A 57,671-nucleotide genomic window follows, 5' to 3' on the forward strand; every position below is an offset into this window, starting at 1 on the left:
AGACACCCAACATTCCCACAATAACAGCGTTCACCATCAGGTTCAGCCTGAATATGCCCTACCTCCATGACACCACGGTTGCCAGCATGCAATGTTTGCCCCGCAATAATCACGCCAACACCAACATGTTCATCAATGACCATTTGGATAACATTCTGACAATTTTTTGCTGTGCCATATAGTGATTCAGCTATCGTCCAGGCAGTTATTTCATGTTGAAGAAATACCGGTAATCCGGTGCGACGATGCAGATATTCTCCTATTGGTAATTCCTGAACCTGGTAATAAGGGAAATTGTGGATTAAACCTTGGGTCGGATCAACAATCGCATTTACCGTCATGCTAATTGCCGTCAGACGCTCAAGACGAGATTGATAGCGACCAAAAAATGCATCAATCTCATCAATAATGCTATCTAAAAAGGATTTTTCCTTGTTGGCCGGTAATGGTAAAACATCTTCAACAATTAACTTGCTACTTAAATCACGCAGTCCCAATATTAAACTTCCCAAGTTAATACTAACACACAGGAAATGCCAACTTTCAGAATCAAGCTTCAGTCCAGTCGCCGGGCGCCCTCTAAATCCTAAATCCAAAAATTCCGTTTCCATGACTAAGTGTGCATCGACCAATTCACGGACAATTTTAGTAATACTGGCTGGAGCAAGTTGAGCTTTTTTGGATAGCTCAATACGGGAAATTGGACCATATTGATCAATTAACCGATAAACAGTACCAATATTAATCTGTTTTATCTGATCAATATGCCCTGGTTGTCCATCCATTATTTACCCTTTTACGCTCTAATTACTTCACGTTTCAAAATAATTGTTGGCTGATTATGTCGAGGTTTTAGGCAAAAAGTATGATTCTTTCAATAAATATGTGATATTCAGCACGAAATTTAGCTTATTTCTACTTATTTTTTCCATTCAAAATATTAGATATAAGTAGGTTTATCAGCCTGTCTGCGGCGGCCGATATTGGCCGGTTTTTGTGATTTACCAACCAGACCTCAGAATAAGAGTGGTTATCAGCTAATGGAATATACTGGACACCATCCACTTTCATTCGGGTAAAAGATTCAGTCACAACACTGACACCTAATCCAGCAGAAACCAGCCCAAGAATGGTCATCGCTTCGCCTGCTTCCTGTGAAATCATCGGCGTCACGCCTGCTTGAGCAAGTAATGTGATGATTTCATCATACAAAGCAGTCCCCACTTCGCGCTCAAAAAACACCATCGGATAGCCCGACAACATTTCGAGATTTATTCCCTGTGGAGCATATTCCAACAAAGGATGTCCATCATAAACAGCAAGCATAAAAGGTTCCCGAAATAATAGCCGATATTCAAGGTTATCGGGTAATTGGGTATTACGCATGATACCAACGTCGATCCGTCCCGTCAGTAATGGCGCAATCTGCTGTTTAGTATTCATCTGATGCATATGAATAGCGACTTCCGGGTAACGTTCCCGAAATTGCCGTAAACTCAGAGTGACCTTATTCATAAAAGGTATCGTAGAGGTGAAACCGATAGATATTTCGCCTAATTCCCCTTTTTGCATTCTTGCTGCTTTTGTTGCAGCAGCATCAACCTGAGCCAGGATCAGATAAGCTTCTTTCAGAAACATGTTACCTGCCGGCGTCAAGCTCACATTCCGGTTATTACGTTCTAACAACCGCGCATTTATACTATTTTCAAGTGATTGAATCTGTTGGCTTAATGGCGGCTGTGAAATATTAAGCCGTTCTGCCGCACGACCAAAATGTAATTCCTCTGCCACTGCAATAAAGTAGCGTAAATGCCGTAACTCGATAGCCATAATCACCTTTGAGATCTAATACATATTATTGTTAATGATTAATATATTAGACAAAATATTTTGCAATTCATATGCTTGATCTTCATAAAAGTATAAGCTAGCTAATGAGTTAAGTAAGGAAATTATGTGAGCGCCAGCCCTAGTAATAATAGTAGTAGTATCGGTAAAAATTTGACTCCCGGTAATCATCTTGTCCAACATGTTCAAAATAAGAAAAGTCACATTCAGAAAGACGATCCTCTGTATATTAGAGTGACGTTGTCACTCTTCACCGTGGGGTTAGCTGCATTTGCCCTACTCTATTTCGTTCAACCAATCTTACCCATGCTGTCGGATGATTTTGGTGTTTCTCCTGCTACCAGTAGTTTATCTTTATCCCTTTCAACCGGAATGTTGGCATTGGGCTTATTAATCACCGGTCCTCTGTCTGATGCTATTGGCCGTAAAAATGTGATGGTAACAGCGCTATTTGCCGCCGCACTTTTCACTTTACTCAGTGCATTTATCACCAGTTGGCATGGAATTTTGGTTGTACGCGCTCTGGTTGGTTTGTCTCTCAGTGGCGTAGCCGCCGTTGCAATGACTTATCTTAGTGAGGAAATCCACCCTAACTTTATTGCTTTATCAATGGGACTTTATGTTAGTGGTAATGCTATTGGTGGCATGAGCGGGCGATTAATATCAGGTGTTATCACCGATTATTTCTCATGGCGGGTTTCTGTCATCGTATTAGGTTTATTAGCATTAATTGCGGCAATGATGTTTTGGCGTATGTTACCTGAATCGCGCCATTTTAGGCCAAGTTCTCTCAAACCTAAGTCTTTATTAATCAATCTGAAATTACATTTTCGTGATAAAGGATTGCCATTACTGTTTTCTGAAGCCTTTTTACTCATGGGCGGCTTTATTACCCTATTTAATTATATAAGTTATCGTTTATTGGATTCGCCCTATCATTTCAATCAGTCAATTGTCGGTATGTTGTCTATTGTCTATCTGGCAGGAACATACGGCGCATCCAAAGTAGGCACATTAACCCACCAATATGGACTCGGAAAAGTGCTGATCGCGATGATAACTATGATGCTAATCGGTACGCTTATTACCTTATTATCATCTGTGGTGATGATTATTATTGGGATGATAGTCCTCACTTTCGGTTTCTTTGCTGCACATGCTGTTGCCAGCAGTTGGGTCGGACGCCGTGCTCGCTGGGCCAAAGCACAAGCGTCTTCCCTTTATCTGTTTTGTTATTACTTTGGTTCAAGTGTGGCTGGCACTTTGGGCGGTATATTTTGGCTCCAATTAGGTTGGTATGGTGTTGTTTTATTTATTGCCATTCTTATCCTTTTAGCTCTACTTTTAGGGTTTAAACTCGCCAAACTTCCAGAGGCAAAATAATAGAAGACCAGAATTTTTTATTATTTGGCGTTTTTTATCCATCAGGTAATGTCCTTCACTTTCTGATTTATTGAAAATTAATATGTTTTTTGCGGTGATATTAAAAAGTGTGATAATATTATTGCTCAACAAAAAACATTAATTAATATATAAGTCAGCGTTAATTATGGGTAATTCCAGATTTGAAGGTTTTACTACAGAGAAAATAAAACCGGCATATGAATTTAATATATTAAATTAATCCTCTTTTGGGTGTGTTGACATAAGTCTGCCATCCGAGAGAGGGTTTCAATCAAGGTGATAAATCTGACGCCAAAGAGAACAGTTCATGTAACCACAGCATATCTGAAACACCCACCAGCCCCCTCAGCATCATTTACGCAACAAAGCTACACAGCATGAAGCTAATTAATAATAACGTTAAAATCTGTAGAAATTAAATTTGCTAAAAAATTTGAACTAACTTTACTCTTTACAAGAAGAGCAAGATTTGGAAAGACAGCGCTCTTACCACTATAACTCAATTCCCCATTTTTTATAAAATAACAACATGGATCAATGAAATTTACGCTGTATTCTCCAGCCCCTGTATCATCGGAATATATGCCAAAATTATCAAAACCGTTTTCAACGTATTCCCCATTATTGAAAAACCAATCTTGAGTTGGTTTCTCTCTTGACATTTCAGCCACAGCATTTTTTGGCGTGAAAAACTGCGCGTTAAACGTGAATGCAAGATAGAGATTTGAAATATTTGGATAACAAAATAAGTTGCGAAACTCTGAGGTATTTCGGCCATCCAACCATATAAATCCCGGCGTAAAAATGCGAAAATTCAAATTCTCCGCATTCCACTTCTCTATTTTTCTATCGGGTGTCAATGGGAATTTCATCACGATACCATTTGGAGCATATTTGTTTACATAAATATTAGTCATCATTGTGCCTCATCTTTTAATTGATTTACTTGGCTCAATAGCCCCAACCTTGTTTATTATCTCTTTTTTACAGTATAATGCTATAAGTGGATTACCGCTAATATTCCACGGTCAAAATTACTTCACATTCATCACACTGCTAGAAAAAATAAGAAAATACCGAAATTTATTTAGGGTAAGTGCAAAATATTCACCTGCTGAAAAATTATTATCAGCACTGATATCAATATTAAAATAATATACAGTAAGATTATTCCCATATGGAAATAAACAGGAAATCTGACAACAAGAATACGCCAGATTAATACCTTAAAAACCTTTTGGAATTTTAGCTCGATATCTCTGCCTACATTGAAAAAAGATTTCCAACAACTTTTACTAACGTGTTGCATGTCACGTTTTTCCGGTTATATTATAGACATCGTTACATGTCACGAAGGTGAAGTATGAATAAGGTTGCAGATCGTGTCAAAAAACACAGACAACAGCTCAGGATGTCAGGATTAAGGCCCATTCAAATATGGGTGCCTTCGACTTCTCATAAAAGGCGACGCAAACGTCGCCCAATAGTTATTTTCATGAGACTTAAAAATTCAGCCCGCAGAATCTTTACATTGTCAAACGGCCTCGTAACACATTACGGGTTTCAATGGACGATTGACTAAATAGATTTCCGGTACTATTTCGAAATGCTTGGTTCACTTCAACGGCTCGAATAGATGGATGAACATTTATCGCTTCTGGCTCCAATTGTGCAAAACGAGACAACGTATAGGCTTCACTTCCCTCAGAAGTACCTGCTGATGAACTGAGTTCCCAAGTTTGATGATTCACTGCATAAGCTGTACGCGCAAGATTAATTAGCCCCGCCGTTGTTGATACAGCCCCAAAACCTAAAGAGATCCATCCCAAGATATTAGCGGCATTAGCATTGTTATCTCCAACGGCAGAAGCTGCTATTCCGGTAGAAAGCGACAGAGCATCTGCCCCAAATGATACCGCCGATAAAGCGATATCCCAATGTCTGCTAGAGCGGCTGGCAATTTCACCAAATTCAATAGGTACTGACCCGATAATACCCGCGCTGGCTACCTGAGAACCACTCCGTGCCGATTTTATCAGCGAAGAGGTAAAGGTTATTGCACTGATGCCAAAGCTTAAAATCCCAAACCCGGTACTAATCCAATTTAATATCCCGGCTGTTTTCGGATCTTTTTCCGATAATGCTACTGACGCAATCCCTATCGAATCAGCAGCTAATCCAATGACGGTCGCAGTAACTGCAAACGCACTGGTAGAAGCAATCGCCCCCATAGCTCCCCCCGCAGCAATGAGACCCGCACTAATTGCCGCGCCAGCCCCCAGTGACACAATCCCAACAATGATACCAATTGCCCCCAGCACAATGCCTAATATTCCTCCAGCACTAAGATGACCGTTCAGATCAATCCGATTTATGGGATCGCCCTGGCAATAAGTGTAGGGATTAACCCCTCCCCGGCCAAAGGGGCTCCAACTGTCGGGACTATGAAATCTCATGAGAACCGGATTGAAAACACGATATCCGTTACCTAAGAAATACCAGCCTGTTACTGGATCGACCTGCGCTCCATTCAAACCCGGTAATGAAGAAATTAAACTCCTAAAGCCATAAGGTGTGTAGGATAAAGCCATCAACTCGTTTTCGTTCTGACTGGCTATAACCGTACTATTATGGTCAGTGCCATATTGATAATAGACGGACTGGCCATTCTTGGTACTCTGATGACCAAGCCGTTGCTTATCGCTGTTCAACCAGGTAATGGTTTCATCACCCAATTGAACATTCGCCACGTTACCTGAAGCATAATACTGACGATTAACCGTACCATTTGCTAAAACTTGGGCGGTTAATTTGTTCAATGCATCATACTGGTAGTTGCACACCAGATTACCCAGCCGGTTTTTGACCTGTATCAGGCGATTATTCTGATCGTAAATGAGCGTTTGCCCTTTTTCGTCGCGTATTAGATTACCGTTGGCATCATAACTTAACTCTATTTGCTGTTTATCGCTGGTAATACGAATAAGTTGGGTTGGATCGGCTTGACTGAAATGATAATCCACTGTTTCTTTACCATCTCGATATGTATTATCAAGCCGTTTGATATTACCCCATTGGTCATAATGGTAAATTTGCTGATTTAACACTCGACCAGTATGATCAACCGGAGATTGTTCTCCCTCGCATTGGTACTGGCTTAAGCGCTGATTACTATCATATTGATAACGTTCATTTTTCATAACCACCCCATCGACGGAGGTGATACGTTGACTGATTTGATTATTCTTTGTATAGCTTAAGGTAATGACTTGTATTGAGAAGTCACTAATTAGCGAGCGTTTTATCTCTCGATCAAAAGCATCGTATTCAATTTTTGTGACTAATTGGGATAATGACGTTGTGTCTTTTGTCGTCGTTGTTATTAGCCGTCCAACATTGTCATATTCAAATATAGCGTATTGCGAACTCTGTTCTGTTTTAACTAATCTTCCTTGGGCATCGTAACTATAAACATGATCATGACCAAAACTATCTTTATGACGTTGAATCAAACCAGACATCGTATAACGGTAATCGCCCGATGAAATCGGTTTATTATCCCGAGAAAATGATTCGTGCTGTAATACACCCGATGGAAAATAACTGTAACTGCTCTGGGATACGCCTTCTGTCGCAGATAATAATGCCCCCGTTTTCTGATAGTAATGAAAGTTTTGTTGGCTGGTCTCTGTGGTAAATTTGGACATCACACTACCGAGAGAGTAAAGATAATCGATGTTTTGTTTATTATGCGCAGGCGTGACAGACTGAATAGGTTTGTCACCTTGAGGTCCATATAAATATTCCGTTTTGCGACCACCCACCATATCGCTGATTACCCGCCCAAGACCATCATAAGCTAATGAACCCAATTGTGTTCCATTCACGTTCAGTGCAGAAATTAATTCTTCATGGCTAAAGCTTGCATAAGCGGATTCTAATATTGTTCTGTCTGGCAACGTTTTTTTCACTATACGATCAAATAGATCGTACTCAATTTGGGTAGCGTAACCTTCCGTATCTGTTTCAGTCACCGTACGACCAAATCCATCATAACGATAGGTACGAGTGCTATATATCGCACCATCAGGATACACAACTTTAATTGAAGCAGGCTGTTCAAAGTTATTTTGCTGAATATTTAACATTCCCAACCCTTTGACCCCTTGAGTAATTGTCCTCGTAATAGGGTCATGGATTTCCAGCTCTATCCGACCATCACTGTATTCAGTGCTGTAACGGTTTCCCCAACCATCATATTGATAGGTTTTCGTTGTCACTAAAGGAGTCGTCAAGCGAGTCAAAGGATTAGCAGATAAATCCCATAACCAATCATTTGAAATCTCTTTGACCAATTGCCCCAAAACATCATATTGTCTGGCAAGAACGTTTCGATATGTGCCTTGATAAATCCCCGATGTGCCCCAAATACCATCATCATCTTGTTCTTCAATCGAACAAATACGTCCCATTCCATCGTAATGGGTTTTACGTCTGATGCCTTGAGAATCAATTTCTATCATCACCGGCCAAAAATCATTTTCGTCACCACCAGGATATTGATATATATAACTACGTTTAATTTCTTTTGTCGTACCAGGGTCAATAATTTGTCCTATAATTCGGCCGGAAAGATCATAAGACTGGTCTGTAATGACATGGTTTACATCAACTTTACGGAGTTGCCGATGTGTATAAATGGAGGTCACATTTTTCGATTCCATATATGCACCATCAAAACCCGTCACCGTAGAGTTTGTGGTCATCTCACTATCTGAATATTCATATTTAAACGTGGTAACCGTTTGTTGGTTATTCATCACCGACGTTATTTTTGCTAATGAACCATGAGATTTGTTTGTCGGTGAATTAACATAGTTAAAGGTCCTGACTATTTTACTGTCTATCGTCTCTGAGGCTTTACTGACATATTCCTTAACATAAGCGCCGGTAAAAGTGGGCAGTTTTTGATATGTGTAGTGAGTCACCCTATTCGCGACACTTTGAGCAGCATCAGGCGATCCTTTTTGCGTAACTGATTTTAAAAACCGGGAAAAGCCCAAGGGATCAGCAGGACAATTATTACCCTCACCATTCACCGGATAATAAACGTATTCTTTCTGTATCCCACTGGTATCAATAATAAGTAGAGTATTTCCCCAATCATCGCTTTTAATATTAACACTCTCTTCTCGTGAAGTATTGGTTTGTAAGTCTGTGTAACGCGTTAACACATGAGAGGGTTGTTGTAAATTTTCTGGTTGTTCGGAAAAGCTTTTTGACGGATCTTCATTGTAAGTAATTTCTGTTATGATTCTCTTATTATCTTGTGTTTTTGCTTCTTTGGTCATTAAATGAAATTTGTCAAACACCCTTTCTGTTATTGAAATAACATTTTGACCGTTTAAAACACGTTCAATGGATGAATAGGTATATTTCCCTGTAACCAGATACAAATTATCTTGACTGGAATCAAAGCTTGTTCGGCCAGAAGAATAGCCCAAGAAATTATGCACTGAGCTATATTCATAGGATTTGCTGATCGCAGGCTGCCCATTACCAGGTTGAATAGTCAGCGCAGAAGCATAAGGAATAGATTCCGTGTCCGTCACTTTATGCCCATTCTCTTTATAACTCACTAGCTCAATATAACCGGTTGGCGTACGAAAAGCGCTAATAACTGGAAATATTCCTTTTAATGTCTGATAGGTCATCTTAAATCTGGCAGAATCAATAGGACCAGAAGCATCATAAGGTACAGTCACAGTAATGAGATAATCATTGCGATAATCGAATGCGATTTTCGCAGAGATATTATTATCATCTGGGTATTCAACTGATGTACAATTATTTCCAGAGTAATTGAGTTTAAGATAAGTTTTACCCGTCACACGGTATTTTATTTCGGATAATGCAAACCTTGAATTATAAATTAAATCAAATGCTTCACCATCTGGAAATTCAAGTGCAATCGTTTTCGCAATGTCACTCGATCCAATTCGTTTAAGTGTTTCTATAATGCCATTTTTGTTATAAACATAAAAGGTATTGCTATCGAGTTTATAGACACGCAAATCTTTTAATTTTTTATCTTTAAAGCTAATATCATTATTATTAGGTGGCAATGGCTTACATTTAAATTGTTCTCCATTAGCTCGGCTAAATGTAAGTGTTTTTACATCTAACATTGTTAATGAAAATCGCCAGCCAATACCAAACCCATTATTTAATGTTGTTAATGGCGAGAATGATAAATTAAGTACCTGTTCAATATTACCGACATTATTTGGTCTCAACGTGATAATATTGATATTTGCGCTATATTGACCTGTTCTGGGATCGACACCGGTATTAATATAAGATCCAAAATTAAAAGCATTGGAATATATATCGTTAACTTTCATTTTAAAGTTCCCGTTTGATTAATATCACAGCCAAATTAAATATCCATTTAGCTATTCTTTTATATACAATAATAGAACATCTTAATTGCTGGTAAACGCACATGCGATTACCAGCATAGATAAAGATTTTTTACTAAGGAAAATCAACTTATTCTCGCTATGCTTAGCGCACGTCCAATATTAACCGAGGATATTCTAAATTTATGCTGGCAACCGTAGTTATCAATGATTGTGACATCATAATCTCCATCGAAATAACCGGTCGTCCATGAACATCCTGTTACATGGAGTACCTCAGCAGCAAGCTGTGTGTCAGGAACAGTTACATCATAAGAGTAGTCCATAACACATCCTCCACTCATATCATTCCTAGCATTTACATATGAAGTTCCTCGTTTAAATACTCTTGCTCTTGTCAAGAATCTATCATCTGATGAATTTTTACCAAGGACATATATATTATTAACAGTCCTGTCATTCCCTTCAAGAATCCTCAAATGATATGGCAATGTCCAGCGATAAAGGTTAATTGTTTGATGATGGGTATCCGATTTCGTTGGTTCTTCTGTTTTATCAAACAATATATTGGTACTTTCATGCAATTGATTTGCATTAATTGCATAAGGAGCAATGGCTTTTAATAAAATCTTGCTGTCAAAAACTTCATCACCAACCGACATATTCGTTGTTAGTGTGCGCTTCCCATTCGTATCTTCGAATGTCATTTTTGCCATTAGGTATTCTGTACTTGTCCTATTACTACTAACATAACAATAGATAATTTCAGGAACACTCTTCACACTGTTCTGATAGTTTTCATTTGTACAGCAATCTCCCGCATGATTTATTACCGGCTCCTCAGTAAAAATATCAGCACTATAAACACCATTTAATAACCCAAGATCATATTTATTTCTCGCATCTGTCGTTGTCCATCCTGAAGGCATTTTTAATTGGTCATATATGAGGCTATCACTCAATGCAGCCACCTGAATCGATCTTTTTTCAGCATCACTAAGTGCTAATTTTACCCAATCACCATTCTTATATTCTTGTTTAAGTACAGAGATTTTTACCATACATTGATGACGCCCATTAGCATAAAAATTGTCATCAGTTTTTTCAATGGTAAATGTTGTTATTTTCTTTTCCATCACACTCTCCATAATATTGTGAATTAAGCTATAATAGAAAGAATATCAAGTTCAAAGCCATAATATGGCCCTTGCAATTCAGGAATAATTCTTACACGATAACGTTTTGATAAATCATCTTCAAATTCCTTCAAGGCGTTCATGATAAATTCGCTGTATTTCCCTTGTGCAAAAAAGATAAACTGCGTGGTTGAAGGATTGATAGAAACATATTTACCAATCGCATGGCGTAATGTCTTAATAAATAGTGAACCATCTTCATTTAATTCGAATAATTTTCTGTCTGTCGTCGTCCTATCCATAAAATTGCCTTCACCTAAAAGATAAATATTTATCTCACGATGGTCTCGACGCAGTAAAAACTGTTTATTGATATCCAATTCGAATATTCTTGGTTTAATAGTTTTATCAAGTAAATGTTCTGGAATAACAAATTCAATCAAGAAACGACGCCCATTCACGATAATAGGTAAATGTTCTCGATCAATTGAGAAACAGCACAAATTTCCAACCCACGAAGAACCTTCTGTTTCCGAATATGCTGAATATAAAGCAGCAACCTTACCTTGCTCTAGAATGTTCATTATAACCTCTTAATATTAATGGTGAAAAAACAGCATTAAATCAAAACTCAGCTTACAGTTTTGATTTTACATAACCAGTAAGATCATCTAATGTTGAAATAGAATGATCTGAAAAAAGTTCAGCTTTAAGCATAATGCCATACGTTTCCAATACAAACACTTGAATTTCCACATAGTCAAGGCTGTCAAATTTAAGTGAAATAAAATAAGATTCTGGTGTTATCTCTTCCTCTTCTATATCCTTCATCATTAATATTCTATTTTTTATTGCAGTAAAGATATCACTTTGTGTTGGCATTTCGCTTTCCTTTTATTTCATCTTAGAGATAATTGAAATCTTTGATACAAAAATAGGGTTTTTATCATATAAACATCGATAATAAAAAATACGGATATAATCTTTAGGGCCATTCTTAATCAATAAAGGAGGATTTAATTCAACACAGACATCCGGAGAAGATAGTAATATTGTACTATTAACAATGTCCTCCCTGATCTTAATCGCTTGTCCGGTATGCAAAGTAAAAGATCGATTCAGATAATCCTGTAACTGGTTAAAATGGTAGTGTTCAAAATCAAGAAAACTTGTCGAATTAATAACAAGATGAAAAGCAAGCGCATCCAGAAACCATCCAATAGATGTGACACTGGGGAAATAATGTCTAAAGACAGCATATTTTTCACAAACTCCTTTCCTTGTTATCGTCAATTTCTGGCAGTTATCTTGAACAATCCAATTTTCAATTGACTCCATTGTATTTTCTACCCTGGTATTGCCAGATAACGCACTTTTTCTGCACGGATTTTCCAATTTAAACGTTTTGCTTTTAGTATCAATTCTCAACTGATGTGGCAATGCAGTATAAACATATTGACGGAATGACGTATCAATATTCAGTATTCTAGATGTAAAAGCGGAGGTTAATTGAGAGAACTGTTGCCTGACATAAAGCAGACTCAACATTCCCTGCACGGGGTACTGCTGCATATTGTGTAAAAATCCACTTTTCGCCGAATAATGGATAGGATTAAAATCCCCAGAGAAATTCGACCAATGTTCAATATCTTCCATTTCAAAAATCAACATATCAGTTACCTTATCTTAGAGATAACCAACGCAGCGTTATGTCCCCCAAAACCTGCACTGATATTAAGCGCCACTTCTGGTTGAGCGGTGTAGCAATGTTGATTAGGTAAATAATTAAGGTCGCAATCTGGATCAGCCCGATGTAAATTCAATGTTGCTGGCAAGCAATTTTCAGTTAATGCCTTTACACAGACAATAGTTTCGAAACTACCGGCGGCAGCAATAAGATGACCGGTATAAGATTTTGTGCTTGATATAGGTACCTGATAAGCATATTGGCCTAGTGCTGCTTTAATTGCCTGAGTTTCATAAAGATCATTTAACGGTGTAGAAGTACCATGAGCATTAATATAGTCAATATCTTCCAGCGAAATCTGCGCCTGCTCGATGGCTTTGGTTATCGATAATATTTTAGGTTCAATATCTTCTGTCGGCCGGGTTAAATTAGCGGCATCTGAATATTGAGCGTAACCTTTGATTTCCGCCAGAATCGTTGCCCCACGCGCGACGGCCGAATCATAATCTTCCAGACAAACCACCGCCGCTCCTTCGGCCAATACAAATCCAGAGCGATCAAGACTAAATGGACAACATGCAAGATTGGGGTCCGTTTGCTCTTTCGACAATGCATTCAGTACATCAATACTCCAAATATTACATTCTCGAGTAAGTGATTCAGCGGCCCCGGCAATCATACATTTTGCCCGCCCTGAGCGAATAATTTCAAAGGCATCACCTATCGCCATTGTACCCGTTGCGCAAGCAGCCATAATGGTATTCTGATAACCACGTAGTCCATACATGATAGAACACGCCGCCGTCATGGAACTTGGCATGGTGATAAGATTACTCATGGGATGAGCTAATTTAACTTCCTCATACTGGCAGGCATGATCTCCGGCATTATCGACAGCTCCCCAGCCACTGCCAAGTATGATCCCACATTCGTATTTATCGTAATATTCAACAGGTGATACGTTCACACCAAATGCTTGGGTAAAAGCTTGATAAGTCGCTTTCAACGCCATTTTTCCGCAGTCAGAAAGCATATGAGTCAACTTTTTTGGTAATAACTGATAACGTGATGGATTGGGTGCAAGGAAAGAAAAGAAACGTGAATTAATGAATGAGTCAGGAAATTCAATTCTGCGAAATTGATGTTGTTTCTCGATAATACTTTGCCAACATGATTCAATATCTTCACCAATTGGTGTTACGGCGCCCATACCTGTAATAACAACTCTTTGAGTTCTCTGCATATTGATTACCATTTATACATGGATTGATAATGTCAATTTTTATAGCTATAAAATAGGCTAATGAAGACATATCACCATAATCATAAATAAGTATTTTCAATACTCCTGGCTAATATAATCGTTATTTGTGAATTACATAAAACTAACTGATAGATTATTTTACCCATGTAATAAAACCGATGATAAATATCCATAAACAAATATATTATTATTTTAATATCATTATATTCAGCCTACAAAATAATTGATTACACCATATTAGACTATATTATCATGGTAAATCCTAAAAATTTATTTACCATTAACTCATTATTCTGTTTAATAAAGCACATCATTGTATAAAAACAAAATATAAATAATGACTTTAATTATTGCACAGTTGTTTATTTCATAACATATGAATTCAATGATTATATTAATAATCTAACAATGTGATTAAAGAAAAGAGAAATAGTAAATATTTCACATCATCCCTGTGAATAAGTACTGAGGTACATTGCCCAATCTTTCTCTGCATCAAATCTGCATCAAAACATATACCCTGCCCCCTTGTTTGTAATATACTACCCACAACTGGATAAATACACAGCATTATAAGTCTTCATTGTCCAGTTAATGTAATAACACCGGAGACAACATATGGCTGAAACAGGCAAGGATACAGGAGTGTTCAGTGGTAACAAAATCTGAGGCAAGCCCTGATTCAGTGATAAAGCAGCAGTTCGATACCCTCACCGTCGATAAAATTACGCAAAGTATCATTATCATCTCAGCCGGCACAGTTTTTTACCGGCTACAAGAGGGTAAACACGGAGGCAATGGAGTATTCTTTAACCGAGATGGAGGACATACCCGGTACGGGTTAACGAACGGCATAGATGGCAATTTATATCTTGCCAGTTCTCCAAGAACATCGATGAAGGAGGTGTTTCAACGTCTGCCAGCTATTACAGACCGGGAACTGGATGGGTACCATATGGCTACATTGGTGATAGAGAAAGATCTACGTATTGTAGACATTACCCGGCTTGCGCCGAAAATGCATATCACCGCCCATCAACTAACCGGCACAGACTACCGGATCACACAACAACTCGCGGCAAAGCTATCACCGCACGCGGATGGACTGACCTACATGTCTAACGTCACGCTTGAACCCTGCATCGTGCTCTGGCATGACGATCCTTCTGGCAAAAGCGTGATACGCACCGAGGAACTCAAGGTGCTCAGGGAATTTGAGTATGAAGGAGAAATTGCCGAGGATATCCTGGTGAACGACCTGGATATTCCCGTAATATGATAAAAGAGGGAGCCGGCGTGTGCCCGTTCCCTCTCTTTTTACTATGCAGCATCTTGAGTGCCAAATAACTTGGCTAAACGGATTATCTGTTGAAGCTTGTCATCCGAAACACCATCTCTCAGCAAATCAATAACAGTGAACTCTTGACCTTCTGGTAAACGGTGATCCAGTACATTACGTTTCTGCACGAAAAATCCGTACTGCATCACACCGCTAAAGTGATTAAGATGAAACAAGATCTCCGTCACCCCCTTGAGCACACCTTTTTCGCCTTTGCTTTCATCATCGGTGAACTGAAAAGCCGGATAAATAAACTCACCATCGTATTCCAAGGCCAGTAATTTACCTGTGTCCTTTTTCTTTTTAACTGTTACTTTACTGACACCGAGCAAACTCGCTACCTCAGCAGAATTTAACACACCACCATTTTCACGCACGTTGTCAAAAAAGCGCGCACGGCTACGCACACGATTGAGTAACCTCTTCTTCTCCGGCGTCAGTTCAGCAAGCGCCCGTGCGGGTATCGCCAAAAACAACATATTCATCAGAAACTGATTATCCGGCAACGCTAGCTGACGCTTGATGTTAACCTTACCCTTACTGCGAATACCATCAGCCAGTTCCTTAATGATATTCACAAGGCGATCAGCCGCTATATCAGCGTCATCGTACTCATGATGAGGTGCCGCTACGTTATTACCGAGTCTGGTCTTCCTATATACAGTTTGCATAATGCACCCCAAGTTAACGATTGACAGCATAAAGAATATACATTCAATCGTTAACCAATGCAAACTTTATCCATCTGTGTCGTGTGCTATTTCTCCTCTTAGTATCAAGAACAACCTTCATCAGCGAATTGTGAATTCATTCACAAAACACGATTTTAAAAGTTAAAAACCAACTAATATCTGAAACAGATAATACTGTCGTTAAATAAATTTTTTTAATCAAAAAATTAACAATGTTCATATAGATTTTTATAAAAATAAGTCATTAAGGTTATTTTTATCACTCTTTAAACAGGGTGATTAGAAAAATAAAATTATCAGTCAACGACATCTGGAATGAAATAATACATATTTATACCCTATAGATTTCAAGATGCATCGCGACGGCAAGGGAGTGAATCCCCGGGAGCATAGGTAACTATGTGACCGGAGTGAGCGAACGCAGCCAACAAAGAGGCAACTTGAAAGATGACGGGTATAGCTATAATTACTTTTGGCTTCACGTTCAGTCGAATTACTTACCCTAGATCCGATTTCAGATGTTACAACTTGCAACATTAACCTGAAAAAAATGCGTTATTATTGGAGAAATCATGATGAAAAAAACAATAAAAAACATATCTTTATTCACAGGAATTATGCTTGGAAGCTTGACATTAGCTCATGCAGCAATTATTCCACCCAGTACACAACTGGCAACCAACCAGAATATTGTTCGTCATAATGGTTCAGAACCTGCTTCTCTTGATGTGCATAAAGTTGAAAGTGATGTTGAGTTTGATATTATAAACGACTTTTTTAGTGGATTAATCAGTATAGGAAATGATGGTAAGTTTAATCCTAATTTAGCTATCCGTTGGGAAACTAACGATAATAAAACCTGGGTATTTCATCTAAGAGAAGGAATAAAATGGTCTGACGGTTCACCTATTACCGCTCATGATGTGGTTTTTAGTTGGAGACGTTTAATTGATCCTCAAATGGCGTCCCCGTATGGCAGTTATATTGAAAACATGTATATAGTAAATGCCAAAGATATTCTTGCTGGTAAGAAAAAAGTCGATGAATTAGGCGTAAAAGCATTGGATAATTTAACGGTAGAAGTAACATTAGAGCAACCGTTATCCTATTTTTTAAATATGCTAGCACACCCCGTTATGGTTCCTATCAGCCAAAAAGCGGTTGAGAAGTATGGTGAAAAATGGACTCAACCAAATGTATTTGTCAGTAGTGGCCCATTCAAACTCTCTGAATGGATCGTCAATGAGAAGGTGATTGGCATCAGGAATCCACAATATTGGGATAATGAACACACCGTGATTAATAAAGTCACCTATCTTAACGTCACATCAGAAACAGCGGTGGTAAACCGTTATTTAGCAGGAGAAATAGATATTACAAAGGGTATTCCATCGGTTTTATTTAAATCATTAAAAACCAAGTTAGGTAATCAAGTTCATATTTCACCTAAATTAGCTGTTTATTATTACGAATTTAATACCCAAAAAGCCCCTTTTAACGATATTAGAGTCAGACAGGCATTAAATCTGGCTTTAGACAAAGATATCATAACAAATAAAGTTTTAGGGCAAGGCCAAAAGCCAGCCTATAATAATACTCCACCAAATATAGGCGGAATGAACTTAAAACAGCCTGATTATGCATCATGGACGTTGGCAAAAAGAATTGAAAAAGCCCGGCAGTTATTGAATGAAGCGGGTTATAACAGAAATAATCCATTGAAATTTAATCTTCTTTACAATACATCAGAGGATCATAAAAGGATTGCTATTGCCGTCACCTCAATGTGGAAGAAAAATCTGGGCGTGGATGCTGTTTTACAGAATCAAGAATGGAAAACAATGTTAGATACCATGCATCAAGGTAATTTTGATTTGGTAAGATACGCATGGATATCTGATTACGATAATCCTGCTTCGTTTTTAAATAATTATGTCACCAATAGTTCTAATAATACATCATTATATCATAATGATATTTATGATATAATGATCAGTAAAGCCAAAGCAACAAACAACATAGAATATTTCCAGCAAGCACAAGATATTCTTACAAAAGATGTCCCAGCAATTCCTATTTATTACTATGTTAGCGCCAGATTAATAAAACCTTATATTGGCGGATATTATATCAGCCCACTTGGTCTTATGTCATCGAAAGATCTCTATGTTATTAAGCATTAATAAGAGATGTTTGTAAGATTAAAATAAAGATTACGGTTTTTTAACCGTAATCTCAGACCGCTGATACATCTCCCGCCGGAGCCGCTCTGAATTCGATATTTTCCAGCAGGAAGCGCCGGACTCTCCCGTATTGCTCCACCATTTCATCATGAAAGTTAGTATCCGAAATATGGCAGATCTGAGAAGTAGGAGAGCATAAAAAGCTGTGGGGCATTTATGTGGTAAGGAAAACTGCCTGTTTTACGTTCAGTTATTGGGTGAAAAATAATAAATCGCCTTGCAATTTACTATAATTTGCTCTATAAATTACAGTAGTCTACATTGTGAAATATTCAGAAATTGCGAGGTGACAACATGGCTGAAACTATCGACCACGGCACTCTCTCACATCTAGTGGAGGCCGGAGCCGTTAAAGGAGCGCACATCGTAGGCCAGCCAGGTGGCTGGGCCGTGATAGTGCGCTATGGAATGCACGAACGACCACTGGCCGCACAGCGCAGCCGCAATGTGCGGCTGTTCCGCAAGTTTGAAACGCTGGTTTCCTATCTCAAAAAAATTGGTATTGCCCGCTTCGACGTGGATTCATCAAACTACGCCCCCGCTCCCCCCAATACCTCAACGCGCAGGCCAGATCGTGCCGAAGCGCTCAAGCGTACCCACGAGGCTGCTGCATATGATGCATGGTTTCGTGAGCAGGTTCAGCAAGCCATAGATGAACCCGGTCCGGGTATCCCTCACACTGATGTCAAGGCCAAATTTGCCGCCAAACGTGAAGCCTTGCGTAAACGCATTGTACAGGGTCGCGCATGAAAATCATTTGGCGAAAGATCGCGGAAGCAGATCGAGAACGTATCTTTGATTACATCGCACAAAACAACCCCAGCGCCGCACTTGAGCTTGACGCAGACTTTGATGCTAAAATCGAACTCGCTGCGCAGCGGCCTAAACTGTACCGCCCCGGCCGTGTGCACGGTACCCGTGAAATCGTCGTGCGGCCTAATTATGTGATTATCTATCGCATCAAGGATGAAAGCGGTACGCTGGTTGTGCTGCGCGTACTCCATGCGGCCCAGCAATGGCCCCCGGCCAAGTCCTGACAGCTCATATTTCCTCAATTAGGCCGATGTGATCGCCCTCCGATGCGCCATTTTTGCCCTTGCCGTACCACATGCCCCCTTTATCCAGCAATAAAAAATAACTCAGTCACATCATCTTAAGCAACATAACGGGATCGATAGCAGGACGGTCATTATTGCGGCAATACAACGGGGCAACTAGTTCGCGGATAAATTCGAAATCAATGGCAGCATCGACTTTACGGACCAAATGATTTTTAGGAACCAACTCGTCAAGCGAGAGCGTTTCTGGTGGGAAAGTCTGGAGAGGGGGTGTTCTTAACATGGTGGCAAGCTCCGTTGAATGAACGGAACTTAATTAAAACAAAGTACCGGATAAAAAACCAGCACTTTGTCAATAATCTGAGATTACGGTTTTTAACCGTAATCTTTCTTAGAGGCTATCAAAGTCACGCCCACTCTACGCCGGACACCACCTGCGCAGGATTAGCAAGTAATTTCCGTAAATTACGCATTTCTCTTCCCTGATTAATCGCGACAGCACCGACTAAAACTTCATTTTCTGTACCAAATAAAATGGCCTTATCTGATTGCAAATCACCCTGGATATGCCACTCTTCAGCCTGCATATTACCAACCATTTGGATGTTAATGCCCCACTGATCGGTCCAGAACCACGGCGCGCCTGGCTGAGGGGGGTCCAACCCCATCATGGCATGCGCGGCAATGGTCGCCTGACGGTTAGCATTTTCCCAAGTTTCACGGCGCTGTAGATCACCTGTCAGCGGTTCTCTCTGAAGGCAAACATCCCCGGCAGCAAAAATATCCGGTTCAGAAGTCTGGCAACGGCTGTCAATGACGATTCCGCCATCAGTCACCAAACCGGCATCAGCGGCAAGCTGATCCCTGAATTCAGCGCCGATACCATAAATAATAATATCTCCGATCACCTTTTCACCGGTGTTCAATATAAGCACTAATTCACTCCCTTGCTTTTGTGCGGAAACAATATTGGTATCAAGGAAGAATTGTACCCCTTTTTCCTGATGACGATTCAAAAGATAATCCTGCAATAATGGAGGAGCACAACGCCCCATGATGTTATCTGCCTGTTCGATAACCGTCACGTTTGCCCCCAATTCACAAGAGGTTGCCGCCAGTTCCAGGCCAATCACACCACCACCAACAATCAAAATCCGTTTGTCTTTTTTCACCGCCTGACGTAAACGTTGCGCATCATCCAGCGTCCTCAAGGTATAAATATTTTCACCCAGCTGATCGAGCAGCGGAAATCGTCTGGCTCTTGCCCCCATAGTGAGCAGGAGTTTGTCATACCTGAGCTTGCCGCCATTTTCTAAAACAGCACAATGTTTCGATGGCATAATCTGGCTGACCAACTGGCCTATGCGCAGATCTATCTGGTTTTTCAGATAAAAATCTTCGGAGAACAGGTATTTAGGCGCTTCCTCTGGGTTGATTAAATAGTCTTTTGATAAAATTGGCCGCTCGTAAGGCGCATGATATTCCTTACCAATTAAAATAATATCGCCATCAAACTGTTGCTGCCTTAAGGTTGCGGCGGCCATAGCTCCCGCTTGCCCTGCTCCAACGATAATAAAAGTCTGATTCCGCATATTATGCTCCTATCTGAGTGACAGGTTGAGCACTGACCATTGCCATCCCTGCCAGCCACTCCTTAATAGGTTGGTAATAATGCCGTTGCGCTTTATATTCGCCATAAACAGAAAGCGCCGCAAAAGCCGCAATCCAACAGCGAATTTCCTGTCCACCTTTCCCGCCCTGAATGGCGATTCCCCCCTCTGTTAACGAAGCAAGACGCCGAATATCGCCACTACAAAAAATACGCAATAACTCGTCATCCCACTGTGGATTCAACGGAGCAACGACATTCTCGCCACGAGCCAACGATTTTCCAACCTCAATTACCCGGATTTGCCGTTTTTGACGCACTTCTTTTGTCGGATTTCTCCCGGCAATCAACCCTTCTTCAACTTCCGGCGGAACCTGTCCCATTTGTGGTATCGGAGGATCATGTGATAAGCCACCAGAACCTAACAGCAATACCCGCTGATCTGTTGTGAATAGGAATTGACCCACTGCACGACCTAACTCAACAGCACGACGGCATGTCGGTAATGGTTTAGCTGCACAGTTAATAAATATTGGGATAGTTGGATAACGCTGTAACTCCTGACAAAGCAGCATCAATGGTTGAGTAAAGCCGTGATCGACCTGCATACGCCAGGAGTGAGCCACATCAATCCCTGAATCATATAAGGCAGAAATTAAATCCTTCGCGGTGTTTTCAGGAACATTGAGTGGACCTTTACCAATATCCCAATCCCCCACTGCATTCGCTCTTACTCCAACGCAAAATGCCGGCATGAGATCATAAAAAAAACCATTAAAATGGTCAGGAGCGAAAATCACTATCAATTGTGGATCGTAGGCCTTTATCTGTTCAGCCAATTGCTGAAAAACCTGCCGAACATGCTTTTCTGTCGCTTCAGGCGGAGAACCAAAACCCATCAAAGGTGTGTGTGAAGTACAAATCAATTTAACGGTCATCTGAACTCTCCTTCTTGGTCGGAGACATCACTCCCGCTGTCGTTTGGCGAATGCCACGGATACTTAATCCGGCATCAGCCGTTATCATCACCCCCGTTAAAGTGCGATTATTGGCACGGGAAGCCAACATGACATACGGACCGGTGAAATCTTTTGGCTGAGGTATGAATTGCAAAGGCAAAATTGCACTGAGACTTTCTAATGACAGGTTATCTGTAATACATCTATCTTGCTGAGATAGTGAAGCCGCCCCACGAAGATCACTTGGCATACCACAAGGCGCAACACCATTAACCCTGATAACTGGCGCTAATTCATAAGCTAACTGGCGGATCACGCCGACCGCACCGTGCTTGCTGGCGGTATACAATACCCCTCCACCACCAGAAAACCATGACGAGTTTGACAACGTAAAAATCATGCTGCCTTCTGATGCGGTTAGCGCCGGTAACGCGGCTTTAGCCCCTAGAATATACCCTTTCAGGTTAACACCCATCAGCTCATCAAATCCTTTATCAATCTGCTCTGGTGAGGCGTCAAGCAGGCTGATTTTGTGATCCCATATCCCGGCATTACCAACAAAGCAGTCTAGTTTGCCAAAACGCCGAACAGTTTCAGCCACTGCTCGTTCATTGTCCTCAAAAGAGGCAACATCACCGTGAATAACACAGATATCGTTACCAAAACAGTGTGCCAAAGCTGTCGCTTTTTCTGCCGATAACTCCAAAACGCCCACTTTGGCGCCTTCAGCAATAAAACGCTCTATTAAAGCCAAACCTAAACCGGAGCCACCGCCTGTTAATAAAATGACTTGATCTTTGATCCAACTCATTATTGCTCCTCCGATACAGTGATATAAATGTTTCCGTCTTTAACAACAACAGGATAGGTCTTCAATGGATCTGTAGCAGGAAGGCAAAGTGCCTTCCCGGTTCTAAGACAAAAACTGGCCGTATGCAGTGGACACTCAACTGTCGCATTGTCTTCCAAATACCCTTCGGATATAGAGGCATTACCATGACTGCACCGGTCATCAACAGCAAAGAATTCGCCATCATAGTGAAACAACGCAATATCCGGTGTGTATTCAACCTTACGCGCTCCTCCGTCGGGCAATTCTTCAACAGTACATACGAATAATTGACTCATCAGAATAAGACACTCAAGTTATGGAAAGTTAAGACTGCCTGATCCAAGGTAATTTCACGTTTACAAATCAGCCAGCTATCCGTTTTCGGATGACGGCGAACACAATCCAGACGCTTACCAACATAAAAAGCTTCATCTCGCTCTTTTTGTGAACGGTACAGCAAATAATTGGACTGAACATGAAATTGGTCAGGCAAATCCGTTTCAGTAATCACTAAGTTTGTCAGTAGATGACGTGTACGGGATGGGGGTTCCTCTGCCCATGCCATACCGGTCTCCAACCGAGCTATCCGGCGTTCAAGCTGAAATTTATTGTCATTGAACAACCAAGTAGTTGGCGGCTGGATACTCTTACGGCGATCGCGGGTTTGGGCATTAACAATAGTGCGCATGGTATAGCTGAGATCTTCTGATAACAACTCAAGCCAATCGCGAAATCTCCACTCATCCAGCAATGTAATTTCGTAATACAAGAACTGGCTTATTTCATAGTGCAGTTCCGACGATACCCTTTTTTCCTGATTAACAATTAACTCTTTCATTTGACCAACTCCTGTTGATAAACCCGGCTTTTTTCCTCTATCTCATCCCAGGTTTCACTGGTGAGTAAGTCAGCCCAACGCTGATACATGCCACGGGCAACGGTTTCGGAAAAAACATAATTGGTCACACCCGGAATTCCATCATCCCGCACTCTTTCTTGTCCCAATCTCATTTCCATACACAAGGTGCTGTTACGGGCTTTGTAACCTCTAAGTACCTTCTGAATTTCCACCCAATTTTCTGAATCATCCTGTTCGAGAAAACCTGCCGGACCAAATGCACGGGTCGCACTGTTTTCAAAAGCGGCTTTTACTTCCGGAGAAGCGGCTTTATCTGCGATGCAGAACGCCCAAACTTCCACCTGATCAGGTCCACGTGGATGCCACACCCGCATGGTTGCAGTACCGTTAAGCCAGGAAAGTGTCGGGAAAATATTGTTGTGACCGGCAAGACGCAGTGCCCTGACTTTTCCCAACCGCTGCTCTACCTCGGCATAGGTTTCACGGTAGTAACGGGCAACGGCACCATCAACCCAAACGTTGGCATCGGGTTTTTCGGTCAAGAAAAATCCACAACCGTGACCATTCTGAGCAAATTGCACGGCATCTTTTGCCGTTTCCCAAACTGGTCGTGAAGTCTGATCAGCACCTAATGCTTTTTTATCGTCGCCATCCTTTACGCTCAAAACCTGTACGGCGGAGGCATGGCTGAATAAAGCATGGTATTGATCGCCGGCAAACTGTTCAGCGGGTAATTTCCAGTTACAATTGATCACCCACTTTTGCACACCACCAATAACCTCAGTTCCTCCTTCACGGCGATCAAGCACACCATCAAGATACCAAGCCATATCACCGAGATAATCAATCAGAGAGGGGGCTGTCGTATCCCAGTTACCAAAAATCAATCCTTTATAACTTTCCACACACGGCACTTCCTGAAGTCCCCATTGTTCTTTGCAAAGCCCATGTGGATAAGCGCACGCTTCCAACGGAACGTCGATTAATCGACCGTCCACACCATATGACCAACCATGATAAGGGCAAGTAAAAGCACGGGTATTACCGCTATCTGCGTAACAAACCCGCATGGAACGATGGCGACATTGATTTAGGAAAGCTTTAACGGAACCATTTTTTTGACGGACAACAACAACACTGTCCTCTCCCATATAAGTATTGAAAAAATCACCCGGATTGGGAATTTGGCTCTGATGAGCTAGAAACAGCCAACAACGGCCAAATATTCTTTCGAGTTCTAATTGATAGAGCTCGGGATCGATATAAATCTGAGGAGTTACACGACCGGCTCGGGCATCAATCAGGCGGTAAATATCTGAATCTTTGCTCAATGTCATATTATTCAGTCCTCAAGTAAAAGAAAAGTTGACTTTTTGCCAACATGCAAAATGAATGCTATTAATAGATTAATATTTTGTGAAATACATTGTTTGTTTAAATTAAGACTTTTTTTCGATATGTGAGGAAACAGCAATGGAATTAAGACACTTACGCTATTTTATTGCGGTGGCAGAAGAATTAAACTTTACTAAGGCCGCAAAAAAATTGCATACTGCACAACCTTCGCTAAGTCAACAAATAAAAGATTTAGAAGATTATATTGGTTCTACACTATTAGAGAGAAATAAACGCAGAGTCTCTCTAACCAAAGCCGGAGAAGTTTTTTTCCAACAAGCCCGGCTTATTCTTGAAAATGCAGAGAAAGCAAAAAAAATGGCCCGCAGAGCGGCACAAGAACAAATTGTGCTAACTATCGGATTTGTCCCATCAGCAGAAGTTAAAGTATTACCTGAAGTCATCCCAATATTTCGCTTAGCTCATCCTGGAGCAAAAGTAGAACTTATTAGTTTATTTAATCCAGGACAAGAAGAGAAATTATTACAAGGTGACATTGATGTCGCTTTCATGCGCCCGCCAATAAAGAGTGATTATATTGATTTTAAAGTCATTCTTAATGAACCGCTGGTGGTTCTGATGCCTGCTAATCACAGGCTAAGATATTGTGAGAAAATTTCAGTCAACGACCTACAAGGAGAAAATTTTATTACTCCTGATCCAACACAATCTGGTGTATTACAACAGATTATAGAAAATTATTTTACTGAACATAATGTCGTACCTAATATTATTCAAACAGCTAATAATATGCTATTAATTTTAAACATGGTTAGTCTAAATTTAGGGTGTGCAATAGTACCATTCTATATTACCAGCATCATGACAGATGCCGTTATTTGCCGGCCATTATCAGGATATTCTCCCACAATAGAGTTAATAATGGCATGGCGAAAAGACAATACATCAGAATTATTATCGCACTTAATAGATGTTGTTGAAAATAAATATCTGCAAGAATAAAAATAAGCATCATCGTTTTTTTCTTTCAGACTAGACATATTAAGTATTAGTGAATATTACCCGATATCGTTATATTAATAACGTATTAATTTAAAATAAATAAGGAAGATATCATGATGTCAATATCAGCGAATCCTCAACATAAACTTATACAACCCGAATTACGTTCGCTTTGGTCTGCTATTGCCAGCGGTGAAATCCATCTACATTATCTCGATGTAAAAGGGATAAAAACTCGTGTTCTTGAAGCGGGTAACGGACCTACTCTGATTTTCTTGCATGGTATTGCAGGTCATTTAGAAGCTTATATGCGCAACATACTGCCCCATGCTGCCCATTTTCGTGTACTGGCAATTGATATGCTGGGGCATGGCTTCACGGATAAACCTGTCCATTCCTATGAGATTATCGATTATGTGGAACACCTACGGGATCTTATTGAAACATTAAATCTGAAGAAAATTCACCTTTCTGGCGAGTCGCTAGGCGGATGGGTTGCAGCCCGGTTTGCGGCAAAATATCCGCAATATATTCACCGTCTGGTGTTGAACACCGCAGGTGGCATGATTGCTGATCCAAATGTGATGGAACGCCTGCGCACACTGAGCTTAAATGCAGTGAAAAACCCAGATCGGGAAGCTACCCGCAAACGCCTTGAATTCCTGATGGAAGATCCTGCAATGGTGACAGAAGACTTGGTTGAAGCCCGTTTTGCCATTTATCGTCAGCCGGGTATGTTGTCCGCAATGGAAAACATCATGTGCCTGCAAGATATGGATACCCGTTTACGTAACCTTTTGACCGAAGATGAACTGGCAAAGATCCAGGCTGAAACCTTAGTGCTATGGACTACACACGATCCGACTGCTGCGGTTTCAGTAGGTCAGCGTCTTGCCGGGCTTATCGAAAATAGCCGTTTTGTCGTGATGGAAAAATGCGGTCACTGGCCTCAATATGAAGACCCGGACACATTCAACCGGCTCCATATCGATTTTTTACTAAACGGCAACAAATAATGTCCCTTTCAGACGAGTGATATTCCAGTTGGGATGTCACTTCTGTGGTTTGAGCAGGAGCAACAACAGATGAATAACGTCATAACCCATCTTGGTGAAAAATTGTTTCAATCATGGCAGAGTCATCAAGCCATCGATCCTATCTCTAGTGAATATCCAGAACTAACATTACACGACGCCTATCTCATCCAGCAAAAAGTTATTGCTTACCGGTTGGAAACAACTGGAGAACGCATTGTCGGTAAAAAAATCGGTATCACTAGTCAAGCAGTTATGGATATATTGAACGTCGATCAACCCGATTTTGGCATTCTCACCTCAGATATGCATTACAAAAACAATGCCACTGTACCCATTGAGCAATTAATTGCGCCGAAAGCTGAAGGCGAAATTGGTTTTATCCTGAAACACAATCTGCGTGGACCAGGTATCACAGCAGGAGATGTACTCAGAGCAACAGATTATGTCGTGCCCTGTATCGAAATTGTCGATTCCCGTATCCGTGACTGGAAAATAAAAATCACAGATACTGTTGCTGATAATGCCTCATCAGGGTTATTTGTCATTGGCAATGGTGCCCGTATGCCCTCAGAAATTGATTTAGCTGCCGTGACAATAACGTTGGAGAAGAACGGTAAACTGGTTGACACTGGCATTGGTGCCGCTGCACTAGGACATCCAGCCAACTCTGTTGCCTGGCTAGCGAATATGCTAGGAACACTGAATATGGCGTTACTCCGTGGAGAAATCATTCTCTCTGGCTCCCTCACCACCATGGTGCCTGTTAATACGGGTGATCAGTTGAAAATTAACTTACTCGGTGTGGGATCTGCCAAGGTAAGTTTCGCCTGAAAAATTAGCTTTAGTCTCCAAATAGGAGTTATAAAAAGCCCCACCAAAGCTATTGGCAACTTAGTGGCAGGAGCGTATGTTCATTTAAAAGAAAATAACTGGACACTAAAACAAAAGATTGCATTGACATGCCGTATACTTTTTGAAATGGGACACGATTCTGGATTGGCCGGGCAAATAACAACAAGGGGTTCTGCACAATATTGTCAGGAAAAGAAGTAGCTGGCCTTTTATATCCATGGTTAAACTTTTATGTTCATGCTCTGGAGACTGCACTCTAAGTGTCAGAAAGATACCCACTAAGCAGAGCGGCACATTTACCAAGAAAATCGATCTCCACGACAGATATTCGGTCAGCCACCCTCCTATGACAGGCCCCGCCACCAGCGCGATACCTCCCCAGCTTGCCCAGCTGGCAATGGCACGGGTTCGTTCTGTTTTATCTGTGTAGGTATGAGTGATCAAAGCAAGCGAACCTGGTACGAGTATGGCGGCGGAAATACCCTGAAGTACGCGACCGGTTAATAAAATAGCGGCTTCACTGCTAATTCCACACAAAGCGGAGGCGAGAGTGAATAATCCAAGCCCTGTAATGTAAACACTTTTTGAACCATAACGATCACAAAGGACTCCCCCTGACAGTAACAAACTTGCAAATAAAACCAGATAGGCATTTACAACCCATTGTAACGTTGTTACACCAAGTGAAAGACTCTCTTTAATAGTCGGTAAAGCTACATTAACTATGGACGAATCCAGAATGACGAGTATGTAACTTATATTAGCTGCGAGCAGAACATTACGCTTGTTACGCTTCATGTTGTCCATAAACATTCCCCCGATTCTGTATATTCGATTCCTTCGGAATTAAGAGCTGCCAGACAAGGTTCTACAATTTGGGTAATAATAGCATCATGCTGTGCAGAGGACAGTACTGGGGAATAAGCTCCCATACCACCAGTGTTAGGGCCTTTATCCCCATCAAGCAGCTTTTTATAATCTCGGCTTTCAGCCAGTGGTAGATAGTTTTTTCCGTCAAAGAGGATGGTGTAAGAGACTTCTTCACCTTCAATGAATTCTTCAACCAGCACTGGTCCGACATTTCTTGTGAAAAACTCTTCCAGAGTGTTTTTAACACGCTGGCGATCCTGGGCTATCACTACACCCGTTCCCCCATGTACCATACCGTCTGCTTTGATAACCACAGGTAAAGGTAATGTGTCAGCAAATTTCTGGGCCTGTTCCTGTGATTCACAAATTGCACTGTAAGGTGTAGGTATTTGATATTTTTTCATGAATTTTTTGGAAAAGCCTTTCGACCATTCAAGTCGGGAGGCTTCACGAGTTGGGGCAATGATGGGTAACCCACGAGATTTAAAGTAGTCGGCTACCCCAGCTGCCAAAGTTTGGGTCGGTGTGATAAGCGTAAAGTCTGCTTTTAGTTCCAGAGCAGCCCTAGCCAGCCCCTCAACATCTCCTGAAGACACTGGAATATTTTCCATTCCGGGTGCGCATGACGTAGCCGGATTACCTGGGGCTAACCATACTTTTTCTACTACAGAATCCTATAATAATTTCCATGCCAGCGCCTGTGCGCCGGCGCCTGAACCTGCTATAAGGATTTTCATTATAGTCTTCTCTCAAAACACAGGGTTAAAAGGAATCTTATCAGTTTTGCCACCGGACTAAATCATCAATCCAGTCGGCAAAATGTTCAATTCGTTCAGTAAGTTGTACATCACTGTTGCCGGTAATGATGGCGCTAACAACGTCATCGGTATAAGATGTTGCCTGTTGATAAATTTGCCCGACCTCCCTGATAAGCAGAGTGTGGATATCCAGTCATAAGGAACTGAATCTGGCAAAGAAATCAGATATGCCGGACGAACAGGAACGCGAATTGATGCTGCGAATTCTCTTGGTTCAGTCCAGACTTTCAGTACGTCATTGATACCTGCACAACTCTGTATCCAAGCTTTATGTATATTTATCCCCCAGGTGTGTTCTATTAACTCCCCCGTAAGTGAACCCACAGTACGGGCCGCGATCTCGCATAAAATTAATCGGTCATCGGCGGTGTGGAATATTTCGGCATGAAACCCGAGGGTAGGCGCAGCAGGCAACGCTGATATAGTTCGATAGGTAATACTGTTCAGTCGCTCTGCCAAGGGGGTAGCAGGATCAATAGTACGGCTGCCAAATATACCTGCATGCTGGTAGTCAAGAGCATTATTGATATAAGCGCAGGGAGCAAAAAATGAGTCTCCTGCTTCATTAATTACACCGTTAACATGATACATATTTCCAGAGATGAACTTTTCTACCATCCAGCCATCAACGGTTCTGTCGCGGAAAAAATCGGATACTTCTCTGAGACTCCTACATACCTTAACGTATTTCGAGTTGCATCCATCCACCGGTTTTATCACAACCGGGAAATTATGCTCTTCACTGAAAGTTAGAACATATAGTTGTTGAGAAAAAGGATTTCTCCAAGCTCAAGCATAAATTCGAGTCTGAACTCTGGGCGGTTACATATTTCATAAAATGCGTGGAGTCCAGCATCAAGTGCGTCAGGGAGAGCTAGTCCCTGAAGTTTTGCTGCTGCTCGCATATAAGCACCGAGACACATAGAGCTCACCCTACCTGACATTTTTGAGAAAATCGGAATTTTGTATGACGTGCAGGGAAGTTTACTAGAAGAGCGTTCAGCTGTAGCGTAATAATATCCTTCAAAAAGGGCGTCAAGTAGTTCTGGTTTTTCCCTTAACATTTGATTGTAGATGGCTAGGCCACTTACGATTTGAGTCAATCCCCCTGAAGCAGCCCCCCCTCAAACACATAAGCCCAACAATTTCAAAGGTATCCGAATGAAACCCAAGCTCCCTATTAGACATATAGCCTCGATTATTTGGATTATTTTTCTCATTTCTTACATGCCCTATCCTGTGACCTTGTGAGTTTTGTACGACTGGACGTCAAAGACCTGTTCCAATTCCCCAGGTTTCATTAAAACAAGAGACATGGGAAGTCCATATCCTGAAACAGACTTTGCAAGGCAGATGATATCCGGTTTTATTCCTGCTTCTTCGAAACTGAAGAAAGTGCCTGTACGACCACAACCAGCCTGAATATCATCAACAATAAGCAAGATATTGTTTGCAGCTGCGATCTCTGCTACACTCCGTAACCATTCTACGCTCGCCACATTGACTCCACCCTCTGCCTGAATAGTTTCCAGAATAATTGCTGCAGGCAAGTCAATACCGGAACCCGGAGAAACTAGCATTTTCTCCAAAATGTCCAGTGACGTGTCATTCTGACCAAGGAAATTTTCGAAAGGAAGGCGTACTATATTGTTCAGGGAAACACCTGCCGCATTTCGTTTTTTCTCTCTGGCTGTGGCTGCAAGAGCACCCAGAGACATTCCGTAAAACGCATTGGTGAATGCGACAATGTCGCTACGTCCCGTCATTTTACGTGCGATTTTCATTGCAGCTTCAACTGCATTGGTTCCTGTCGGCCCGGTAAACTGAAAACCCCGTTCAGCAATACCTAAGTGTATAAGAGCATGCAATACGGGCTTGTAGATCATTGGAACAATTGCTTCGACCCCCAAGCAAAGTGCAGCTAAACCATCAGCAATTTCTCCTGAGCGGCAATAATTCAGGACACACGAAGCAAAATAAGAGGTTTCTTCAAGTATAGGAACAGAACTGACCTGTGCACCTATTTCCATCAATGAACGCTGAAACAACTCAGCATGAGTGACTTTTCCCTCTCCATTTATCCCCATCTCTTCACGTAAATTTTCCATCAGATGATGAATATCATTGAAGTTATCAATATGGCTGATCAGAGCACACAAAAAGCGAGTGAAATTACGTGAATAATGATGATGTTGAATCAAGAAATAACGCATTCCGGACAGAGTGATTCGTTCTTCATTCATTGCGATGAGTAACGGGTGATTAACCAGTTTTTTCACCGCATCTATATCCAGCCAATTATCCCAGAGTCCTTCTTCAGTCAGTAATCCTATTTTTTATCAGGTAAAGTTACAGTTTGATTTTGTTGTTCACTCACCTTGCCTCTCCTGTTTTTGAAATAAAACGCATCTCTGCTCTCTATCCCTCTATAACAAATAGTTCTTTACTAGCAGCAACAGAATAAGTACTGCGGTGCTTATAACTTCTTAGCAACCAAACAATGCCAACGAAAATAAACATTTCATTGATTAAACCATAAATTATCTTAACAAGCATTTCAATAAACTATTAATCACGCAAAGCAATAAATATTCAACCATTTGAAAAATAAAATTAATATCTTTATGGGAGTATGGTAAGTACCAATATCGACTAATTTTTTATGAAATAATTTCAAAGTGAAATAATTACTCATTGATATTACGTAATGTATATAAATAGATACATGGACACCGACTCGATTCAAGTAGATGAATAAATCTTCTGGCAACGAAGTCGCAAACATATATTCAGCTTCAATGAGCCCGGATGAAAATCCGTACTCTCTGCCCTCATTATTTCAATTGATGCTATAGGGTTAATTCTTATCGCATTAAGTTACGTTTTAACAGTAATTAAAGACGGATTACTGTCTATTGTCGATATTGGTTCGCCATCGAAGGACTAGCAAATCTACTTTCAGCAATATCATTCACACTGCAATTGATATTTCGCAAAACATAATAATCAGGTTGCTGTAGCTGTGCTGGTTGAGCAGGAAAAGGATCTTTTAATGTTTTGTCATTTATCAGTAATATTATCGATAATATCATAAATATTAATGAAAAATTACAACCCCTTAGCCTTGAGATGGCAATAGCAAAACATCAGCTTTATACATACAACGCAATAATTTCTTATGGATAGAATAAACAGGTAATACATTTTCCTAAATAAATTGCAGAAAGCTATTATAGCTCTTACCAGAATCATCAAGAAATGCTAAAGTTGAAGGATATGAATATTTCAAATGAGCATGCCATAATGATCCAGGAAAAACGTGTTATTCGTCGAATCCAGTCTGGTGGTTGTGCGATCCACTGCCAGGATTGTAGCATTAGCCAACTGTGTATTCCTTTTACCTTGAATGAGCACGAGCTTGACCAGCTTGATAATATTATTGAGCGTAAGAAACCTATCCAGAAAGGGCAAACGTTATTTAAAGCAGGTGATGAGTTGAAATCTCTTTATGCTATCCGTTCTGGCACAATTAAAAGCTATACCATTACTGAAGAAGGTGATGAGCAGATTACAGGTTTCCACCTCGCAGGGGATTTAGTCGGTTTTGACGCCATCCTCAATACTCAGCATCCAAGTTTTGCTCAAGCTCTGGAAACATCAATGGTCTGTGAAATTCCGTTTGAAACACTCGATGATCTGTCCGGCAAAATGCCTAATCTCCGCCAGCAAATGATGCGCTTGATGAGTGGAGAAATTAAAGGCGACCAAGAAATGATATTGTTGTTATCTAAGAAAAACGCTGAAGAACGGTTAGCCGCATTTATTTATAATCTCTCTCGTCGTTTCGCTCAGCGTGGTTTCTCACCAAAAGAATTCCGTTTAACCATGACCCGCAGTGATATTGGTAATTACCTGGGTTTAACGGTTGAAACTATTAGTCGTCTGCTTGGGCGTTTCCAGAAAAACCAAACTCTCGGTGTAAAAGGTAAATACATCACGATTGAAAACATGGATAAGTTGTCTGAGTTAGTCGGAAAAAAATCTGTTTCAATTACCTGATCTTAAAACCAGATCATCTTATTTTGTTGATCTGGTTCTCCTCTGACCTGTTCGGTTTGCTTATATTGGTTTATCTTTAGTATTGAAGCGTGTTTTGTCTAGCCTCTGTGAGGATACTATTATGGCAAACTATCAAAACCTTTTAGTTGCAATTGACCCAAGTCAGGACGATCAACCGGCATTAAGACGTGCAGTTTATATAGTGCAACGTAACGGTGGCCGGATTAAAGCTTTCTTGCCCATTTATGATCTCTCTTATGAGATGACCACCTTACTCTCCCCAGAAGAAGGTAGTGCTATGCGTAAAGGTGTTACCAGCCAACGCACTGCCTGGCTTAAACAACAAGCGTACTACTATCTGGAAGCCGGTATTGATATTGAAATAAAAGTGGTATGGCATAATCGACCTTATGAAGCGATTATCCAGGAGGTCATTACAGGTGATCACGATTTACTTCTGAAAATGACGCATAAACATGACAAGCTTGGCTCCTTGATTTTTACCCCGCTTGACTGGCAGTTACTCCGCAAATGCCCATGTCCAGTATGGATGGTAAAAGATCAGATATGGCCGGACCAAGGCTCCGTTGTCGTCGCGGTCAATTTATCTAATGAAGAATCATACCACCATGAACTGAACCTGAAACTGGTTAAGGAAACTCAAGAACTGGCAAATCAAGTAATGAAAAATCCGGAAATTCATTTGGTCAGCGCTTATCCTGTTGCGCCACTGAATATCGCTATTGAGCTACCCGATTTCGATCCAAGTGTTTATAACCATGCTCTACGTGGCCAACACCTTATTGCCATGAAAGAATTACGCCAAAAATTCTGCATTGATGAAAAATATACTCATACCCATGAAGGACTACCAGAGAGTGTTATTCCCAAAATGTGCGATGAGATGAATGCGGGCATTATCGTTCTTGGTATCCTCGGCAGAACTGGGCTGTCCGCTGCTTTTCTGGGAAATACCGCAGAACATGTGATCGACCATCTTAAATGTGACCTTCTAACGATAAAACCTGATGGTTTTGAATGTCCAATTAAAGCCGTTAAAGAGTGATAGTAATAGCATGGCAACCATCCATTTGGCGATAAAACCCGAAACAGATTCTTATCCCAGGTTTTATCGCCAGATAAACGGCTCAGGCAGTGTAACACCCAAGATCTCCTCACGGGCTATACGCCAGAAAAGGCGAACACCCGCTTTAACTTGATAAGTTTCTTTTCCCAATACCTTAAAGATTAAACCACATTGATTAGGTAAACGACTGGTACCACTCGCTATACCCGTTTCAGCATCGTACTGAGGCGTCATGCGCGCCAGAATACGATCGTGGTGAACTTGAGGCGTGAGCAAGATCACATTGCCGAATACATGAAACGGCCCCATCACCCCTACGCTGTTCAACGGTTGTTTTTTCGGCTCCAGTACATAACGTTCCGCAAACAATATCTTGCCATCAAAATCAGTTGCCGTAATTCGTGATGAGTAAACATCAAATTTAAACCCTTGATCAGCAGGGTGGTATTTGCGACCGGACATAATAATTTCAGAATAAATCAGTGTTGCAGTCGAGTGAATGGTTATTTGAGTGTCTGTGATAAACCGAGAACCACTGTGGGGTATTACCGGATCGGGCATCATTTCCAGATAGCCTCCCTGCTCTATCTGGATAGTTTGCACTTGCGCCGCATAGTTATTCACCATCGAATGAATCTTAGTAGCCGATTGGGTAGTAACATGACCAAACGCCTCTGGAGCAACATGAATGTCCAGCGCCAATCTATCTCCTTGTAAGATACATCCCGACGTGGAGATCATAAATACACACGGCATCTGCGGCAGCGCCTCATCCCAATACAGCGCCCGCTGCACCAAATAAGGAACCCGGCGTTTCATTTGCGCCAAAATGCTACGATCACCACGCCGGGCAAATCCCAACTGTAGATAGCCACTTTTACCTACATCACCGCTTGCCATCTGAGGCGGTTCATCCTGAAATAGTGCAAGTTCCGGCGCGTTGGCACCAAGATTATTTGCCCGTTGATACACTTCGCCAATATTTTGCGACGAGCTGGTGGAAGTCATTGCGTCGCCTGTAATGAATGGGTAAACAGGAAGTCACGCATGATCATATTTACCAGCGTTTCAACACCCTCACCTGTTTTGCAATTGGTAAGGATATAAGGGCGCTGACCACGCACAACTTGAGTGTCATGCTCCATCACCGCCAGGCTGGCGCCAACATAAGGTGCTAAATCAATTTTGTTGATCACCAGAATATCCGCCTGTACCAGACCCGGTCCGTTCTTGCGCGGAATTTTCTCCCCTTCGGCGACATCAATCACATAAATATAAAAATCTGCCAGCGCCGGACTAAAAGTGAGTGTCAGGTTATCACCACCACTTTCAATTAACACAACATCGCTGTCAGGAAAACGCGCCTCCATCTCCTCTACCGCCGCAATATTCATACTGGGATCTTCGCGCACCGCTGTATGAGGGCAAGCACCGGTTTCCACACCAAGTATCTTTTCTTCATCTAAAATGCCTTTCAAGGTACGTTTAACCTGTTTAGCATCCTCGGTGGTAACAATATCATTGGTGATAATCAGAGGTTTTATTCCGCGTTGAATCAAAATAGGTGTGATCACTTCAATAACGGCAGTTTTGCCTGAACCCACCGGACCGCCAATACCAATTCGAGTAATTTTTTTCACAGAGATTTCCTCACATGATTAAGAGGTGGTTAAAAGCAATATCAGGATTAAGTTAGTTACTGAACAGCCGGGTGAACGCGCTAACATGTAGTGCCGCTAGAACATCAGTCATAGGTGCATAAGATGTCATTTGGTCAATTCCCCCCTTTTCCGCCTCATCACAAAACAGTTCAATATCCTGATTTAATGAGAACAAGATACGTTGAATTTCAATATGGGTAACACGCATCAGGCGTATAGCCGCACTGAGTATCGTCATTGCAACGCCATATTGATGTATGACGATCACTTCACGTGGAGAAGCACCCAATGCGCTCATGACGACCGCCAAAGTAATCGGATAGGTACCTGCGGCAATATCGCTCTTTATTTGTGCTAACCACCATGCAATTAACGACTCACCGGTGACTTCAACTGCCATTTCCGCTAACTTTTTCCCCATCCGCGTAACCATGGTGCGACTTTCTTCATTTAATTTACGGTTAAGTACCGCCCAATCGTGGGAAATAGCAGCGTCATGCTGCCCACAATTCAGCGCCCGACACGCGGCTACGACTGCGCGGCCATCACTACTCACTGCCTGTAACAGCGCTGTCCGCGTAAACTCGCTTAACGTTGCCACGTCATACACGATTTTGCTCTGAATGGCTGATTCCAAACCGTTTGAGAAAGAAAATGCGCCAACAGGCAATACTGAATCCGCAAATTGCATGATTCTGATTAAGCGGAGAGCGTTCATTTTAGTTTAATCACATGCTGGTTCAGAAACGTATTATCGACATGAACGTGTGTTGCAGAATCCTCTGCGCCACCGAATAATAAACGAGCTTCGGCGTTACTAAGAGAAGGCAATATCTCTTCGCCTTTAACAAAGGAGTAAGGCAATGCGTGAAAACCATGGGTTTTCATGACTGAATCCATGACCTTAGTTGATACTGTTAGCGGAATATAAATCTGGTGATTTTTAATCACTGACTTCCAATGCTGGTTACCTAGGGCATGACCAAGTTCAAAGCTGGTTTTCATTACCGTCTCTGAATCTAGTGACAGCAATGATTTCAAATGAATAACCATCACATCACGCAAGCTCATCTGGACAATAACCGCCAGTCCTTTAGCTTCATCCCACAATAAAACATCGCCGTCAGACAATACCTGATGACGGTCAAGGGAAATACCTAAATCCAATCCGTTAAGGGTGGATTTACGACAACGGCTTTTTTGCGCTTCCCATTGCGAAAGCACCAAGATATCCGGCGAGATCCCTTGCAAGCGATCTCGCCAGAAAACATCTTTTTTGGCATTACCAAGAATCTGTTCAATAACAATCATAAGATAACTCCTCTGAACGCGTGGATCGGTTAATCCAGCCAGAAAAAACACGCTCTGACCGGCAGCAAAAAATAGACTAACTAAAGAAATAGCGCTGATTGAGCGCGACTGTCCTGACCGGTTTTACTGTGGCATATTCACCATTCACCTTGACGGCAAAGGTTTCAGCATCCACTTCAATGGTGGGCGTTTCAGCATTACGCACCATATCTTTCTTAGAGATAGCCCGGCAGTTGCGAACCGCCATCACCTGACGTTCCAAACCAAGACTCTCTTTTACCCCCAGTTCCATTGCCGCCTGAGATACAAAAGTGACACAGGTTTCCTGAAGGGTTTTGCCTAATGCGCCAAACATCGGACGATAAAATGTCGGTTGTGGTGTCGGCAATGAAGCATTTGGGTCCCCCATCACCGCCCAATTAATCATACCGCCTTTGATGACTAACTTAGGTTTTACGCCAAAGAAACGTGGCTCCCACAGCACAAGATCAGCCATTTTGCCCACTTCAACCGAACCGAGCACATGACTTATTCCCTGAGCAATCGCCGGGTTAATCGTAATTTTGGCAACGTAACGTAATACACGGAAGTTATCGTTATGTGCTGCATCTTCCGGCAACTTGCCACGAGCCGCTTTCATGGCATGAGCAGTTTGCATCACGCGCAGCCAGTTTTCTCCCACTCGTCCCATTGCCTGAGAATCACTGGAAAACATCGACAGTACACCCATATCATGTAAAACATTCTCCGCCGCAATGGTCTCCGGGCGTACACGGCTTTCCGAAAATGCAACATCAGCCGGCACTTTGGGATTAAGGTTATGGCAAACCATAATCATATCAAATAGTTCTGCCTGACTATTGATTCCGTAAGGCAATGTGGGATTAGTCGAGCTAGGCAACACATTCATCTGGCTGGCAACTTTAATGATATCCGGTGCATGTCCACCACCGGCGCCTTCAGTGTGGAAAGTATGAATAGTGCGACCTTCAAAAGCATCAATGGTATCCTCAACATAACCTCCCTCATTCAGGCTATCGGTATGTACCGCGACTTGAATGTCCATTTCATCCGCTACACGTAAGGCATTACGCAATGCAGAATTAGTTGCGCCCCAATCCTCGTGCACTTTCAGACCGGCAACGCCAGCTTTGATCTGTTCAACCAGCGGCGTTGCTACCGCAGCATGGCCTTTTCCCAAAATACCTACGTTAACCGGTAAACCTTCAAAAGCACGCAACATACGGTGGATATGCCACGGGCCGGCGGTAACAGTAGTGCCGTTAGTGCCATCAGTGGGGCCAACACCACCGCCAAAGAAAGTTGTCACACCATTGGATAAAGCATGTTCAGCCTGTTGAGGAGAAATAAAATGAATATGGGTATCGATGCCAGCGGCCGTGAGGATGAGATGTTCTCCGGATATAGCATCAGTACTGACACCAACCACCATACCGGGCGTAACGCCATTCATCATGTTGGGGTTACCGCTTTTACCTATCCCGACAATGCGCCCCCCTTTTAGGCCGACATCCGCTTTAATGACTCCTTGTCGGGCATCCAAAATCGTGACACTGGTAATCACCAAATCCAACACGTTTTCGCTGGTCATACGGTTATCCGCACCCATACCATCACGCAGTGATTTACCTCCGCCATAGACCGATTCATCACCATAACCACGCAGATCTTTCTCAATTTCAATAAATAGATTGGTATCACCCAAGCGGATCTTATCGCCGGTCGTTGGGCCAAAAAGACCTACATATTCCTGTCGGGAAATGGTTGGCATAGTTTATTCCTTTGTTCGAAAGATTTTCCAACGTTCGTCAACTCTACCTTGAATTTATTCGATAACTTTATAACTCAATTCTACTACCCGGCATGCAACCAGGTTTTTTCCACAGGTTCATCAATAGCAACTGCCCAACCATCGACTAAATTATTAAATCCATAAACGTTTTGTTTCCCACCAATCGGGATTAATGACACTTCAATTTCGTCACCAGGTTCAATACGGATAGCGGTTGTTGCCGTGATATTAAGTCGTTTACCAAACGCCGCCGCACGATTAAATTGTAAAGCTTTATTTACCTCAAAAAAATGGAAATGAGATCCCACTTGAATAGGACGATCACCAGAATTACGAACTTTTAATTGAATAACCGGACAATCTTCATTAAAGGAGATCGGGTCTTTAGCCAGAATATATCCCCCCAACGGAGTAATATCTTCTTTATTATTTTTTTCCATCGGAAAATCTCTACGTTAAGACGTGAGTCAAGACATAAGTTAATATTTTGTCTAGATAATTTTTCCTGCTATTTACAATTTGTTTCAGCAATCATTGAATGGGATCATGCACCGTGACCAAACGACTACCATCAGTAAATATTGCTTCAACCTGTACATGCGGAATAAGATCAGCAACGCCATCCATCACATCCTCTTTAGTCAGAACATGCCTGGAATCATCCATTACCTCTTCCAATGTTTTCCCCTCTCTGGCGCCTTCCAATGCAGCCGCAGTAATAATCGCAACGGCTTCAGGATAATTGAGTTTTAAACCACGAGACTTACGCTTTAATGCGACATCCGCCAGTGTATATACCATGAGTTTTTCGATTTCCCTTGGTGTTAATTGCATAAAACCCCCTAATCATTGGTTATTCCATACGGTCACACTGCTATGTCAATATATAACTTAATACGATTTTTCCAACAAACTTTATTCAAAAGCTGCTGTCCCTATCCAAATATTGATTGAGATAATCTTTTAGTAAAAAAGCTTTGACACAAAGACCATAATATGTCAATTAAGATCATTCTTCTCAACACAGGTTAGTCCTCTTACCTCTTATTTAAGTTTATCCAAGGTAATATTACAAGCTGATTAGTATGCCTACTTAGTGAAAAAATTATAGGTCATGAAGTCAGAAAATACTTACTGTTTTTTTGACTTCTAACAATCACCCGTAAGGCGGGTTTTACATTTACAGATTTACAGGTATTCCATATATGAATAATTTAACGGATAAAAAACGTGCTGTATCTCTTCTTGTTGTTTTGATTGCCGCCAACGTACTGGCTTGGGTTTGGGCATTTATCGCTTTCCGTCATCATGCGGTTATGATGGGAGCAGCCCTGCTGGCTTACGGTTATGGACTGCGCCATGCGGTCGATGCTGATCATATCGCAGCAATTGATAACGTCACCCGTAAATTGATGCAACAGGGTAAATCACCCATTGCCGTCGGCGCTTTCTTTTCTCTTGGACACTCTACCATTGTTATTCTAGCCTGCTTCGCCATCGTCCTGACCTCTATGGCGTTTAAAGATCAAATGGGCTGGGTTCACGACTATGGCGGTATTGTTGGCACCTTAGTTTCTGCCTGCTTTCTGCTAGCAATAGCACTGATTAATTTGCTGATATTAAAAAGCGTCTATCAAAAGTTTCAGGCGCTCAAACGTGGAAGAGATCTAGCTAAAAGTGATTTTACCGAACTGGCAACAATGCCAGGGGGAATCATGACGCGCCTGTTCCACACGGTTTTCCGACTGGTAAGCAAAAGCTGGCATATGTATTTGGTCGGTTTTCTGTTTGGATTGGGTTTCGACACCGCTACCGAAGTTGGGCTATTAAGCATATCTGCCGCCGGTTCTCTCAGTGGACTTCCTCTGTGGTCGTTGATGGTATTCCCGGCGCTATTTACCAGCGGTATGGCACTCATCGACTCGCTGGATAATTTTGTGATGGTGGGTGCCTATGGTTGGGCGTTTTCCCAACCGACACGCAAACTCTATTACAACATGACCATTACCGCCGCTTCCGTTGCCGTAGCACTGTTCATTGGTGGGTTGGAAGCGCTTGGGCTTATCGCTGAACAGTGGGATTTGCATGGCGTTTTCTGGAACACTATCGGGGCATTAAATGACAATATGGGCAATGTTGGTTTTTGGGTTGTCGGGATTTTCATTTTGTTCTGGACCTTATCAGTGATGAATTATCGCTGGCGGGGGTACGATACGCTGGAAATTAAATAACAAACGCAGAACTCTTCACATACCGTGCGATGTATTACATCCTGAAACGCTGCTATTCTTACTTCCCAATGGCAACGTTTATTTTATTAGTGATATTTGTAGAAAGATTATGCATAAACAAACTAATACTCTGAAATCCAGACAACAATTTTTACGTGATGCTGAAAACGCTTGGTTAGAATATGAAGCTACCGGCTTGCATTTAACTGGCAATGAACTTTCTGACTGGTTAGACGCTATTGCACGTGGCGAGGATAAGGATCTCCCTGAATGCCACCTGTAGTCTGGCGCCAAAGGATAAATTTACAGGGTTGACGGTTGGAAACTACCAATTTCTTCTGTCTCTCAATCATATCTCGATTGAGAGACAGTAAATCCATCAAATCTGTACGTTAAAAAGATAGAAAATCACAGTGCACGCAGGATTGCCTCTACACTCGCTTTCGCATCACCGAACAACATCTGACTGTTGTCTTTAAAGAACAATGGGTTTTGCACACCTGCGTAACCTGTGTTCATAGAGCGTTTGAACACAACAACATTTTGTGCTTTCCAGACTTCCAAAACGGGCATACCCGCAATTGGGCTGTTGGGATCTTCCTGTGCCGCAGGGTTAACAGTGTCGTTGGCGCCAATGACCAACACAGTATCGGTATCAGAGAAATCATCATTGATTTCATCCATTTCAAGAACAACGTCGTAAGGCACTTTTGCTTCTGCCAACAGCACGTTCATATGCCCAGGCAAACGCCCCGCGACGGGATGAATACCAAAACGGACGTTGACTCCTTTCTCACGTAGTTTGTCCGTGATGTCATGTACCGGATATTGCGCCTGTGCAACAGCCATACCGTACCCCGGCGTGATGATAACAGAAGTTGAGTTTTTCAATAGTTCAGCAACGTCTTCCGCTGTGGTTTCACGGTACTCACCCATCTCTTGCTCATCACCGGTTGAAGAACCATCAGTACCAAACCCGCCGGCAATCACACTGATAAAAGACCGATTCATGGCTTTACACATGATGTAAGAGAGAATCGCCCCCGAAGAACCAACCAGTGCACCCGTTACAATCAACAAATCATTGCTCAACATGAAACCCGCTGCGGCGGCTGCCCAGCCCGAATAGGAGTTCAGCATTGAAACCACCACTGGCATATCCGCACCACCGATGGAAGCAACCAAATGCCAACCAAACGCCAATGCAATTGCTGTCATAAGCAACAATGTGAACACTTGCAGGCCTGTACTTTCCGTTTTCACAAAGGTAATCAGCAGCACAAAGGAGATCACAAGCGCTGCAAGGTTTAATTTATGACGATTTGGCAACATCAACGGTTTAGAAGAAATTTTTCCACATAATTTACCAAATGCCACAACAGAACCGGTGAAGGTAACCGCACCAATGAAAACCCCCAAGAAAACTTCTGTCAGATGGATATTTTCCATCACGGGTTCTGCAAAACTATCGTGAGCAATAAAGCTATTAAAACCGACCAGCACGGCGGCCAAACCAACAAAACTGTGCAGAATAGCAACTAATTCCGGCATTTCAGTCATTTCAACTTTATTTGCCAGACGAATACCAATCACCGCACCGATCACCATCGCCAGAATAATCCAGACAACACTTCCGGTATCAGGCCCGAAAATAGTCGCAATCAATGCGATTGCCATTCCGGTGATACCAAAAATATTTCCGCGTTTAGAACTCTCATGACGAGATAAACCTGCCAGGCTGAAAATAAATAAAACGGCGGCAACAATATAGGCTGCTGTAACGACTCCACTCGACATTAGTTACCCCTTAGTCCTTACGAAACATTTTCAGCATACGTTGAGTGACAGTGAAGCCACCGAAGATATTAATGCTGGCAATAAGAACAGCAATAAATGAGAAGAAACTTACCCATCCGCCATCACCAATTTGTAATAACGCCCCAACGACAATAATCCCCGAAATGGCATTAGTTACCGACATTAATGGTGTGTGCAACGCATGGCTGACATTCCAAACCACGTAATAACCCACCACACAAGCCAATGCGAAAACAGTAAAGTGAGATAAGAATTCTTTTGGCGCAGCATTGGCTAACCAACCGAATAAGATAACAGCCAATGCCAATAAACCATATTTCAACCAAGGTGAAACGGGTTTTGCCGCTGGCTTTTCTGCTTTAACTGATGCCGGTTTTGCCTGTGGCTGAGCTGAAACTTGAATGGGTGGCGCCGGCCAGGTAATTTCGCCCTCTTTGACGACTGTCACGCCACGAATAACAACATCGTCAAAATCAATATTGATTTCGCCATTTTTCTCTTTGCACAGTAATTTCAGCAAATTAACCAAGTTAGTGCCGTAGAGTTGTGAAGATTGTGTTGGCAAGCGACTTGGCAAATCTGTGTAACCAATAATTTTCACGCCATTTGCAGTAATAACCAATTTATCTGCTTGCGTTAATTCGCAGTTTCCTCCCGTCTGAGCAGCCAGATCAACAATAACGCTACCCGGCTTCATGGATTCAACCATCTCTTTAGTGATAAGACGTGGAGCCGGTTTCCCTGGAATTAACGCTGTTGTTACAATGATATCAACTTCTTTTGCCTGTTCAGCAAAAAGCGCCATCTCCGCTTTAATGAAGGATTCAGACATGACTTTTGCATATCCGTCACCACTACCGGCCTCTTCTTCAAAATTCAGCTCAAGAAACTCCGCTCCCATGCTCTGAACTTGTTCTTTAACTTCAGGACGAGTATCAAATGCACGAACAACCGCGCCCAAACTACCCGCAGCACCCACAGCAGCTAAACCAGCGACACCGGCACCAATAATCATCACCTTGGCTGGCGGGACTTTTCCTGCCGCAGTAATCTGACCAGTAAAGAAACGACCAAATTCGTGAGCGGCTTCGACTATTGCACGATAACCGGCAATATTTGCCATAGAACTCAACGCATCCAACGACTGTGCTCTGGAAATACGCGGTACTGAATCCATTGCCAACACCGTGACTTTGCGGTCTGATAACTTCTGCATTAACTCAGGATTTTGCGCTGGCCAGACAAAACTCACCAACGTACTCCCTTCCTTCATTAATGCAATTTCATCATCCTCAGGAGCATTAACCTTTAAAATAATATCTGAACGCCAAATATTATGACGATCAGTAACTTCAGCACCTACTTGTTGGTAAGCACTATCCTCAAAGCTAGCTAAATGCCCTGCGCCACTCTCAACAACGACATTAAATCCCAATTTCAGCAGGTGTTCCACCGTGTTCGGTGTGGCTGCAACACGTGCTTCATTGACAAGTCGCTCCTTCGGTACACCAATACGCATAATGTTCCCTTCCTAAAGCCTAAGATTAATGATGATTATTGCTTGTTACAGTCAATTTAGCGACTAAATTAACTTTATTACTGCCATCAGTAAAATCTATCAACAAATATTTTGATAACAAATTGAAAATATTATCGATGATAGATAACTAATGCGTAAAATAACTAACTAGTATTACCGGTGTAGTATTACCAGTGCAAATCGCAATTTTAACTGGACTACCCGCAATGTTGATAAAAACTTATGGCGCCCTATCCTATAAACTTGCATTCATTCATACTGATAGCATAAATTCGTGGGACATTAGCTATTATTACATGTAATAATTATCGGCTATGTGATGCATAACCATGTTCAGCAAGTTACAACTATTTAATGCGCAAGGTGGAAGAATTTTTTATGAAGCTGAAAACAACGATCATTGCAGCAGCGGTATTCTCATTAACGGGTATTACCACTGTTCAAGCAGCTCAGGAGTTATCCCCGGAGAAAGCGGCAAAGCTGAAACCATTTAAACGTATTACGGTTACAGGCCCTTTTAATGCTATTTATGAAGCTGCCGATGCGGTTTCCCGTCGTGCAGACAAAATGGGGGCAGATGGGTTTTATATCCAAAGCCTTGACGATCTAAATAATAGCGGCAATCTGCGCGTTACAGCTGATCTGTATCACAAAGATGCAGAGGAAATTGATAATTCACCTAAATATCGTATATTCCGCGGCATCAAAGAATTACCTAAAGCAGAAGCTATAACGTTGGAACCATTCGACACAGTCACTATTAACGGTTTTTACGACAATGAACCCGATTTGAATGAAGCCATTGCAAAAGAAGCCAAGAAAAAAGGCGCAGCGGCTTTCTTTATTGTTCGTCAGGTTGCAATCAATGATGGCGGTAATCAGACAGTGACAGCTTATGTTTATAAAGATGATGCGCCAAAACGCCAAATTCAGGCTGATGAAGCTGTTATCCCGGCAAATTCCGATTCTGGACGCATTGCATTGGCTGCTGGTGGCGAATCAGCTAAGAAAGTAGAAATTCCTGGTTTAGCCTCTTCAACTTCAACCAGTAATTCTGTTGGTCGCTTCTTTGAAACCCAGTATTCTAAAGGTGAGCGTTACACTGTAACTCTTCCTAATGGCACAAAAATCCAAGAATTAAATAAAATCAGCGCTGCTCAGATGGTTCCTTTTGATTCCATCACCTTTTCAGGTTACTACAACAGCATGCCTGATGTTTCCTATGAAGTCGCTAAACGCGCCGCGGCTAAAGGTGCTAAGTACTATCATATTACCCGTGAATGGCAATCTAGTGGTGGAACCTCCACTATCAGTGCAGATCTGTTCAAATAATCTATACCCGTCATCTTTCAAGTCGCCTCTTTGTTGGCTGCACTCGCTCACCCCGGTCACATAGTTATCTATGCTCCCGGGGATTCTCTCCCTTGCCGTCGCGATGCATCTTGAAATCCATAGGGTATATAACCAAAAAAAGGCACACATGATAATCATATGTGCTTTTTTACTTATACAGAGAATAAAGTTCTTCAAATTAGTTAGCGGATCCCAACTTCGAATCGATACAATCAATAGCATTCTGGATCGTCACTATTTTTTCCGCTTCTTCATCATCAATAGTTATTCCGAAATGCTCTTCTAGAGCCATAATCAGTTCAACATTATCTAACGAGTCGGCACCTAATTCCTCGAATGTTTGTGTATTAAGAATCTGGGTTTCGGGTATTCCAAGTTGTTCTGCAACAACACTTTTGACACGATTCTCTAAATTTTCCACGCTGTATTTTCCTAGATGTACCAATTACAAGGGGAAACAGGTTGTTTCCCCATTCTTCATTAACACTAAGATTAAATATTTACACGACAGTCAGGTGCATGAATGCCCCTGTAAATCTGGCACTTTCAGGGATAAAACATAACAGACGCTGATCTTTCTTCAATTTACCCGACTTCATAAGCTCATCCAACATGATATAAATAGAAGCCGATCCGGTATTTCCTTTCATTGTTAAGTTAGTAAACCAACGTTCTTGTTCAATACTAAAATTAATATCATCAAGACCCGCAGAAAATTTCATGCGGAAATATTCAGATGAATAATGAGGCAAGAACCAATCAATAGATTCTGCCGATAAGTTACGAGCAGCAACTATCCGTTTCAATGGTTCGGTAAGTGTGTATTTAACGACCCTCTCATTTAAATATCTGACATCTTGTTTGATGCAGAAAACAGAATATGTAAGCCAATCAGCCTGACTCATTTGTGACCAGCCTTTTAAACTGCCATCTGCTAACTTTTCTCCACCTGAGTACATACATGTCTCTTGCTCATTAGCAAAAGAGTACATATCTATCCAATCAATTCGCAATGAAATGCCATCAGGTCGAGGTTTATTTTCAAGTAAAGCAGCGCCGGCGCCATCAGAAAGCATCCAACGCAGAAAATCTTTTTCAAAAGCGATTTCAGGGCGTCGTTCCAGTTCTGCAACCCGAGCTTCGTTTTCACTCTGGAAATTGCGGGCATGCAATACAGTGGAAGGTACTTCCGACGTTGTTGAAACCGCATTACTTGTCGCTCCTGAGAGAACGGACAAATAAGCATATTTCATCGCTGTCATACCCGAGGCGCAAGCACCGGCAGTTGAGATAACTTCACAGGATTTATTTTTTAGCTCTCCATGAACCATAATACCATGACCCGGTATAATTTGATCAGGAGTACCACTGCTTGCTGCCAGACTTTGCATATCATCTAAAGAAAAGTGTTCATCAACCAAACCTTTTACTGCCTCAGCCGCTAATTGAGCAGATGTATAAGTTGCCTCACCCGTCTCTGGATCCAGGGCATAATGGCGATATTTGATACCATTATTGCGAAGAACTATATGACGAGATCTTGATGGACGACCACCAACAAAACCAAGGACAGATTCCATTGTATTATTATCTATTGGGTTTCCTGGCATAAACGCGGAAACTTTAGTGATATAAACGTTGTTACTCATTTACTTATTTATCTCCTTATCATCGTAGCGGGCAGAACCAGAAGGTTGTTCATAGTATTTCTGTAACTCATTAAGACGTTCTTTAAGTAATGGGGTAAGCAAACGGCGAACAACCACTGAAATAGGAAAAACAACTAACACCATCAATATTAAATAGGTTACAAACAACGCTAATAAAGAGCGTCTTACCCATATCCCTCGTTTGCCCACACGGCAAATCAACCCGGACCAAAATCTAAATCCTCGATGCGCCGCACGTTCACCGAAAATAAAAGCTTGGTCGACAACCGCTGCTCCCATACCTTTCAACATTGGAGCATCAACTTTCTCTTTATCCGTTTTGAGCGCTGCCAACAATGCATCACCAAAACGTGTAGCATCTTTAACGTCTTCCTCCGATACACCCGCCCGCGGTAAGCTAGGGAATGGCTGTCTTTTTCCTGTCATTAGCCATATCGGGGTTGTGAATACTGTTGCAAAAAAGTTTGCTTTATCAACAAAGACCACGTTATCGCGCAAATATGCTCCACTTTCATGCAACAATCTTTTGACAGTTTCCTGAGCTATCAACCACATGTTTCGGCAAGCAATAACTGTCACCACCGGTCGGCCATTAAGTAAACGCTTTCCTTCTTCACTCTTAAGAAATGCCACTATCGGAGGAGCAGGTGATAAATACCAAACTTGGTAGCCTAATATGACCAAATCAAAAGGTTCTTCGTCTTCCAGATTCAAAGGCGCTAGCTCAGGCGGATGTAACTGCACTGTTTCTGGGAAAACATCAACAAATTTAGAAAACTTCCAGGGAAATTCAAATTCTGGAATCGGTTTCAGAATAACTTCACGGATGTATATCTCGTCAGACTCTTGCAGGGGTGAAATTAAGCTTTTTACCACCTCGATCAATTGGCCGCTTTGGGAATACGACACCACAAGAACACGTTTCATATGTTCTAACCTTTATGAATATTTAATACTGAGCCATTCATCGGCACCTAAAAGACAAAAATTTTAATAACAGCTGTCCTCTAACCATCTGAGAATATTTTTTGGCATAGGTACATATAATCATTCCTGAAAATTAAAAACATATACAAGAAAAATAAGTTAATAAATCACAGAGTAATATTTTCACAAACAATATAAATCAAAACAGTCGTTGTCAACATGATTTTTTTATTTTTATATAAGATTAGTTTTATATCACATTGTAGGAAATTAATTAGTTACTGATATAAAAATCAATGAAAAATATATTAACTTGAATATAAGATTAACATAATCAATTAAAATCAAAAAAATATTTAAATTAAATCAATGAATTAAAAAATATTCCATCTTTTTTAATTTAATAAGATATTCATAACATTATGAAATTACATATCTAATGGATTAATTTAATAATCTGACATGAAAACAAGAGATTATTATTACTTAGCAGTAATATTACATAACAAAATGAAAATTAGAGGTAAAACTTTATCTTTCACAACTATTTTTATTAAATTTTGAGATCGATCGAAAAAATTAAAATAAAAATTACTTAATTAGTAATAACACCATAGTAATTCATGCTTATTACCTATTTACCTTAGTACAATAAACAGCATTATAAAAATAACTCATATCAGCTTATAAAAACAAATTGCATCTCACTAAATTCACCATCAAACAATGCATAAATTTTATAGTTATTTGCATAGAAAACCATTGCATCCAGCTCATACCCTTCGTAGAATCCCCCCCTATTTCTAGGTTCAATCAGTTTGTTTCTCCGTCCTGTACAGCTTGGAAACGATGAAAACCCGATACCCAGTTCATCTTTATGATCAGGATAACAAACTGGTTAATAATGCAGTTTATGTCATATTAGGAACATATTTTTGGAAAAGAAACTAGGTCTCACAGCTCTTACTGCTCTGGTACTCAGCTCTATGGTCGGTGCGGGTGTTTTCAGCTTACCGCAGAATATGGCTGAAATCGCCAGCCCGGCAGCGTTAATGATCGGCTGGGGAATAACAAGTGTCGGTATCCTGTTCTTGGCTACCGCACTGTTACTGCTCTCTCGTCTTCGTCCGGATCTTGATGGAGGGATTTTCACTTATGCCAAAGAGGGCTTTGGTGAACTAATAGGCTTCTGCTCTGCCTGGGGATATTGGTTATGCGCAGTCGTTGCCAACGTTTCCTATCTGGTTATCGTTTTTGCCGCTCTGAGTTTCTTTACTGATAAAGAGGGCATTGTCATCTTTGGTGACGGCAATACTTGGCAGTCCCTATTGGGAGAATCTATTCTACTCTGGTTCGTACATTGGTTAGTACTCCGCGGCGTTCAAACCGCAGCCGGAATCAACAAATTGGCAACAATGGCAAAATTGCTGCCTTTAGGTGCTTTCATCATACTTGCCGCCATAGCTTTCAAAACGGATACCTTTCATTTCGACTTTAAAGGCATCGATCTAGGGGTTCCTGTCTGGCAACAAGTAAAAGATACCATGTTAATTACCCTTTGGGTTTTTATTGGTATTGAAGGTGCTGTTGTGGTTTCAGCCAGAGCGAAAAAACGGACAGATGTGGGTATTGCAACCATGCTGGCTGTCATTGCGGCGTTAGCAATATACATCTTGGTCACCTTACTCTCCCTTGGATTAGTACCACGACCTGAGTTAGCAGCAATGCGCAATCCATCAATGGCAAACCTGATGGTAAGACTTATTGGCTCCGCAGGTGAAATCATTATTGCTGCCGGATTGATTGTCTCCGTCTGTGGTGCTTATCTGAGTTGGACAATCATGGCAGCCGAAGTGCCATTTATCGCTGCCCAACACGGCTCTTTTCCAAAAGTATTTAACCGGCAAAACCGCAATAATTCGCCATCATCTTCATTGTGGTTCACTAATGGCGCTGTACAACTCTCTCTCGTTTTGATCTGGTTGAGTGGAAGCAACTACAATTCATTGCTGACAATTGCATCAGAAATGATTTTAGTGCCCTATTTCCTTGTCGGAGCATTTCTTTTAAAAGTCGCTTTTGATCGTAGCAATAAGGGGTTATTACTCATTGCTGTTGGAACATGTATTTATGGCATATGGCTGCTTTATGCATCTGGTTTGATGAATTTGCTATTGTCTGTTGTCCTCTATGCGCCAGGTCTTATTGTTTTTTTGTATGCACGCCGCCAAAACCCGCAGAAAAATAGCTTACATCTGGCTGAAAAGCTCACTATTGTCGCATTGCTGATAACAGCAATCCCTGCCACTGGGTTGCTAATCAAGTAATTCCGTCAGATCTAGCCATTATTCCCCTGTAATGGCTTTCTGGATTTTTATATAGCAGTTTGTTTGGTTTTTCGTTGTTTTGTCATATTTTTGTTATTGTTATCTTTTTAAGTATGTTGTAACTAATATTGTTAATGCAACTTGATTGGTATGGTTCTTAATCAATTCTTGTCGAATTCGAAAATGACTCACAATATGTTAGAGGATGAAACCAAGATGCCTCTTCAAGGCGACAATGTTGGTGAATGTATTCCAGAGCATCATCAACAAAAGTGTAAAGCTTGAGGTAGGATGTCCTTTTGTCCTATCGGAATCGCCTCTGCCTGGGGCATTCGCATTGAATTTTTCCGGTACGAATGCCCTGATAGAGACTAGATAGTGTTCTTAATTATTTCAGTTTGTTAGCCCAATCTGCAATTACATCCCCCGTCTCGATCGGCTTTTCGGCAGGTAACGCATGGCTGGCTCCTTCAATCACTGCGATAGTAACGCGATTACCGAACTCGTCCTTCGCCTCCATCCGAGACGTTTCAGGCCGGAACGGGTCGGATTTCGCCTGTAGATCGAGGATCGGCACCGTCCCGCCAGCCCACCAATCCTGACGATTGGTCAGCTCACGCGCCGCAGACTGACTTTTTATGACATCGGAATGCCATCCCTCAAGCCAAGGTGTCGGGTCGTTGCCTTCCGCAAAGAAGGCAAGTTTAAGTCCCGCTAATCGCTCCTCACGGGTGGATTTCGGATCGCTAATCACAGTGATCGCATCCGAAAGCTCCGAGGGCCAAGATTTCGCAGCCCCTGCCAGAAGTACTATGCCACGCGTCATTTCGGGATAATCCGAGGCAATCGTCTTGGCAATCCAATGGCCATAAGCATGCCCTACCACGATTGCCTTACCTCCCTCCGCCGCAGCCACCGCCGCAAAATCGTCAGCAAAGTCGTGGAAGGTCACATTTTCCATCGGACCGGTCGACCCCGATATTCCGCGTGGCTCGGGCAGAGCAACGCGATAGCCGCGCATCGCCAGTCGATCTGCGAGTGGCGCAAATTCTGCCGTTCCCCGCCCAGTTGAAGCAATCACCAAGAGCAGTGGCCCTTCCCCACGCACCGAATATTCGATCGATACCACGCCATTGGTGACGGTTTTCTGCTCTGCTTGCATGGCCGAAGCTGGATGTGAGACTAAGAGCACGATGGACAAAAAGCCCAATACAAAGACAAACTGTTTCATTTTCCCCCCTTACAGGGTTAATTGCGTTGAGGATTCATAACGCCAACTGAGATAGGCATTGCTATAAACAATAAAATAGAGAGATAACATGAGAAAACTATAGCGTAATTTAATCCAGATAACTTATCTCTATCATAATAGACACTCTCAAAGAGAAAATGACAGCGAGAGGTAATAACATGAAAATAATAGAACAAAAAAATAAATTCTTAAGTGTAATAAATTAATTGTGATTTATATCACAATTAATTTTATAACCAGTTATTAATCAAAAGATATTCTCATTAATTAGCATAATGATTTATTACATACAATAAATCACGTTAATGTTAAAAAATAATCCTGTTTAATAAATAAATACAGATAAAAGTCTTAAATACAATACATTATCGAGTCATTCTTTGGATTTTTCATAATTAATCGCTATGATCGCCTAACTTTATCCCTAAAAAGACACATTTTGAGTTATCGTTGTTGTTATCGGATAAAAACTATGAATATTTACATGCTGTATTGATGTTTATACAGTTCCAATTAAATCAATATTTCTACTTCCCTGACGCCATGCACGTTAGGGTTAGGATCTATTTACAATGAAAGCTAAACTGATTATTTCATCCTTACTTGTATCTTCTGTACTTATTCCTGTAGCAAATGCAGCGGACGGAAAGATTAACTTTACCGGTAATATCATCTCTAATGCTTGTAAAATCGATACTGACTCTGCGAACCAAAACGTAAACATGGGAACAATTAGCTCAAATGCATTTAGTGGCGTAGATAGTACCGCAGCTGTAACACCCTTTAGCATTAAGATGAGTGATTGCCCACCAGAATATACTCATGCACAAGTTAAATTTGACGGGCAGATAGATAATAGAAATAACAATCTTCTGGCCTTATCTAATGATAAAGGCCAGGCAGTCGCCGATGGTGTTGCTATTGGTATCTATGAAGAAGATAATTCAACGCTAATTCCTTTGGCACAAGCTTCCAAACTCCAAGCTTTTACTGATCAAAAAACCGCAGAACTGAAGTTCATTGCAAAATATGTTGCTACAACTCAAGCAATCAGCCCAGGTTCGGGTGATGCCGTCGCTAATTTTACGATTGTTTATAACTAAAACAGGCTAAATTTAGAACAAAGCTTCATTCACGTTTTATTTCTAATAAAGCAGTACAGGGAATGGATGCCCACAAATCCCATAAAATAACGCATAAAAACACGATAAAACGGAGATGTTACCGTGCAGTATCAACGACTATTCACAATAATTTTTCTATATATTATCAGTGTAAATTTCGCTATCGCAGGTGTCGTCATTGGTGGAACCCGTGTTATTTACATGAGTGACAAAAAAGAAGCGTCTATTTCTATAAATAACCCGGAAAAAGATGCCCCTTACCTGATTCAATCTTGGATCCAAGATGAAAACGATAATATGAAGACCCCTTTTATCGTAACGCCACCCATCTTTAAACTCGCAGCAGGCCATGAAAATATCCTGCGTATTGTAAAAACAGAAAGTAACCTACCTCAAGATCGGGAATCACTTTTTTGGTTAAATGTGAAGTCTATTCCTACCTCTGTGAAATCAGATCAGAATCAATTACAAATAACAGTTAAGTCAAAATTTAAATTGTTTTACCGCCCTGCAAATTTGGCAGAAAAATCAAGTACCGCATACCAAAAGCTCAAATTCCGTACGGAAAATAATTCACTGATCGCTGAGAACCCTACCCCTTACTTCATTTCATTCTCTTACCTTAAAGCAGATCAACATGAAATAAAACCTGCGGGCATGATTAAACCCTTTGGTCAACTAAGCTGGCCTCTGCCGGCAATTAACATAAAACAGGTAAATTGGAAAGCAATTAATGATTTTGGTGGTGTGACTGCCGAGGAAAAAACAGCCATTTGAAAAAATAACTCGTTAATAAAACCGTTACATTACTTTACTCTATACCAGAAAGTTAATTATGGGAAAGTGCTCACAGCATAAGATTAATCAGCAACCATACAATATTGAACATTCATGGCTCTTATTATTGCCATTTGTAGCTGTTGGCATGCTTTTTTACCCAGCTAAAACTTATTCTGAAGATTATTTCAACATTCATGCACTGGAAATAGGTACTGATTTTGGTTCACCTGAAAACATTGATCTCTCTATTTTCACACAAGACGACTATCCGCCCGGTATTTACTGGGTAGATATTTACCTTAATAGAGATAAAATAGATACCAGGAACGTAACCTTTGTCACGATAAATAATAAATTGCTGCCCAAGCTGACAATTCAACAATTACAGGATATGGGAGTAAAAATTGATAACTTTCCAGAGCTATTCAGTTTACCACCAGAAACAGAGTTGTCTGATTTAAGTCAATATATTCCATCTGCAAGCACTGTCTTCAATTTTGGTCAACAAAGGCTAGATATCAGTATTCCACAAGCAATGTTAAACAATCAGGCAAGAGGTTATGTTTCGCCTGAATTATGGCAGCAAGGATTAACTTCATTATTGATTAACTACAATTATAGTGGTTCAAATACCTGGCAAAATAGCCCATCTGGCTCTACGCAGACCCATTATCTGAATCTTCGAACAGGCGCTAATTGGCAAGCATGGCGTCTGCGCAATTATTCTACCTATACCAGTCGTGATAAGAGTTGGAAAAGTATTAACACCTACTTACAACGGGATATTCACGCACTAAAAGGACAATTAACGCTAGGTGATAGCTTTACCCCCTCCTATATTTTTGAGGGTGCCCAATTCCGCGGTTTACAATTAGCTTCTGATGACAATATGTTACCAGACAGCTTACAAGGTTTCGCCCCTAGTGTCCGGGGAATTGCTCAAAGTAATGCTCAAGTTACAATCAAGCAAAACGGTTATATCATTTATCAAACTTATGTTTCGCCCGGTCCATTTGTCATTAATGACCTTTTCCCAACCACAACAAGTGGAGATTTGGAAGTTATTATCAAGGAAGCAGATGGTCAGGAATATCGATCTACTCAGTCCTTTTCGGCTATACCGATTATGTTACGGGAAGGAGGCTTCCAATATTCGATAACACTGGGCCAATATCAATCATCAAATAATCATGGGCGAGAACCTAATTTTACCCAAGGTGCATTAGTCTATGGTTTTTCTAATAATATCACTACCTATGGTGGTACAATTTTTTCAAAAGATTATCAATCCATTGCTTTAGGATCAGGTTATAATTTTGGTATATTGGGTTCTCTCTCTTTTGACATCACTCACTCTAACACCGATTTACCATCTAATATAAGTACCAAAGGGCAATCCTACCGTTTTCAATATGCAAAAGATCTTTCGTTAACAGGGACTAATTTTACTCTGGCAGGTTATCGCTATTCGACACGTGGTTTTTACGATTTTAAAGAAGCCAATGACATAGATAATGCCAATAAAAGTAACTGGCGTTATCGCACCAATAAAAGAAGTAAATTGCAACTACATATTAATCAATCTTTAGGAAATTTTGGCAGTTTATATTTGTCCGCTTTTCAACAAAATTATTGGCAGCAACGTGGCTATGAACGTAATATCAACGCAGGTTATAGCACCAATTATAATAATATTAATTACAGCCTGAATTATACCTATAGCCAACTTCCAGATACAGATAAAAATGAACAGCTTTTTTCATTCAGCATACAGATTCCATTAGATCGCTGGCTAAAGAATAGCTGGACCAGCTATAATTTTAATACCAATAAAAACAAAGATATTTCCCATCAAGTAAGTTTAAGTGGCACAGCACTGGAAGACAATAATTTAATTTATAGTTTACAGCAGAGTTACACGAATCACGGTACTGGCGCTGGCGGTCATATTCATGCGGAATATAAAGGCGCTTATGGTCAATTTAGTACCGGTTATAGCTATGATCGCTATTCTCACCAACTGAATTATGGCCTCCAGGGAGGCATTGTTGCTCATCCATACGGAATTACTCTTTCACAACATTTGGGAGATACATTGGCATTAGTCCGGGCTGATGGTGCTCAAGGAATAAAGATCCAAAATAATGTTGGTATTGCCACCGATTGGAATGGTTATGCGATTATTCCTTATGTTAACAGTTACCGGAAAAATCGGATTGCACTGGATACTCATTCATTAGCAGATAATGTCGATATTGACGTCAATACCCAAACCGTTATTCCTACTCGTGGGGCATTAGTCCTGGCTGATTTTAAAACCCGGATAGGTCACAGAGTTCTAATCAATCTCTATTATCAAGAAAATCCTATTCCTTTTGGTGCGATTGTCACGTTAGAAAAACGCCATGATATTGATGAAGTAAATAGCGCTATTGTTAGTCACGAAGGGCAAGTTTACCTCACGGGTTTACCCGATAGTGGACGATTATTCGTTAAATGGGGTTATAAAGATATTCAGGAATGTATCGTTAATTACAAACTACCAGAAAAAAATCCTTTATCCGGTATTTATATAATAGCAGCACACTGTAAATAATTTCCACAGGAAAACGCTATGTTTAATATTTACAATAAATTTAAATATTTTCTCGTTATTACCAACTTATTAATTGGTTTGACAGTCAGTTCTTATAGTTTTGCCGCTAACTGCCAGTTTACGAAAGGATTTAAACCAGAAATCACTCATCTCTCTTTTGGAACCTTATATGTCCCAAGGGATCAACCGATTGGCACAACCATTTACGAATATCGTGCAGATGAATTAGACAATAAAAACAATATTTTCTATTGCGATACAAACGTTAATACGTCATGGGGATATACATCCTACAAAAATGCAGAATACAACAAGGATGCTATTTACGAGTCCGGTGTTCCCGGTGTTGGTATCAGAATAAATACTTGGAGTCCCGGCTATGGTATCGATTGGTTACCGCGCATTGCTAATAATCCCGTAAGCTGCGATAATTCCGGTCGTTGGTATTGTGGTAAAACATGGGGTTATTTGACAATTCAGCTAATAAAAATAGCGCCAACAACAGGTTCTGGTTTTGTCAGAAACGAACAATTAATTCAGGCGCGGGTAAATAACCATATCGTGCATACTTACCGTTTGGGAAATACCCGCATTATTACTAAAAGTTGCTCACTGAAAAATAGCAATATTACTGTGCCTATGGGTGATATTAAAAAAAGCGATTTTTCTGGCATTAATAGTATCGCAGGAGGGAAAGATTTTGAGGTTATTTTAGATTGTGATAATGATGTTCAAATTCAATTAATGCTTGATGGAAAGAAAGCAAAAAATAACTTATATCACGTATGGGCGCTTGATCAAAATGATAATAACACAACTGCTTCCGGTGTAGGTA

General features: G+C 41.1%; 51 protein-coding genes and 4 pseudogenes (2 of these 55 running past the window's edge). 19 read left to right on the forward strand and 36 right to left on the reverse strand.

Annotation, left to right across the window (positions count from 1 at the left end):
• Both mlc and LG003_RS02325 read right to left on the reverse strand, forming a co-directional pair.
• A protein-coding gene (gene mlc / locus LG003_RS02320; protein ID WP_262980086.1) for a sugar metabolism global transcriptional regulator Mlc crosses the window boundary here: on the reverse strand, positions 1–785 show its 5' portion. The gene continues 427 nt to the left of window position 1, outside the view; 785 of the gene's 1,212 nt are visible here — the first part of the coding sequence; its start codon is at positions 783–785; the stop codon falls past the left edge of the window.
• Positions 786–915: 130 nt separating this feature from the next.
• On the reverse strand, positions 916–1,830 hold the full coding sequence (locus LG003_RS02325) for a LysR family transcriptional regulator (RefSeq protein WP_112875970.1): 915 nt from the start codon (positions 1,828–1,830) through the stop codon (positions 916–918).
• A 171-nt stretch (positions 1,831–2,001) separates the two neighbouring features.
• Here LG003_RS02325 and LG003_RS02330 point away from each other — a divergent pair, with 171 nt between their 5' ends.
• Positions 2,002–3,231 (forward strand): MFS transporter, encoded by a 1,230-nt coding sequence (locus LG003_RS02330; RefSeq protein WP_240000677.1) that lies wholly within the window; start codon positions 2,002–2,004, stop codon positions 3,229–3,231.
• 404 nt (positions 3,232–3,635) lie between these two features.
• Here the strand turns inward: LG003_RS02330 and LG003_RS02335 are convergent, their stop codons facing one another.
• Positions 3,636–4,172, reverse strand: coding sequence for a hypothetical protein (locus tag LG003_RS02335; RefSeq protein ID WP_112875972.1), 537 nt, complete (start codon positions 4,170–4,172; stop codon positions 3,636–3,638).
• Between the two features lie 443 nt (positions 4,173–4,615).
• Here LG003_RS02335 and LG003_RS23325 point away from each other — a divergent pair, with 443 nt between their 5' ends.
• Positions 4,616–4,834, forward strand: coding sequence for an antitoxin MazE-like protein (locus LG003_RS23325; RefSeq protein WP_112875974.1), 219 nt, complete (start codon positions 4,616–4,618; stop codon positions 4,832–4,834).
• Here the strand turns inward: LG003_RS23325 and LG003_RS02340 are convergent.
• The 6 genes from LG003_RS02340 to LG003_RS02365 form a co-directional block, all read right to left on the reverse strand.
• On the reverse strand, positions 4,779–9,656 hold the full coding sequence (locus LG003_RS02340) for an RHS repeat-associated core domain-containing protein (protein WP_112875975.1): 4,878 nt from the start codon (positions 9,654–9,656) through the stop codon (positions 4,779–4,781). The genes LG003_RS23325 and LG003_RS02340 overlap by 56 nt on opposite strands.
• A 143-nt stretch (positions 9,657–9,799) precedes the next feature.
• Complete coding sequence (locus tag LG003_RS02345; RefSeq protein WP_112875976.1) at positions 9,800–10,810, reverse strand: hypothetical protein; 1,011 nt, start codon at positions 10,808–10,810, stop codon at positions 9,800–9,802.
• A gap of 23 nt (positions 10,811–10,833) precedes the next feature.
• Positions 10,834–11,394 carry a hypothetical protein gene (locus LG003_RS02350; RefSeq protein WP_112875977.1) on the reverse strand — a complete coding sequence of 187 codons (561 nt, stop codon included), beginning with the start codon at positions 11,392–11,394 and terminating at the stop codon, positions 10,834–10,836.
• A gap of 52 nt (positions 11,395–11,446) precedes the next feature.
• Positions 11,447–11,692 carry an acyl carrier protein gene (locus LG003_RS02355; RefSeq protein ID WP_112875978.1) on the reverse strand — a complete coding sequence of 82 codons (246 nt, stop codon included), beginning with the start codon at positions 11,690–11,692 and terminating at the stop codon, positions 11,447–11,449.
• Between the two features lie 12 nt (positions 11,693–11,704).
• Positions 11,705–12,481 carry a hypothetical protein gene (locus tag LG003_RS02360; protein ID WP_112875979.1) on the reverse strand — a complete coding sequence of 259 codons (777 nt, stop codon included), beginning with the start codon at positions 12,479–12,481 and terminating at the stop codon, positions 11,705–11,707.
• 5 nt (positions 12,482–12,486) lie between these two features.
• Positions 12,487–13,740 carry a beta-ketoacyl-[acyl-carrier-protein] synthase family protein gene (locus LG003_RS02365; RefSeq protein WP_240000670.1) on the reverse strand — a complete coding sequence of 418 codons (1,254 nt, stop codon included), beginning with the start codon at positions 13,738–13,740 and terminating at the stop codon, positions 12,487–12,489.
• A 673-nt stretch (positions 13,741–14,413) separates the two neighbouring features.
• Between LG003_RS02365 and LG003_RS02370 the strand changes: the two genes are divergently transcribed.
• A complete protein-coding gene (locus LG003_RS02370) occupies positions 14,414–15,040 on the forward strand; it encodes an RES family NAD+ phosphorylase (protein WP_112875981.1) in 627 nt (208 codons plus the stop codon).
• Positions 15,041–15,081: 41 nt separating this feature from the next.
• On the opposite strand, the gene LG003_RS02375 is transcribed toward LG003_RS02370, so the two are convergent.
• Entirely contained in the window at positions 15,082–15,771 is a 690-nt protein-coding gene (locus tag LG003_RS02375) for a hypothetical protein (protein ID WP_262980087.1), read from the reverse strand.
• Positions 15,772–16,364: 593 nt separating this feature from the next.
• Between LG003_RS02375 and LG003_RS02380 the strand changes: the two genes are divergently transcribed.
• The 3 genes from LG003_RS02380 (at position 16,365) to LG003_RS02390 (ending at position 19,072) form a co-directional block, all read left to right on the forward strand.
• Positions 16,365–17,975: an ABC transporter substrate-binding protein gene (locus LG003_RS02380; RefSeq protein WP_112875983.1), complete on the forward strand. Its 1,611-nt coding sequence runs from the start codon at positions 16,365–16,367 to the stop codon at positions 17,973–17,975.
• A 354-nt stretch (positions 17,976–18,329) separates the two neighbouring features.
• Positions 18,330–18,785 (forward strand): antitoxin PaaA2 family protein, encoded by a 456-nt coding sequence (locus LG003_RS02385; RefSeq protein WP_112875984.1) that lies wholly within the window; start codon positions 18,330–18,332, stop codon positions 18,783–18,785.
• On the forward strand, positions 18,782–19,072 hold the full coding sequence (locus LG003_RS02390) for a type II toxin-antitoxin system RelE/ParE family toxin (protein WP_262980088.1): 291 nt from the start codon (positions 18,782–18,784) through the stop codon (positions 19,070–19,072). Before LG003_RS02385 ends, LG003_RS02390 begins: the two co-directional genes overlap by 4 nt.
• Positions 19,073–19,181: 109 nt before the next feature.
• Here LG003_RS02390 and LG003_RS02395 read toward each other — a convergent pair.
• The 7 genes and pseudogenes from LG003_RS02395 to hcaE form a co-directional block, all read right to left on the reverse strand.
• Positions 19,182–19,376 (reverse strand): annotated as a pseudogene (locus tag LG003_RS02395) (IS5/IS1182 family transposase); the annotation flags it as partial.
• 124 nt (positions 19,377–19,500) lie between these two features.
• Positions 19,501–20,685 carry a phenylpropionate dioxygenase ferredoxin reductase subunit gene (hcaD, locus tag LG003_RS02400; RefSeq protein ID WP_112875986.1) on the reverse strand — a complete coding sequence of 395 codons (1,185 nt, stop codon included), beginning with the start codon at positions 20,683–20,685 and terminating at the stop codon, positions 19,501–19,503.
• Position 20,686: 1 nt separating this feature from the next.
• A complete protein-coding gene (locus tag LG003_RS02405) occupies positions 20,687–21,640 on the reverse strand; it encodes a 3-carboxyethylcatechol 2,3-dioxygenase (protein WP_262980089.1) in 954 nt (317 codons plus the stop codon).
• Positions 21,630–22,472, reverse strand: coding sequence for a 3-phenylpropionate-dihydrodiol/cinnamic acid-dihydrodiol dehydrogenase (hcaB, locus tag LG003_RS02410; protein WP_112875988.1), 843 nt, complete (start codon positions 22,470–22,472; stop codon positions 21,630–21,632). The genes LG003_RS02405 and hcaB overlap by 11 nt, the downstream gene beginning before the upstream one ends.
• The gene (gene hcaC, locus LG003_RS02415; RefSeq protein WP_011146458.1) at positions 22,472–22,789 is read right to left on the reverse strand and encodes a 3-phenylpropionate/cinnamic acid dioxygenase ferredoxin subunit; all 318 of its coding nucleotides are present in this window, start codon (positions 22,787–22,789) and stop codon (positions 22,472–22,474) included. The genes hcaB and hcaC overlap by 1 nt, the downstream gene beginning before the upstream one ends.
• Positions 22,789–23,331 carry a 3-phenylpropionate/cinnamic acid dioxygenase subunit beta gene (gene hcaF / locus LG003_RS02420; protein WP_112875989.1) on the reverse strand — a complete coding sequence of 181 codons (543 nt, stop codon included), beginning with the start codon at positions 23,329–23,331 and terminating at the stop codon, positions 22,789–22,791. The genes hcaC and hcaF overlap by 1 nt, the downstream gene beginning before the upstream one ends.
• Complete coding sequence (gene hcaE / locus LG003_RS02425; RefSeq protein WP_112875990.1) at positions 23,328–24,689, reverse strand: 3-phenylpropionate/cinnamic acid dioxygenase subunit alpha; 1,362 nt, start codon at positions 24,687–24,689, stop codon at positions 23,328–23,330. Before hcaE ends, hcaF begins: the two co-directional genes overlap by 4 nt.
• A gap of 136 nt (positions 24,690–24,825) precedes the next feature.
• Here hcaE and hcaR point away from each other — a divergent pair, with 136 nt between their 5' ends.
• The 3 genes from hcaR to LG003_RS02440 all read left to right on the forward strand — a co-directional run bounded on the left by hcaR (position 24,826) and on the right by LG003_RS02440 (position 27,578).
• Entirely contained in the window at positions 24,826–25,710 is an 885-nt protein-coding gene (gene hcaR / locus LG003_RS02430; protein ID WP_112875991.1) for a DNA-binding transcriptional regulator HcaR, read from the forward strand.
• Positions 25,711–25,823: 113 nt separating this feature from the next.
• Positions 25,824–26,726 carry an alpha/beta fold hydrolase gene (locus tag LG003_RS02435; RefSeq protein ID WP_262980090.1) on the forward strand — a complete coding sequence of 301 codons (903 nt, stop codon included), beginning with the start codon at positions 25,824–25,826 and terminating at the stop codon, positions 26,724–26,726.
• Between the two features lie 69 nt (positions 26,727–26,795).
• A complete protein-coding gene (locus tag LG003_RS02440; protein WP_112875992.1) occupies positions 26,796–27,578 on the forward strand; it encodes a fumarylacetoacetate hydrolase family protein in 783 nt (260 codons plus the stop codon).
• Positions 27,579–27,683: 105 nt separating this feature from the next.
• Here the strand turns inward: LG003_RS02440 and LG003_RS02445 are convergent, their stop codons facing one another.
• From LG003_RS02445 to LG003_RS02470, 6 genes and pseudogenes are all read right to left on the reverse strand, one after another.
• Positions 27,684–28,406, reverse strand: coding sequence for an MFS transporter (locus LG003_RS02445; RefSeq protein WP_262980091.1), 723 nt, complete (start codon positions 28,404–28,406; stop codon positions 27,684–27,686).
• A complete protein-coding gene (locus LG003_RS02450; RefSeq protein WP_255566830.1) occupies positions 28,394–28,936 on the reverse strand; it encodes an ATP-binding protein in 543 nt (180 codons plus the stop codon). The genes LG003_RS02445 and LG003_RS02450 overlap by 13 nt, the downstream gene beginning before the upstream one ends.
• Positions 28,913–29,125, reverse strand: a pseudogene (locus tag LG003_RS02455) (phosphoribosylamine--glycine ligase N-terminal domain-containing protein); the annotation flags it as partial. The gene LG003_RS02450 and the pseudogene LG003_RS02455, both read right to left, overlap by 24 nt.
• Before the next feature lie 138 nt (positions 29,126–29,263).
• Positions 29,264–30,013: pseudogene (locus LG003_RS02460) on the reverse strand (ATP-grasp domain-containing protein); the annotation flags it as partial.
• A gap of 23 nt (positions 30,014–30,036) precedes the next feature.
• Positions 30,037–30,393: pseudogene (locus LG003_RS02465) on the reverse strand (TauD/TfdA family dioxygenase); the annotation flags it as partial.
• Between the two features lie 126 nt (positions 30,394–30,519).
• On the reverse strand, positions 30,520–31,566 hold the full coding sequence (locus LG003_RS02470) for an aminotransferase class III-fold pyridoxal phosphate-dependent enzyme (RefSeq protein WP_262980092.1): 1,047 nt from the start codon (positions 31,564–31,566) through the stop codon (positions 30,520–30,522).
• A gap of 1,024 nt (positions 31,567–32,590) precedes the next feature.
• Between LG003_RS02470 and LG003_RS02475 the strand changes: the two genes are divergently transcribed.
• Entirely contained in the window at positions 32,591–33,346 is a 756-nt protein-coding gene (locus tag LG003_RS02475; protein WP_011146433.1) for an FNR family transcription factor, read from the forward strand.
• A 121-nt stretch (positions 33,347–33,467) separates the two neighbouring features.
• A complete protein-coding gene (uspE, locus tag LG003_RS02480) occupies positions 33,468–34,412 on the forward strand; it encodes a universal stress protein UspE (RefSeq protein ID WP_112875998.1) in 945 nt (314 codons plus the stop codon).
• Positions 34,413–34,475: 63 nt separating this feature from the next.
• Here uspE and LG003_RS02485 read toward each other — a convergent pair whose 3' ends face one another.
• The 7 genes from LG003_RS02485 to LG003_RS02515 form a co-directional block, all read right to left on the reverse strand.
• Positions 34,476–35,441 carry an urease accessory protein UreD gene (locus tag LG003_RS02485; protein WP_262980093.1) on the reverse strand — a complete coding sequence of 322 codons (966 nt, stop codon included), beginning with the start codon at positions 35,439–35,441 and terminating at the stop codon, positions 34,476–34,478.
• A complete protein-coding gene (ureG, locus tag LG003_RS02490; RefSeq protein WP_011146430.1) occupies positions 35,438–36,073 on the reverse strand; it encodes an urease accessory protein UreG in 636 nt (211 codons plus the stop codon). Before ureG ends, LG003_RS02485 begins: the two co-directional genes overlap by 4 nt.
• 52 nt (positions 36,074–36,125) lie before the next feature.
• Positions 36,126–36,812 (reverse strand): urease accessory protein UreF, encoded by a 687-nt coding sequence (locus LG003_RS02495; RefSeq protein ID WP_112876000.1) that lies wholly within the window; start codon positions 36,810–36,812, stop codon positions 36,126–36,128.
• Positions 36,809–37,405 (reverse strand): urease accessory protein UreE, encoded by a 597-nt coding sequence (gene ureE, locus LG003_RS02500; protein WP_112876001.1) that lies wholly within the window; start codon positions 37,403–37,405, stop codon positions 36,809–36,811. Before ureE ends, LG003_RS02495 begins: the two co-directional genes overlap by 4 nt.
• Before the next feature lie 76 nt (positions 37,406–37,481).
• Entirely contained in the window at positions 37,482–39,197 is a 1,716-nt protein-coding gene (locus LG003_RS02505; RefSeq protein ID WP_112876002.1) for an urease subunit alpha, read from the reverse strand.
• A gap of 83 nt (positions 39,198–39,280) precedes the next feature.
• Positions 39,281–39,658: an urease subunit beta gene (locus tag LG003_RS02510; protein ID WP_112876003.1), complete on the reverse strand. Its 378-nt coding sequence runs from the start codon at positions 39,656–39,658 to the stop codon at positions 39,281–39,283.
• A gap of 91 nt (positions 39,659–39,749) precedes the next feature.
• A complete protein-coding gene (locus LG003_RS02515) occupies positions 39,750–40,052 on the reverse strand; it encodes an urease subunit gamma (RefSeq protein ID WP_011146425.1) in 303 nt (100 codons plus the stop codon).
• A 371-nt stretch (positions 40,053–40,423) separates the two neighbouring features.
• On the opposite strand from LG003_RS02515, the gene LG003_RS02520 reads away from it, so the two are divergent.
• Complete coding sequence (locus LG003_RS02520; protein WP_262980094.1) at positions 40,424–41,449, forward strand: HoxN/HupN/NixA family nickel/cobalt transporter; 1,026 nt, start codon at positions 40,424–40,426, stop codon at positions 41,447–41,449.
• Positions 41,450–41,558: 109 nt separating this feature from the next.
• Entirely contained in the window at positions 41,559–41,732 is a 174-nt protein-coding gene (locus LG003_RS02525) for a hypothetical protein (protein ID WP_155416457.1), read from the forward strand.
• 125 nt (positions 41,733–41,857) lie between these two features.
• Here the strand turns inward: LG003_RS02525 and pntB are convergent, their stop codons facing one another.
• Both pntB and pntA read right to left on the reverse strand, forming a co-directional pair.
• Positions 41,858–43,246 (reverse strand): Re/Si-specific NAD(P)(+) transhydrogenase subunit beta, encoded by a 1,389-nt coding sequence (gene pntB, locus LG003_RS02530; RefSeq protein ID WP_112876005.1) that lies wholly within the window; start codon positions 43,244–43,246, stop codon positions 41,858–41,860.
• A gap of 10 nt (positions 43,247–43,256) precedes the next feature.
• Positions 43,257–44,786, reverse strand: coding sequence for a Re/Si-specific NAD(P)(+) transhydrogenase subunit alpha (gene pntA, locus LG003_RS02535; protein ID WP_262980095.1), 1,530 nt, complete (start codon positions 44,784–44,786; stop codon positions 43,257–43,259).
• Between the two features lie 399 nt (positions 44,787–45,185).
• On the opposite strand from pntA, the gene ydgH reads away from it, so the two are divergent.
• Positions 45,186–46,139: a DUF1471 family protein YdgH gene (ydgH, locus tag LG003_RS02540; protein WP_112876007.1), complete on the forward strand. Its 954-nt coding sequence runs from the start codon at positions 45,186–45,188 to the stop codon at positions 46,137–46,139.
• 199 nt (positions 46,140–46,338) lie between these two features.
• Here ydgH and stlE read toward each other — a convergent pair whose 3' ends face one another.
• The 3 genes from stlE to stlC all read right to left on the reverse strand — a co-directional run bounded on the left by stlE (position 46,339) and on the right by stlC (position 48,757).
• Complete coding sequence (stlE, locus tag LG003_RS02545; protein WP_112876008.1) at positions 46,339–46,581, reverse strand: stilbene biosynthesis acyl carrier protein StlE; 243 nt, start codon at positions 46,579–46,581, stop codon at positions 46,339–46,341.
• A gap of 79 nt (positions 46,582–46,660) precedes the next feature.
• Positions 46,661–47,809 carry a beta-ketosynthase StlD gene (stlD, locus tag LG003_RS02550; RefSeq protein WP_112876009.1) on the reverse strand — a complete coding sequence of 383 codons (1,149 nt, stop codon included), beginning with the start codon at positions 47,807–47,809 and terminating at the stop codon, positions 46,661–46,663.
• On the reverse strand, positions 47,810–48,757 hold the full coding sequence (gene stlC, locus LG003_RS02555; protein ID WP_112876010.1) for a stilbene biosynthesis aromatase StlC: 948 nt from the start codon (positions 48,755–48,757) through the stop codon (positions 47,810–47,812). It lies immediately after the preceding gene.
• Positions 48,758–49,692: 935 nt separating this feature from the next.
• Here stlC and LG003_RS02560 point away from each other — a divergent pair.
• The gene (locus LG003_RS02560) at positions 49,693–51,084 is read left to right on the forward strand and encodes an amino acid permease (RefSeq protein WP_112876011.1); all 1,392 of its coding nucleotides are present in this window, start codon (positions 49,693–49,695) and stop codon (positions 51,082–51,084) included.
• A 388-nt stretch (positions 51,085–51,472) separates the two neighbouring features.
• Here LG003_RS02560 and LG003_RS02565 read toward each other — a convergent pair whose 3' ends face one another.
• A complete protein-coding gene (locus tag LG003_RS02565; protein WP_112876012.1) occupies positions 51,473–52,315 on the reverse strand; it encodes an alpha/beta fold hydrolase in 843 nt (280 codons plus the stop codon).
• A gap of 593 nt (positions 52,316–52,908) precedes the next feature.
• On the opposite strand from LG003_RS02565, the gene LG003_RS02570 reads away from it, so the two are divergent.
• From LG003_RS02570 to LG003_RS02585, 4 genes are all read left to right on the forward strand, one after another.
• Complete coding sequence (locus tag LG003_RS02570) at positions 52,909–53,439, forward strand: fimbrial protein (protein ID WP_262980096.1); 531 nt, start codon at positions 52,909–52,911, stop codon at positions 53,437–53,439.
• A 123-nt stretch (positions 53,440–53,562) separates the two neighbouring features.
• Positions 53,563–54,237: a fimbrial biogenesis chaperone gene (locus tag LG003_RS02575; protein ID WP_262980097.1), complete on the forward strand. Its 675-nt coding sequence runs from the start codon at positions 53,563–53,565 to the stop codon at positions 54,235–54,237.
• A 58-nt stretch (positions 54,238–54,295) separates the two neighbouring features.
• Positions 54,296–56,836 (forward strand): fimbria/pilus outer membrane usher protein, encoded by a 2,541-nt coding sequence (locus LG003_RS02580; protein WP_262980098.1) that lies wholly within the window; start codon positions 54,296–54,298, stop codon positions 56,834–56,836.
• An 18-nt stretch (positions 56,837–56,854) separates the two neighbouring features.
• Positions 56,855–57,671, forward strand: the 5' portion of a protein-coding gene (locus LG003_RS02585; RefSeq protein ID WP_262980099.1) for a fimbrial protein. 176 nt of this gene lie beyond the right edge of the window; the window shows 817 of its 993 coding nt (coding positions 1–817); its start codon is at positions 56,855–56,857; its stop codon lies beyond the right edge, outside the window.

Origin of the sequence: Photorhabdus kleinii, from assembly GCF_025384885.1 — a bacterium.
GTDB classification, from domain to species: domain Bacteria; phylum Pseudomonadota; class Gammaproteobacteria; order Enterobacterales; family Enterobacteriaceae; genus Photorhabdus; species Photorhabdus kayaii.

Coding starts and splice junctions, on each gene's coding strand:
- LG003_RS02325 (WP_112875970.1), bottom strand. CDS start 1,830: ATGGCTATCGAGTTACGGCATTTACGCTACTTTATTGCAGTGGCAGAG.
- LG003_RS02335 (WP_112875972.1), bottom strand. CDS start 4,172: ATGATGACTAATATTTATGTAAACAAATATGCTCCAAATGGTATCGTG.
- LG003_RS23325 (WP_112875974.1), top strand. CDS start 4,616: ATGAATAAGGTTGCAGATCGTGTCAAAAAACACAGACAACAGCTCAGG.
- LG003_RS02340 (WP_112875975.1), bottom strand. CDS start 9,656: ATGAAAGTTAACGATATATATTCCAATGCTTTTAATTTTGGATCTTAT.
- LG003_RS02345 (WP_112875976.1), bottom strand. CDS start 10,810: ATGGAAAAGAAAATAACAACATTTACCATTGAAAAAACTGATGACAAT.
- LG003_RS02350 (WP_112875977.1), bottom strand. CDS start 11,394: ATGAACATTCTAGAGCAAGGTAAGGTTGCTGCTTTATATTCAGCATAT.
- LG003_RS02355 (WP_112875978.1), bottom strand. CDS start 11,692: ATGCCAACACAAAGTGATATCTTTACTGCAATAAAAAATAGAATATTA.
- LG003_RS02360 (WP_112875979.1), bottom strand. CDS start 12,481: ATGTTGATTTTTGAAATGGAAGATATTGAACATTGGTCGAATTTCTCT.
- LG003_RS02365 (WP_240000670.1), bottom strand. CDS start 13,740: ATGCAGAGAACTCAAAGAGTTGTTATTACAGGTATGGGCGCCGTAACA.
- LG003_RS02375 (WP_262980087.1), bottom strand. CDS start 15,771: ATGCAAACTGTATATAGGAAGACCAGACTCGGTAATAACGTAGCGGCA.
- LG003_RS02380 (WP_112875983.1), top strand. CDS start 16,365: ATGATGAAAAAAACAATAAAAAACATATCTTTATTCACAGGAATTATG.
- LG003_RS02385 (WP_112875984.1), top strand. CDS start 18,330: ATGGCTGAAACTATCGACCACGGCACTCTCTCACATCTAGTGGAGGCC.
- LG003_RS02390 (WP_262980088.1), top strand. CDS start 18,782: ATGAAAATCATTTGGCGAAAGATCGCGGAAGCAGATCGAGAACGTATC.
- hcaD (WP_112875986.1), bottom strand. CDS start 20,685: ATGCGGAATCAGACTTTTATTATCGTTGGAGCAGGGCAAGCGGGAGCT.
- LG003_RS02405 (WP_262980089.1), bottom strand. CDS start 21,640: ATGACCGTTAAATTGATTTGTACTTCACACACACCTTTGATGGGTTTT.
- hcaB (WP_112875988.1), bottom strand. CDS start 22,472: ATGAGTTGGATCAAAGATCAAGTCATTTTATTAACAGGCGGTGGCTCC.
- hcaC (WP_011146458.1), bottom strand. CDS start 22,789: ATGAGTCAATTATTCGTATGTACTGTTGAAGAATTGCCCGACGGAGGA.
- hcaF (WP_112875989.1), bottom strand. CDS start 23,331: ATGAAAGAGTTAATTGTTAATCAGGAAAAAAGGGTATCGTCGGAACTG.
- hcaE (WP_112875990.1), bottom strand. CDS start 24,689: ATGACATTGAGCAAAGATTCAGATATTTACCGCCTGATTGATGCCCGA.
- hcaR (WP_112875991.1), top strand. CDS start 24,826: ATGGAATTAAGACACTTACGCTATTTTATTGCGGTGGCAGAAGAATTA.
- LG003_RS02435 (WP_262980090.1), top strand. CDS start 25,824: ATGATGTCAATATCAGCGAATCCTCAACATAAACTTATACAACCCGAA.
- LG003_RS02440 (WP_112875992.1), top strand. CDS start 26,796: ATGAATAACGTCATAACCCATCTTGGTGAAAAATTGTTTCAATCATGG.
- LG003_RS02445 (WP_262980091.1), bottom strand. CDS start 28,406: ATGGACAACATGAAGCGTAACAAGCGTAATGTTCTGCTCGCAGCTAAT.
- LG003_RS02475 (WP_011146433.1), top strand. CDS start 32,591: ATGATCCAGGAAAAACGTGTTATTCGTCGAATCCAGTCTGGTGGTTGT.
- uspE (WP_112875998.1), top strand. CDS start 33,468: ATGGCAAACTATCAAAACCTTTTAGTTGCAATTGACCCAAGTCAGGAC.
- LG003_RS02485 (WP_262980093.1), bottom strand. CDS start 35,441: ATGACTTCCACCAGCTCGTCGCAAAATATTGGCGAAGTGTATCAACGG.
- LG003_RS02495 (WP_112876000.1), bottom strand. CDS start 36,812: ATGAACGCTCTCCGCTTAATCAGAATCATGCAATTTGCGGATTCAGTA.
- ureE (WP_112876001.1), bottom strand. CDS start 37,405: ATGATTGTTATTGAACAGATTCTTGGTAATGCCAAAAAAGATGTTTTC.
- LG003_RS02505 (WP_112876002.1), bottom strand. CDS start 39,197: ATGCCAACCATTTCCCGACAGGAATATGTAGGTCTTTTTGGCCCAACG.
- LG003_RS02510 (WP_112876003.1), bottom strand. CDS start 39,658: ATGGAAAAAAATAATAAAGAAGATATTACTCCGTTGGGGGGATATATT.
- LG003_RS02515 (WP_011146425.1), bottom strand. CDS start 40,052: ATGCAATTAACACCAAGGGAAATCGAAAAACTCATGGTATATACACTG.
- LG003_RS02520 (WP_262980094.1), top strand. CDS start 40,424: ATGAATAATTTAACGGATAAAAAACGTGCTGTATCTCTTCTTGTTGTT.
- LG003_RS02525 (WP_155416457.1), top strand. CDS start 41,559: ATGCATAAACAAACTAATACTCTGAAATCCAGACAACAATTTTTACGT.
- pntB (WP_112876005.1), bottom strand. CDS start 43,246: ATGTCGAGTGGAGTCGTTACAGCAGCCTATATTGTTGCCGCCGTTTTA.
- pntA (WP_262980095.1), bottom strand. CDS start 44,786: ATGCGTATTGGTGTACCGAAGGAGCGACTTGTCAATGAAGCACGTGTT.
- ydgH (WP_112876007.1), top strand. CDS start 45,186: ATGAAGCTGAAAACAACGATCATTGCAGCAGCGGTATTCTCATTAACG.
- stlD (WP_112876009.1), bottom strand. CDS start 47,809: ATGAGTAACAACGTTTATATCACTAAAGTTTCCGCGTTTATGCCAGGA.
- stlC (WP_112876010.1), bottom strand. CDS start 48,757: ATGAAACGTGTTCTTGTGGTGTCGTATTCCCAAAGCGGCCAATTGATC.
- LG003_RS02565 (WP_112876012.1), bottom strand. CDS start 52,315: ATGAAACAGTTTGTCTTTGTATTGGGCTTTTTGTCCATCGTGCTCTTA.
- LG003_RS02570 (WP_262980096.1), top strand. CDS start 52,909: ATGAAAGCTAAACTGATTATTTCATCCTTACTTGTATCTTCTGTACTT.
- LG003_RS02580 (WP_262980098.1), top strand. CDS start 54,296: ATGGGAAAGTGCTCACAGCATAAGATTAATCAGCAACCATACAATATT.